The organism is Hydrogenoanaerobacterium saccharovorans, assembly GCF_016901815.1.
Lineage (GTDB): Bacteria > Bacillota > Clostridia > Oscillospirales > Ruminococcaceae > Avimicrobium > Avimicrobium caecorum.
Genome location: NZ_JACSNR010000001.1, coordinates 1 through 56843, shown reverse-complemented (window position 1 = coordinate 56843; position 56843 = coordinate 1). Strand labels below are relative to the sequence as shown.

Genomic DNA, 56843 nt, shown 5'->3' with positions numbered 1-56843 from the left:
CAAGCCCTGGTATGAGTGCCCCGACCGAAAGTTCCTCTGCCTGGTGCCGGGATATGACCGTCACTTTGCCATCACACAGGATCTGGGCTTTGAGCTGGTGACTGTCCCGCTGACCGAATCCGGCCCGGATATGGATCTGGTGGAAGAGCTGGTAAAGGACCCGTCGGTGAAGGGCATCTGGTGCGTGCCCAAGTATTCCAATCCCTCGGGCATCACATACAGCGATGAAACTGTGCGCCGTCTGGCTGCCATGGAAACTGCCGCCCCGGATTTCACCATCATGTGGGACAATGCCTATGGCATCCATCATCTCTATCCCGATGCCCCGGATGAGCTGGCAGACATCTTTGCCCTGGCTCAGGAGTATGGACATGAGGACCGGGTCATCGCCTTTGCCTCCACTTCCAAGGTCACCTATCCCGGAGCAGGCATTGCGGCTCTGGCAGCGTCCAAGGCCAATCTGGACCACATCGCTGCCCACATGACCCACCAGACCATTGGTGCGGACAAGATCAACATGCTGCGCCATGTCCTGTTCCTCCAGGATCTGCCCCATGTAAAGGAGCACATGGCAAAGCATGCGGCACTGCTCCGTCCCAAGTTTGAGCTGGTGCTCCGGATGTTTGAGGAACAGCTCAGGGAGCCGGGTGTGGCCCGGTGGACCAATCCCCGGGGCGGCTACTTCATCACCTGTCAGGTGCCGGAGGGCTGTGCTAAGAAGGTTGTTCAGCTCTGTGCCGAAGCGGGCGTGATCCTTACCGATGCGGGCGCCACCCATCCTTATAAGAAGGACCCGCAGGACAGTGCGATCCGCATTGCGCCCAGCTACCCGCCCATCGGGGAGCTGGAAGAGGCCATGAAGGTATTCTGTCTTTGTGTGCGGCTGGCAGCGGTGGAGAAGCTGCTGGGCTGCTGATCCCGGTCAGAGAAACAGCAAGATAAAATCCCTCGGGGGCAATGCGATCCCCGGGGGATTTTTTACAGGGATGACGCATGGAATTTTCCCGGATTTCACAGTATTTCGCCAAATTTGCCGAAGAACAGGCATCCGAAAAACACAGAGCTGAAAAATCGCTGAAAATCACCGGAAAATATTCACAGTCGGTTGAAATTTCTATTCTGTGTGATAGAATGGTAGGGATAGGAAAACACAGGCCGGAAAACGGCACAGGAGGTGGATCACAGATGGGTGCAGACCCTGGAAGTTGCAGGATACAGATGCAGAATACAGCCAGGGAAGCCCGGAGGTTTCTCTGGTATTGAGGAGGAATCGCAGTGATCAAATTCTATAAAACACTGGAAAACCGCATGACCGAACTGCCGGAATACAGCGAAGGCTGCTGGGTATCGGCAGTATGTCCCACACCGGATGAGATCCGCTATCTGATTGAACAGCTGGGTGTGGATGCCCAGTATATCAGCGCGGCGCTGGATGAAGAGGAGAGCTCCCGTATCGAAAGCGAAGACGGTCAGACCATGGTGATCATCGATGTGCCCTATATGGAAGAGGAGCAGGAGGAAAAGACCGTTGTCTATACCACCACTTCCATCGGCATTATCCTGACACCGGCGAACTTCATCACCGTATCGGCCCGGGAAACCCTGGTGATCGATGAATTTGCCGAGGGACGGGTCAAGGGAGTACAGACCCATCTCAAGACACGCTTCCTGCTGGCGATCCTGCTGCGGGTAGCGGCACGGTTCCAGCTCTATCTGAAGCAGATCGACCGGCTGTCGCTGGCGACCGAGACCCAGCTGCACCGTTCGATGCAGAACAAGGAGCTGTTCCAGCTGCTGGGCCTGGAAAAGAGCCTTGTATACTTCTCCACCTCGCTCAAATCCAATGAGCTGACCCTGGAAAAGATCCTCCGGGGCCGGATCATCAAGCTCTATGAGGACGACCAGGATCTGCTGGAAGATGTGCTCATCGAGATCAAGCAGGCCATTGAGATGTGCAATATCTACTCGGGCATTCTGTCCGGTACCATGGATGCCTTTGCCTCCATCATCTCCAATAACCTCAATATCGTTATGAAGATCCTGGCTGCTGTCACCATCGTCATGGCGATCCCCAATATTGTCTTTGGCTTCTATGGCATGAATGTTGTGGGATTCGGCGGCGTGACCATGTTTGTGCCCATTGCGGTCACCCTGATCCTCATGGCACTCAGCGCTGTGATCCTGGCAAAGCTGGGCATGTTCAAATAATCTGATTTTGTATGGAATTTCGGCGGACGCCGGACATCTTCTGGGGAGGTGTCCGGTTTCTGTTTTATTCACTTTGAAAAAGGAGAGTTTGCCAATGAAGTATGTGGACTGTTCTGCTCCGGTGCGGGAGTATCTCTGTCAGGCGGACCCGGTGCTGGGCGCTCATATCCAGCGGATCGGAGAGCTGTACCGTCCCATGAAGGACGACCTGTTCACAGCCCTGTGCAGCAGTATTATCTCCCAGCTCATCTCCAAAAAGTCAGCGGCGACGGTTTATAACCGTCTCGCCGAAAAATGCGGCGGGGCGATCACACCGCAGGCGCTGGCTGAGCTGACCCCCGAGGAGATTCAGAAATGCGGCATGTCCATGCGCAAGGCGGACAACCTCAGCCGGATCGCCCATTCGGTTCTTGGCGGGGAAACAGACCTGGAACACCTGCATACCTTGTCCGATCCGGAGATTGTGCGGGTGCTGTCCGCCCTGCCCGGCGTCGGGGAGTGGACGGCCCAGATGCTGATGATCTTTGCCATGGGGCGTCCGGATGTCATCAGCTATAAGGATCTGGGCATCCGCCGGGGCATGATGGCAGCCTATGGCCTGGAAAGCCTCAGCAAAAAGCAGTTCGATGCCATTGTGAAGGCCTACCACCCCTACTCGTCCGCTGCTTCCATCTATCTGTGGCACCTGTCCGATGAAGTGACCGGCAATGTGGGTCTGGCACAGATCAACTGAGAAAAGAGGGGATACAGCAATGGAAGAATCACGATCCGGCTCGCTGCGGCAGGCAGCTGCGGCGGCCTTTCCGCTGACCATCCCGGTATTCACCGGCTTCCTGGTGCTGGGTATGGCGTACGGTGTGCTGATGCAGACCAATGGATATGGTGCATTCTGGTCCACCCTGATGAGCGCTGTTGCCTTCTGCGGCAGTATGCAGTTTGCGGCGATCACCCTGCTCACCAGCGCTTTTGACCCAGTCGCGGCCCTGCTGCTGAGCATCATGGTCAATGCCCGGCATCTGTTCTATGGCATCTCCATGCTGGGCAAGTACAAGGGCCTGGGCAGAAAGCGCTTTTTCCTGATCTTCGGCCTCTGCGATGAGACCTTCTCCATCGCCTCCACAGCCCAGCCGCCGGAGGGAGTGGACCGGGGCAGTTTCTATTTCTTTGTGACCCTGTTCGACTACCTCTATTGGGTGGGCGGCACCCTGCTCGGCGGTCTGCTGGGCAGTGTGATCCCCTTCAGCACTGAAGGACTGGACTTTGCGCTCACAGCGCTGTTTGTAGTGCTGTTCCTGGGCCAGCTGGAGAACGCCGGCAGCCGGATCTACGGCCTGATCGGCACGGTCTGCTCGCTGGCGGTGCTGCTCCTGGTGGGGGCGGATAATATGGTGATCCCTTCGATGATTGTAATTCTCATCGTACTGCTGATCGGGAGGAAACGGATATGACACTGACTGCTTCACAGACATTGATTACCGTACTGGCAGTGGCACTGGGCTGTATGATCACCCGGTTTGCCCCCTTTGTGATCTTCCCGGACAGCAAGGAGCCGCCCGAGGTGGTCACCTGGCTGGGAAAGGTGCTGCCTGCCGCCATGATGGGACTGCTGGTAGTCTACTCCCTCAAGGGGGTTTCTCTGGTCAGCCCGCCCCATGGCATCCCGGAATTCCTGGCGATCCTGGTGATCGTCCTGCTCCACCGGTGGAAGCACAACACCCTGCTGAGCATTGCCGCCGGCACAGCGGTCTATATGCTGCTGGTACAGACTGTATTCTAAAGAAAAAATCCCTCCGGCCCACTGCGAGCCGGAGGGATTTTCTGTTTGCCGGGGAATGTTTCCCGGTTCGGGGATTCAGCGCACGGGAAGGCTCCGGCGGATCTGCAGGAGCAGCAGTACCAGGCTGATGCCCAGCAGGATATGTCCGATGCCTGCCATGCCCGAGATGGCAGCGTCCATGCCGGAGGTGAGGGGAGAGCCCAGCACCTGGGTGACGCCCCGCACCACAAACATCAGAGCGGTGAGATTGAGGCCGGTGTGGTACACTGCCAGTACCTTTCCGGTGCCGGAGCCGGTGAAGGAGAAGTTCTTCTCCAGCAGGAGCAGCAGCAGAAAGACCACCATACCCAGCAGAAAATAGTGGGTATGTACCACCGAAAGGGTGGTTTTGCCGGTGAAGGCGTTCAGCTTGGTGAACTCCCGGTAGAATACCCCGCCCGCCATGGCGAGAACCGAATAGAGCAGGGCACAGTTCATATAGCGTTTCATTGATTGGGACCTCCTTTACCGGCACTCTTTCTTCATGGCACGATAGCCGATGGATACAGTCCATACATAGGCACAGGTCTTGGGGATCATCAGCATGCCCATCAGGGGAATGGTATCAGCCCACAGCACCACCGGGATATAGAAGCCGAAGCTCAGTGTAATGGTGAGCCACATCCAGCGGAAGGCGGCGTCCTGGTGTTCTCTGGCGCTGCGGTAGAACAGGACGATGATCACCAGTCCCAGCAGGGCAAAGGGGATATTGCGGTAGATGCCCCAGGAGAGGGGAGGATTCGCGCTGAGCCACTGGTTCTGGGGCATCAGGCACAGGATAACGCGCAGAGCCGCAAGCCCATAGACCGAAGCGGTGAGAAGGTTCTTCCCCTGGATATGGTAGCGCTGCCGCCAGACATAGTAGAGCAGCACATAGAAGATGGTCATGGTCACTGAGGTAACCAGCTTGCCGATGCCCAGGGCAGCGGTGTAGTTTTCCAGGCCGGTGGTGCAGAGGGCCACGGCACGGGGAACCAGATGGAACGAGTCGCCGGAACCCAGCACGACTGCCATGATGCCGAACAGCCGGAACTGAGGATTGCCCTTGCATCCACGGATCATGCGGACACCGAGGGTGATGACGGTGGTGAGATAGACAATGTCAAACAGAGTTTCTGCAATAGCCTGCATAATGGATTCTCCTTTTTATTGTAAGATAGGGTTTCAGACAGCCGCTGAAACAGCTCTGCCGTAATTTTGACCGAACCGCAGTCCAGCCAGCAGCAGGGAAGCGCCCAGACCGGTATAGAAAACGGCGATGAATGCTTCCGGCGCCAGACCGCTGGCCCGCAGACCGATTCCGCCGGTCATCATCACAGCCATTATCACGAAGGACTTCCGGTCGAAGAACCGGAGGAAAAAGAGCCGTTCATCGGGATAAGCGCCGATTCTGGCGGTATGTTTTTTCACCAGCTTTCCAAAGACCACCTGTTGGAATACCGCAAACACCAGTACCGAAAGCAGGGTATTCCACAGGGTGAGATAGGCGGGATAGGCCGCCAGACCGATCCGGAGGATATTGGCTCCCGCTATACCCCATACCAGCGCGGCGAGGAGCAGCAGGGTGTTTCGTTTTACTTTCATGCTCTGCCTCCTTATGTGAACATTGTTCATTTTCCCGGATAAAAAATTCCCACACCGGGGTGGGAATGTCAATAGAGGGTTCTGCGGACAATTTCCAGAACAGCGGTGGGATCGTAGTCCTGCCGCAGCAGAGCGGACAGCATCAGGGAAAACAGCACATCCGCAAACTTCTCCGCTGTGAACTGGTCGGTGAAGGCATCGGGCCGGACCCGGGCATCCCGTTTCAGGACCAGACACAGTCCGTCCAGGATATGCTGCCAGGTCTGCTGCATCCGGCGTTTTCCATCGGATTTTTCCTCCCGCATGAATCCCAGGGAATGCAGGGTGAAAAATCCCGGATACTGCCGGCAGCCGTACTCCATGCGCTCATACATCCAGGTGACACAGGCTTCGGTATCCCGGAACACAGCTTCGTTATCAGGGAGATGGAAGATCTCACACCAGACGCTTTCCACTATGGCGCCCACCAGCTCCGCCTTGGAGTCGAAGTAGTTGTAGATGGAGCCCACCGATATACCGCAGGCCGCTGCCACCGAGCGGATGCTCACAGTGGACCAGCCCTGCTGCCGGATCAGTTCCCGGCTGGTCTGGAGGATCTGCTCCTTGGATGTCACGACTGTATTCACGCGGTCCGCTCCTTTCTTCAATCTGAACAATGTTCATTATACGTACAGACCCCTTGTCTGTCAAGGGGAAATTGCAAATCAAGCCCTCTCATTCTGCTGGAAGTTCCTGGGGGAAGTCAGCGGGGACGGTCATTCTTATGGGCGTTCTGGTAGGCTTCCCGGATGCCATCCGGCAGGTTGTCCGGAATCATGGCCTTGATCCGGTTCTCATTGCCGTCCTGGATGGCCTGCTCATAGTACCAGCACTTGAATTTCAGCATGTCCAGCACCTGGTTCATGCGCTCCATTTCCGCCTCCACCTGCCGGCGCTGCCGTTCAAACAGCTCCTTGCGCTGGGGATAGGTGGAAGCTCCTTCCATGCACCAGTCCATGAACTGCTTGATGTCCTTGATCTCCAGCCCGGAGCGTTTGAGGCACTCGATCACACTGAGCGCGTCAATTTCGGTATCATCGAATTTGCGGATGCCGGATACCCGGGTCATCTCCGGGAACAGCCCCTGCTTGTCATAGTAGCGCAGGGTGGAGATGGGCAGGTCGAACATTTCGGATACTTGACCGATTGTATACATAGGCAGCCTCCAAAAAATTTTTCTGAAAAAACTCTTGACCTAAAGTCAGGTTTAGGTATTACCATGATTATAGCAGAAAAGAAACCACCACGCAAGATGCCAGAAGGAGGATTCCCATGAGCAAGAAAATACTGATTCTTTCGTCCAGCTACCGGAAGGGCGGCAATTCCGAACAGCTTGCCGCAGCTTTTGCCAGAGGCGCAGAGGAAGCGGGACATGAGGTGGAGACGATCTATCTCCGGGATAAGGAGATCGGATTCTGCCGCGGCTGTGTGGCCTGCCTGAAACTCGGGCACTGTGTGATCCAGGACGATGCCGTGGAGATCGCTGCCAAGATGCATGACGCGGATGTCCTGGTGTTCGCGACCCCGGTTTACTATTACAGCATCAGCGGACAGCTCAAGACCATGCTGGACCGGGCCAATCCGCTCTATGGCACTGATTATGCGTTTACCAAGGCGTATCTGCTGGCTGCTGCGGCAGAGTCCTCGCCCAGTGCGGTGGAGGGCTCGGTCAAGGCGGTGCAGGGCTGGGTGGACTGCTTCGGACGGTGTGAGCTGGTACAGACCATCTTTGCCGGCGGCGTGAATGCGGTGGGCGAGATCCAGGGCCATCCCGCATTGGAGCAGGCATACCGGGCCGGCAGGGAGGCATGAGCATGAAGATCCTGATCCTCAACGGCAGCCCCCGTCCCAACGGGAATACAGCGGCGATGGTCCGGACGTATGCAGAGGGTGCTTCCGAAGCCGGGCATACGGTTCATATCGTGAATGTGTGCCAGAAGAAGATAGCAGGCTGCCTGGCCTGTGAATACTGCCATACCAAGGGCGGCGGCAAGTGCATCCAGCAGGACGATATGCAGGAGGTATATCCGCTGCTGGAGGAAGCCGAGATGATTGTCCTGGCCTCTCCCATCTATTATCACAGCTTTTCCGGACAGCTGCAGTGTGCCATCAACCGGATCTATGCGCTGGATAAGCCGAAGAAACTGCGCAAGGCAGCACTGATTCTGTCCTCGGGCAGTGACCTGGTGTACAGCGGCGCGATCTTTGAGTACCAGAATTCCTTCCTGCAGTACCTGCATCTGGAGGACTGCGGAATGTTTGCGGCCCATGGTGAGGAGAACCAGTCACCGGAGCTGCTGGAACGGCTGCGCGCTGCCGGAAGAAACCTGAAAGACTGAATGATACAAGGAGAAAATTCAATGGAGCAACTGAATCTGACAACCGATTGGGACAAGGTATTTCCCAGGAGCGACAAAGTGGATCACAGCAAGGTGACCTTCCACAACCGGTATGGCATCACCCTTGCGGCTGATCTGTATATTCCCAAGGGCGCAAGCGGCAGACTGCCTGCCATTGCGGTATGCGGACCGTTCGGCGCGGTCAAGGAGCAGTCGTCGGGTCTGTATGCCCAGACCATGGCGGAGTTTGGCTTCCTGACCCTGGCCTTTGATCCCTCCTTTACCGGAGAGAGCAGCGGACAGCCCCGGTATGTGGCCTCCCCGGACATCAATACGGAGGATTTCTGTGCGGCAGTGGATTTCCTGTCGGTACAGGACAATGTGGACCCCGAGCGGATCGGCATCATCGGCATCTGCGGCTGGGGCGGCATGGCGATCAATGCGGCAGCTATGGATACCCGCATCAAGGCGACTGTGGCGTCCACCATGTATGATATGACCCGGGTGAATGCCAACGGCTATTTTGACAGCGAAAACACCGCAGAGGCCCGCTATGAGAAGAAAAAGGCTATGAATGCCCAGCGCACCGAGGATTATAGGAATGGAAGCTATGCGCTGGCAGGCGGTGTGGTTGACCCGCTGCCGGAGGACGCGCCGCAGTTCGTAAAGGACTACTATGCCTATTACAAGACACCCCGGGGGTATCATCCGCGCTCGCTCAATTCCAATGGCGGCTGGAATATCACCTCTTCGCTGTCCTTTATGAATATGCCCCTGCTGCAGTACAGCCAGGAGATCCGTTCGGCAGTGCTGCTGGTGCATGGGGAGAAGGCTCATTCCTGCTATTTCAGCCGGGATGCCTTCCAGAAGCTCACCGGGGATAACAAGGAGCTGCTGATTATCCCGGGAGCCAGCCATGTGGATCTCTATGATCGCATGGATGTGATCCCCTTTGAAAAGCTGAAGCGCTTCTTTGAGGAATACCTGCGATGAAACGGGCAGCACTGCTTTGTATGACGCTGCTTCTGCTGTTTGGAATGACCGCCTGTGCGTCCGGCCCGGCAGAATCAGGTTCAGCCAGGGGAGAGGAAAGCTCTGCCGCTGAACCGGGACCGGCCCGGGAGGAGACAGCCGAAGAGAGCCTCCGGGAAGCACCGGAGGAGGGCGATTCCCCGGTTCAGTCCGAGCCGGGCGAACCGGCCCCGGATGCAGCGGAGCCGGATTCGGCGAGCCCGTCTGAACAGGAGCTGACCCTGTCTGTGGACGGCACCACACTGGAAGTGAGCTGGGAGGACAATGAAACGGTCCGGGAGCTGATGGCCTGTGCGGCAGAGGAGAGCATCACAGTGAACACCTCCCTCTACGGCGGATTTGAGCAGGTGGGCAGCCTGCCCCGGCAGTTCAGTAGAAACGATGTGCAGATGACCACCGCACCCGGGGACATTGTCCTGTACTCGGGGGATCAGCTGGTGCTGTTCTTCGGCTCCAATTCGTGGAGCTATACCAAGCTCGGGCATATCGACAGCCTGACCACGGAGGAGCTGACCGGACTGCTGGGCGGCAGTTCCGCAGAGGTGGAGATCAGCCTGAACTGAGAGCATCATAGCGCAGGAAAACGGCGGCAGGGTCTTGGCTCCTGACCGCCGTTTTCCGTTATAGCGGGGGAAGGGGCCTGATAACGCCTCAGCCCACGGTTTGAACGCAGAGGGCCCCGGAGCGGAGTTCCCATCAGTTTCAGACACAGCGGGTGGAAGGCAGCGCCTGTCTGTCCTGATATAGTACCCCAAACGCATCAAATCACAGTCAGAAATCACAGTCAGAATATAGAAAATCCCCGGCGTCTGTCCCAATGGACGCCGGGGATTTTTATTTTACAGTCAGTTGGATTCCGGTGTGCCTTCGCCGGTTTCAGCAGAGGGCGCTTCGGTGCCGCCGCTGGACGGGATCTCTTCCGCAGCGGCAGTGCTTTCTCCCGAGGGTTCCTCTTTATTCTCCTTGGGCACAAGGCTGTCCCATTTTTTCGGATGCTCCTTGGCTCTCCGGGCGATCATCGCCAGATTGTAGAGGTCGGGATTATTCTTGAGCAGGTACTGCTGATCCTTCAGGGGAACCTTGTCCCCGGCACGGATGCGCGCAGCGATTTTGGAGCAGCGCAGCTGGACATCCATGCCGCTTGTGAGGGCATCCCCTTCATTGCCGGACTGTTCCGGGTTCAGCAGTTCCTTTGCCAGATTTTCCTCAGTCTGGCGGTACAGATCCTGCACCGACCGGGAGAGTTCCAGGGTATCTCCCACCGGCGAAGGGGCAGAAGCAGCCGGAGCAGGCGAACCCTTTCCCGCAGTGTCCGCTGGACGGGCGGTATAGGCAGACAGCACGGTTTTCTGACCGATCAGACGGATATCCATAGCCATTCCTCCTTCCATGATGCGGCAGAGCCAGGCAAACATTCCGCTCTGCCGCTTATCAGATATATTCGGCATATTTTCCAGAATATAAAGGCGATTGGCTATACAAACTGTGAAATACAGAAAAGGGCAGACAAGCCCTCCGGCACTTTTTGAGCGCCATGCGAAGCAAGAAAAAAGCAAGGTTTCAGAAACAGGCTTTTGCGCTATTTTATGATATAATAAGAAGCTCAGAAAAACAGATCGAGGTGAGGCCTATGCAGAGCAGTCCCATTGCGCATCAGCGTGTCCTGAATTATGCGTATGTCGATACAGACACATTGTATCAGGATTTCCAGATCCCGCAGCAGGGCTATAACGAGAAACAGGTTGAAGAGAGCCGCATCGCATACGGGAGGAATGTCCTGTCGGGCAGAGCGTCGGATACTGTGCTCTATCGCCTGCGCAGAGCCTTTGTCAATCCGTTTACAGTGATCCTGTTTGTGCTGGCTGCCGTCTCCTTTTTAACCGATGTTGTGCTGGCCTCCAATTTCAGCAGGAATATCACCACATCGGTTATTATCCTGTGCATGCTGCTGCTCAGCGGCATAGTGCGGTTTATCCAGGAACTGCGTGCCAAGCGCATAGCGGACCATCTGACCCGGATGGTCTCCTCCACGGTGCAGGTGCTCCGCAATGGCCGCTGGTCGGAAATCTCCTCCGAGGAGCTTGTGGTTGGTGACAAGGTGCGTCTGTTTGCCGGAGACCGGATTCCGGCGGACATCCGGCTGACGCAGTCGAAGGATTTGTTTGTTTCCCAGTCGGTACTGACGGGCGAGAGTGCGATACTGGAGAAGAATGCCGGTACACTTGCCGATGGACAGGCCCGCTCCTATTCGGATTATTACAACCTCGCCTTTATGGGATCGTCTGTCACCGGCGGTACCGGAGAGGGCATTGTGCTTGCCGTTGGCAAGGATACGGTCTATGGCGGATTTTCATCAATGGAATCCCATCTGAAAAACGGCTTTGACCGGGGCGCAAATTCGATTGCGTGGGTGCTGATCCGATTCATGGCGGTTCTGATCCCCGTTATCTTTATCGCCTGCGGCCTGACCAAGGGCGACTGGCTTTCCGCCTTTTTGTTTGCGCTTTCAGTTGCTGTGGGCCTGACCCCCGAAATGCTCCCGATGGTGATCAATGCCTGCCTGGCAAAGGGCAGTGCGGCGATGGGCAAAAAACAGACAGTGGTCAAAAACATCAACGCCATGCAGGGATTCGGAAGCATGGATGTCCTGTGTGTTGACAAAACCGGCACCCTGACCGGAGATCAGATTTCCCTGGAATACTATATGGATGTCCTGGGGAACGAGTGCCAGCATGCCCTGGATCTGGCCTATCTCAACAGCCTCTACCATACGGGTGTGCAGAGCCATCTGGATGATGCGATCCTGCGGTACCGGGAAATGCCGGGGCAGGAGAGCCATTACCGGGAACTGGAGCAGCGGCATCCCAAGCTGGACGAGCTGCCTTTTGACCATGAGCGGAGGTTTGCCAGCGTCCTGGTGCGGGGCGGCACTGAAAACCTGCTCATCATCAAAGGCAGCGTGGATGAGGTCTGCCGGAAGTGCAGCCATATCGAGTACAGAGGCGAGCGGCACCCGATTGATGCCCATGGGCGGGACAGCGTCCATGCCATTGTGGATGAGATGCTGGAGGACGGCATGAAGGTTCTGGCAGTGGCGTATAAACCGCTGAATCAGGAGACCATCTCGCAGGACGATGAAAACGGCCTGACCCTGCTGGGGTATCTGGCGTTCTTTGATGCACCCAAGCAGAGTGCCGCTGCTGCCATTGAAAAGCTGCACCGGCTCCATGTGGATGTGCGGGTTCTGACCGGGGATAACCAGGATGTGGCGGTTTCCATCTGCCGCAGGCTGGGGATCGATACCATGCACACCCTGACCGGTGCGGAACTGGAACTGCTTACCGACAATGAAATCCCGGTGAAGCTGGAACATACAACGGTATTCTCCGAGCTGTCGCCGAAGCAGAAGGTGCAGGTTGTGCGGACACTCCGGGCCAACGGGCACACGGTGGGCTTTTTGGGTGACGGCATGAATGACCTGCCTGCCATTGTGGAATCCGATGTGGGAATCTCAGTGGATACCGCAGCGGAGACGGTCAAGGAAGTGGCAGATGTTGTCCTTCTCAAAAAGGACCTGAATGTGCTGGAAGAGGGAATAAAGGAGGGGCGCAGAGCCTTTGCCAATGTTTCAAAATACATCCGGATTACGGCCTCTTCCAACTTCGGCAACATCTTTTCCGTTGTGATCGCCAGCGCTTTTCTGCCCTTTTTCCCGATGACTGCGCTGCAGATTCTGCTGCTGAATCTCCTGTACGATCTGCTGTGTCTTGTGCTCCCCTGGGACAAGGTGGACGAGTCGATCTGCGCAAAGCCGCTGGAGTGGTCGGGCAAAACACTGGGACGCTTCATGCGCTTTTTCGGCCCGATCAGCTCTGTTTTCGACATCATCACCTTTGCCTACCTGTTCTTTGTTCTGTGTCCCGCTGTCTGCGGCGGCACCTTTGCTTCCCTCTCCGGAAGCGGAGAACAGGCCCGGTTTATCATTTTGTTCCAGACAGGGTGGTTCCTCGAATCCATGTGGACCCAGGTTCTGATCCTGCACCTCCTGCGCACCCAGAAGGTTCCGCTGCTGCAGAGCCGGCCTTCCCGTCCGGTTATGGTGGTCACCTTGCTGGGGACTGCGGTCTTTACGCTCCTCACATTCACCCCCATGGGCGAATGGATCGGGCTGACTGCTTTGCCGCCGGTCTACTTTGTATTTCTGGCTGTGACCGTCTTTTTCTATCTGCTGTGGGTCACATTGGCCAAACGGTGGTATATCCGCCGCTACCATGAACTGCTTTGAGAAAGGAGGAATCCATTATGAAGAAAAATATCGGCTTTATCACCCTGGATTCCTCCCTGGTCCAGTGGCTCCGGGAGACGCTCCGGACTTCCGGGCCGCAGAGCCTGTCCGCACAGGAGCTGCTGGAGGGGTTCCGGGATTTGCTGGATGGCACGGCGGGTTCTCTGATGCTGGAACTGGGCGAGGGCAGTTCCCCGGCAGCCGGGAGCGACATCATCTGCTGCGGTGCGCTCTCCATTGATCCCAGACTGCGCAGGGTGAGCCGGGATGGGACCGAGATCCCCCTGACGCCCAAGGAGTTTGACATTTTGTGTTTTCTGGCCCGCAACCGTGGGGAGGTCTTTACAAAGGAGCAGATATACCAGGCTGTATGGGAAAGTGATTACCTGCTGGACGACAGCAATATTATGGCGTTTATCCGGAAGCTGCGCAAGAAAATTGAGCCCAATCCGGACGCTCCGGAATATATCCTGACCATCTGGGGCATCGGCTACAAATTCAGCGATAAGCTGTAATCAGAAATTCTTACCGAATCGCAAGAAAATCGCAAGGTTTTGACCATGTGATCTTTCCTGCGATTTTTTTATACTGGTTAAGGCCGAAAGGAGGAGTGCTGAATGAACTGGATGGATTTTATGATGCGTATCCTGCTCGCTGTCCTGCTGGGATTTCTGATTGGACTGGAACGGCAGATCACCAGACATACTGCCGGAATCCGGATCAACGTGCTGATCTCGATGGGTTCCTGTCTGTTCCTGATGTTTCCCATCATCACCGGGTCGGACGAAGTGTACCGCATTGCCAGCTATATTGTATCCGGGGTCGGATTCCTGTGCAGCGGGGTCATTTTCAAGGACGGCGGGACAGTGCGGGGGCTCAATACAGCCGCCACACTCTGGTGCACGGCAGCAATCGGCGTGCTGGCAAGCTCCGGATACTTCCTGTTGGCATCTGCCGCAACCGGGACGCTGATTCTTTCAAACCTGCTGTTCCGTCCCCTGTCCATGAAAATCAGACCGGTTACCGGCTGGGAGGAGAGCGAAAAACTCTACCGTATCTCGATCACCTGCCGGGAAGCCAAGGAAACAGATATCCGTGCTCTCCTCATTAACGGGAACACCAGCAGGACCCTGTACCTCAATCACCTGGACAGTGGTGACGTGGTGGGAGATAAGGTGGAGGTCATTGCAGAGTACTGCTCAGTCGGGAACGCACAGAACCAGGTTCTGGAGGGGATCGTGCGCCAAGCACTGAAGCTGCCGGAGGTAGTCAGCGCGGGCTGGGAGGTGCTGTAAGTGAGGGAGAGAATGCAGAACGATAAGCGGATCAGATTCCTGCCCTGTGCTATACTCACCGCTGCCATCGGCTGTCTGTGCAGCATGCTGACGGGGCGGGGAGTGGTGCTGCTTTGGCTCTGGTCTGGGATCACTGCCCTGATCGGGCTTGCTTCGGTCACTGTCCTGCTGTGCGGGCTTTTTTGCCTGAGCAGGCTGAGAAACCGTCCCGGGAAACGGGCGAATGAATCTGATTACAGAAAGGTGTGATCTGTTATGGAGTATATCTATATCTTCCTGGGAGTCCTGTTCATCATAGCGGGCCTTGCGTTTTTCTTTGGAAGGACGCACATCCAGCTCTTTGCGTGGGAAAACATGCCGGAGCAGGGGAGGGACAGGATCATGCCGCTCTGCCGCTGCGTGGGCGAGGTGATTGTGCTCAGCGGCCTCATCTTCCTGATGAAGGGTTTGTGGGCAGGCTTTTCGGAACACTGGTTTGCAGGCTCCATAGCGGCATGGCTGACGGCAGCTGGACTGGATGTCTGGTACACAGCGGGGAGCAGACGCTGCCGGCAATTATAATCCGCACTGCGGCTCTGTGCGGCAGAGTGCGGTTTTGAATAGATATTTTGCAAAAGCGAGGTGAACGGCATGGACTCTGACGGAAGTCCCCGAAGGCAGCAGGCAGCAGGCGTATGGAACCCGGAAGTTCCATGCCCTTCGCGCATTCCTGCTTGCCTCTGATCAGCATAAGGAGGTAAGACCAATGAACAAGAAGCAAAATCACATTTCAGCCCGTCAGGCTGCGGAAAAGGCAGTGATCCGGGACGAGCAGAACCGCCGCATCCGGTATGCGGCAACAAGTCCGGTTCCGGAGGTTCTGAAGGAGCTGCACACCACCCTTTGTGGCCTTGATATGGAAGAGGTGTCCGCCAGCCGGGCCCGGTATGGCAGCAACAAGGTGACCCATGAGAAGAAAAAATCCCTGCTCAGACGGCTGGCAGACGCGTTTATCAATCCCTTTACTGCCATTCTGTTCTTTTTGGCTCTGGTGTCCACCATGACCGACATGGTTTTCCCGTACTTTTCCCTGTTCGGGAGTGCGCCGGAGGACTTTGACTGCCTGACCGCAGTGATTATCCTGACGATGGTGGTTATTTCCGGTACACTCCGGTTTGTACAGGAATCCAGAAGCGACAATGCGGCAGAACGGCTGCTTGCCATGATTACCACCACCTGTACCGTCACCCGCCAAAACCAGGAAAAGGCGGAAATCCCGATGGATGAGCTGGTGGTGGGGATATTGTGCATCTGTCCGCCGGGGATATGATTCCGGCTGATGTCCGCATTCTGGAGGCAAAGGATCTGTTTATCAGCCAGTCCAGCCTGACAGGCGAGAGCGAACCGGTGGAGAAAACGCCCCATGTAAGTGCTCCGGCAGAGAGCATCACCGACTATCCGGACATTGCGTTCATGGGGAGCAGTGTGGTATCCGGCAGCGCGTCTGCTGTGGCGGTGTGCGTCGGGGACAATACGCTGTTCGGGTCCATGGCATCGGCTGTGGCAGGGGAGGCCGTGGAAACGAGCTTTACCAAAGGCGTAAATGCGGTTTCCTGGGTTCTGATCCGGTTCATGGCGGTGATGGTCCCGCTGGTATTCTTCATCAACGGCATCACCAAAGGGGATTGGCTGGGGGCATTCCTGTTCGGCATTTCCATTGCCGTCGGCCTGACTCCGGAAATGCTTCCCATGATCGTAACCACCTGCCTTGCCAAGGGCGCTGTGTCCATGAGCAAGAAGCAGACCATCGTCAAAAACCTCAACTCCATCCAGAATTTCGGGGCAATCGATATTCTCTGCACCGATAAGACCGGCACTCTCACCCAGGATCGGGTGGTTCTGGAGTATCATCTCAATGTCAACGGCGATGATGATACCCGGGTTCTGCGCCATGCGTATCTCAACAGCTACTTCCAGACCGGATACAAGAACCTGATGGATCTGGCAATTATCCGCCGGACTGAGGAGGCAGAGGCTGAAGATCCACGGCTGATGGATCTGTCGGAGCACTACATCAAAGTGGACGAGATCCCCTTTGATTTTGCCCGCCGGCGTCTGACCACCGTTGTCCAGGATAAAAGCGGCAAAACGCAGATGGTGACCAAGGGCGCTGTGGAGGAAATGCTGTCGATCTGTTCTTTTGCGGAGGTTGACGGCAGTGTCCGGCCTCTGACTGAGGAGGTGCGCCTGCGTATCCTCCGGACAGTGGACGGCCTCAACAACAAGGGATTCCGTGTGCTTGCCATTGCGCAGAAAAGCAATCCATCTCCGGTGGGGACATTCGGCGTCAAGGACGAGTGTGATATGGTGCTGATCGGCTATCTGGCTTTTCTTGACCCGCCCAAGGAGTCCACTGCGGATGCCATCAGGGCTCTGAAGGATCATGGCGTGACGACCAAAATCCTGACCGGGGACAATGATAAGGTTACCCGTACTATCTGCAAGCAGGTGGGGCTGAGGGTGCGCAATATGCTGCTGGGATCGGATCTCGAACACATGAGCGATGCCGAACTGGCCCGGGCAGCGGAAACCACCGATGTTTTCGCCAAGCTGACCCCGGATCAGAAGGCCCGGGTTGTCTCGGTGCTGCGGGAGAATGGTCACACAGTTGGCTTCATGGGGGATGGCATCAATGATGCCGCTGCCATGAAAGCGGCAGACATCGGTATCTCTGTGGATACCGCAGTGGATGTCGCCAAGGAGTCAGCGGATATTATCCTGCTGGAAAAGGATCTGATGGTATTGGAGCAGGGGATCATCGAAGGCCGTAAGACCTATGCCAATATGATCAAGTACATCAAGATGACTGCCTCGTCCAACTTCGGCAATATGTTCTCGGTGCTGGCTGCATCGGCACTCTTGCCATTCCTGCCCATGATGAGCGTCCATCTGATTTTCCTGAACCTGATCTATGACCTGTCCTGTACAGCCATTCCCTGGGACAATGTGGATGAGGAGTTCATTGTCAAGCCCCGGAAATGGGATGCGTCCAGTGTGGGCAATTTCATGATCTGGATCGGGCCTACCAGTTCTATTTTCGACTTTACAACCTATCTGTTCATGTATTTTGTGTTCTGTCCGATCTTTGTTTCGGGCGGTGTGCTGTTCAACGATCTGCCCGCTCATTTCAGCGGAGCGGAACTGGCTGTGATGCAGGCAAAGTACATCGGAATGTTCCAGGCAGGCTGGTTTGTGGAGTCCATGTGGAGCCAGACCCTGGTTATCCACATGATCCGGACCCCCAAGCTGCCCTTTATCCAGAGCAGAGCTTCCGCACCGCTGACACTGCTCACTATGATGGGGATCACAATCCTGACGATCATTCCGTTCACACCCTTTGGAGCCGTGCTTGGGTTTACAGCCCTGCCTGCTGCTTACTTTGCCTATCTGATTCCGTGCATTCTGCTCTATATGGTACTGGCTACCAGCCTGAAAAAAGCCTATGCACGACACTATGGGGAGCCGCTTTGAGAATAGGAGGTGTTTTATATGAACTGGACAGCGATCTGGACAAGCCTGTTCGGCACCACATCCCTTTTTGGGGTCAATATGGGTTTCTGGGCAGGCATGGCCTCTGTTCTGCTGATTGTGATTCTGATGAATGTGGTGTTCTGGAGCATAAAGCCACAAAATCCGGGTCAGATGTGATAACTGCTGCCCTGAATCCTATCTGACTTCCCGCTTATGGAGCCGGAAAAGCCAGGGAGAACAAAAAGAGCGGACTGACTTTTGTCAGTCCGCTCTTTTTCATGAATCCTATAAAATCACTGCTATGAAGGAGTTCGGCTCCTCACACAGTCAGCTCTGACAGGCTCCGGGGTTTATTCCCACTCAATGGTTGCCGGGGGCTTGGAGGTGATGTCATACACGATGCGGTTGACATGCTTGACCTCGTTTACGATCCGGCGGGATACCTTGTCCAGTACATCGTAGGGGATGCGGGCCCACTCAGCGGTCATGAAGTCGCTGGTTACAACGCCGCGCAGGGCAATGGTGTAGTCGTAGGTACGGCCGTCGCCCATAACGCCTACCGAACGCATATTGGTCAGTACGGCAAAGTACTGGTTGATCTCACGATCCAGGCCAGCCAGATGCAGTTCCTCACGGAAGATGGCGTCGGCATCACGCAGCAGATCCAGCTTTTCCTTGGTCAGCTCGCCCAGAACACGGATACCCAGACCAGGGCCGGGGAAGGGCTGACGCCATACAATGTTCTCAGGCAGACCCAGTTCCGAACCCAGGGCGCGCACTTCGTCCTTGAAGAGCTGACGCAGCGGCTCGATGATCTCCTTGAAGTCCACATAGTCAGGCAGACCGCCTACATTGTGGTGGCTCTTGATGACAGCGGAATCGCCCACGCCCGACTCGATTACGTCCGGATAGATGGTGCCCTGTGCCAGATAGTCCACCGAGCCGATCTTCTTGCCCTCTTCCTCAAAGATGCGGATAAACTCCTCACCGATGATCTTTCTCTTGCGCTCGGGATCGGTTACACCAGCCAGACGGGCCAGGAAGCGATCCTCGGCATTGATGCGGATAAAGTTGATGCTGCCGTCGCCGAATACAGCTTCGATCTCATCGCCTTCATTCTTGCGCATCAGGCCATGGTCTACAAAGATGCAGGTGAGCTGACGGCCCACTGCCTTGGAGATCAGCGAAGCCACAACCGAGCTGTCCACACCGCCGGACAGAGCCAGCAGCACCTTGCCGTCACCAACCTTGGCACGGATCTGCTCAATGGCAGTCTGGGCATAGTTCTTCATGGTCCAGTCGCCGGTGGCGCCGCACACATTGTACAGGAAGTTCCGGATCATGGCAGTGCCGTTTTCAGTCAGGGTCACTTCCGGATGGAACTGCATGCCATAGAGCTTGGCAGCCTCATTGTACATGGCAGCTACGGGGCAGCTGTCGGTATGGGCAGCGGACTTGAAGCCCTCGGGCAGTTCATAGATGGTATCGTTATGGCTCATGAGCGCATTGGCCTCTTCAGCCAGACCGGAGAAGATGGTGCAGTCAGTATCAAATTCCACCGGCTTTCTGCCATATTCACGGATATGGCCCGGCTTTACAGTACCGCCCAGAGTATAGGCCATCACCTGTACGCCATAGCAGATACCCAGGATCGGGATTCCCATTTCAAAGATTTCCTTTTCCAGTCTGGGAGCGCCTTCCTCATAAACACTGCTGGGACCACCGGTGAAAATAATACCGATGGGCGCGAATTCCCGGATCTTCTCCAGGGACATATTGTAGGGATGGACTTCACAGTACACATTGCATTCCCGCACTCTGCGTGCGATGAGCTGATTGTACTGACCGCCGAAATCCAGAATAAGGACCTTCTGATTTTCCATACGCTACCTTGCCTTTCTATATGGATTCATACTTTCTTTTATTTTTACATTTTTTGAGGGAAAAAGCAAGGTTTTTACCCCGATTCCAAATTCTTTGCGCTTTTTATACAAAGTGTTCCGGACACACCGGGATCAGACTGTGTCACCTGTCGGGCATCGGGAGGAAAAACAGGGGATTTTCCCTGGAAATTCCCCTGTGAAAATTGTCAGTTTCCCTTGCCATTTTTTTGTGATTTTACTATAATGAAAGAATAGCTCAGACTGATTCTGAATGGTCTGGCAGGATACCAAACATTTTTGAGGAGGATTCGATATGGGCAAAGATCTGGATAAAACCTATGATCCCCATTCATTTGAGGATCGACTTTATGCCTTCTGGCAGGAAAAAGGATACTTTTCCCCTGTCGTCGACCATGACAAAAAGCCTTACAGCATCATGATGCCGCCGCCGAACATCACGGGTCAGCTGCATCTGGGCCATGCTCTGGATAATACACTGCAGGATATTCTCATCCGGTTCAAGCGGATGCAGGGCTACTGCACCCTGTGGCTGCCCGGTACCGACCATGCTTCCATTGCTACCGAAGCCAAGGTAGTAGAAGCCATGGCAAAGGAAGGGCTTACCAAGGAAGGCGTAGGCCGTGAAGAATTCCTGCGCCGTACCTGGCAGTGGAAGGAAACCTATGGCAGCCGCATCAACGCGCAGATCAAGCGTCTGGGCAGTTCCTGCGACTGGAGCCGGGAGCGCTTTACCATGGACGAGGGCTGTTCCCGGGCGGTACGGGAAGTGTTCGTCAATCTGTATGAAAAGGGCCTGATCTATCAGGGCGAACGCATCATCAACTGGTGCCCCCACTGCAAGACTTCCATTTCGGATGCCGAGGTGGAATTCGAAGAGCAGGCCGGACATTTCTGGCACATCAAGTACCCGCTCACCGATGGCAGCGGCTATCTGGAAGTAGCCACCACCCGTCCCGAAACCATGCTGGGTGATACCGGTATTGCCGTCAACCCCAATGATGAGCGCTACAAGCATCTCATTGGCAAGACTGCCATCCTGCCGCTGGTAGGCCGGGAGCTGCCCATCGTCGGCGATGAGTATGTGGAGATGGACTTCGGTACCGGTGTCGTAAAGATGACCCCCGCCCATGACCCCAACGACTTTGAAGTGGGTCTGCGGCACAATCTGGAAGTCATCAATGTGATGAATGAGGATGCCACCATCAACGAAAAGGGCGGCAAGTATGCCGGTCTGGACCGCTATGAGGCCAGAAAGCAGATCGTTGCTGACCTGGAGGAGCAGGGCTATCTCATCAAGATCGAGGATTACAACCACAATGTAGGCAGCTGCTACCGCTGCGGTACCACCATTGAGCCGATGATCTCCAAGCAGTGGTTCGTCAAGATGAAGCCGCTGGCTGAGCCTGCCATTGAGGCGGTACGCTCCGGCAAGACCAACTTTGTCCCCGAGCGGTTCGACAAGATCTACTACAACTGGATGGAGAACATCCGTGACTGGTGTATTTCCCGTCAGCTCTGGTGGGGCCACCGGATTCCCGCCTGGTACTGCGAGGACTGCGGCGAGGTGATCGTTTCCAAGGAAGATCCCACTGTATGTCCCAAGTGCGGCAGCACCCATCTGCACCAGGACGAGGATACCCTGGATACCTGGTTCTCGTCGGCACTGTGGCCCTTCAGCACCCTGGGCTGGCCGGACAAGACCGAGGATCTCGAGTACTTCTATCCCACCAGCACTCTGGTGACCGGCTATGACATCATCTTCTTCTGGGTAGCCCGTATGATCTTCTCGGGCATTGAGCACATGGGGGAGACTCCCTTTGAGAATGTGTTCATCCATGGTATCGTCCGGGATGCCCAGGGCCGCAAGATGAGTAAATCCCTGGGCAACGGCGTTGACCCGCTGGAGATCATCGACCGCTACGGCGCTGACTCGCTGCGGTTCACCCTGGTCAATGGCATCAGCCCGGGCAGCGATATGCGCTTCAGCGAGGAGAAGGTGACTTCTTCCCGCAACTTTGCCAACAAGCTGTGGAATGCCGCCCGGTTCATTCTGATGAACCTGCCTGACGCCGATTCCCTGGAGCTGTCCCTGCCGTCCGAGCTCACCGCTGAGGACAAGTGGGTGCTCACCAAGTATGACCGCCTGGTTCAGGAGACCACCGACGCCCTGGAGCGGTTCGATGTGGGTGTGGCTGCCGGCAAGATCTACGACTTCATCTGGGACATCTACTGCGACTGGTATATCGAGCTGGCAAAGTCCCGGCTGCAGGCCGGCGGCGAAACCGCTGACAATGCCCGCCGTGTTCTGGTGTATGTGATGACCGGTGTGCTGCAGATGCTGCATCCGTTCATGCCCTTCATCACTGAGGAGATCTGGCAGGCTCTGCCCCACGAAGGGGAGAGCATCATGGTCAGCAAGTGGCCTGAGTCCAATCCGGCTCTGCGCTTTGACGCCGAGGAGGCAGACTTTGAAAAGGTGATGAACCTGATCCGTGCTGTGCGCAATGTGCGTGCGGAGATGAATGTTCCGCCGTCCCGGAAGGCCAAGCTGTTCATCGAAACCAAGGTGCCGGAGATCTTCCGTGCCGGTCAGGCCTTCATTGAGCGTCTGGCCTTTGCGCCTGAGGTGGAGATCGGCGAGAGCTTTGATCTGCCCGGCGCTGCCCAGGCCATCACTGCCGATGCCCGCATCCTGATCCCCATGGACGAACTCATCGACCGGGAGAAGGAGCTGGCCCGTCTGGAGAAGGAAAAGGCTGCCTGCCAGAAGGATATTGACTTCCTGTCCGGCAAGCTGTCCAATGCCGGCTTTGTAGCCAAGGCTCCGGAGAAGGTGATCGCCATGGAGCGGGAAAAGCTGGCCAAGGCGGAGGAAAAGCTCACCCGCATCGAGGAGAGCATCCGCAATCTGGGCTGATCCTGACCCGATACAATTACAATTTACACGGCACAGTCGTTTTCCAATGCGGCTGTGCCGTGTTTTTTGCGGAAACGGGGAAGAAAAGGTCACGCTTTACAAAACAGGTGCGCCGGTGTAAGATGAAATCAGAATTTTATGCCGGAAGGCAGGGAGAGCGTTATGACAGGACAGGAAGCAGTAGACTATATCCACAGTGCCCGGGGCCGGGGGAAGAAGGACGGACTCCGGAAGATCACCGAGCTGATGCATCGCCTGGGCGACCCCCAGGACAAGCTGCGGTATGTGCATGTGGTGGGCACCAATGGCAAAGGCTCCACCACCTCGATGATTGCCCATTCCCTCACAGCGGCGGGGTACAGGACGGGAATGTTCATCTCGCCGTTTATCCTCGATTTCCGGGAGCGGATGCAGATTGACGGCGAGATGATCTCCCCGGAGGCGCTGGCCTCCTGTGTGGAGGAGGTGCGCCGGGAAGCGGATCAGATGGCAGCAGAGGGCAGGCAGCCCACCGAGTTTGAGCTGGTCTGCGCCACTGCCTTTGTGTGGTTTGCCCGGGAGCAGTGTGAGGTGGTGGTGCTGGAAGCCGGCATCGGCGGACGGCTGGACTCCACCAACATCGTAAAGGATACCCTGGCGGCGGTGATCTGTTCCATCGGCCTGGACCATGTGGAGGTTCTCGGGGATACCCCTGCCAAAATCGCGGCGGAAAAGTGCGGGGTGCTCCGCCCGGGGATTCCCTGCATCTGCTACCCCGACCAGGATCTGGACGCCCTGGCTGTCATCATGGAGAAGGCGGCAGAGCAGAACTGCCGGCTGATCCAGGGCAATCTCCGGGCGGTGGAGGTGGAGCGCATGACGCTGGAGGGCACCGATCTGCGCTACCGGGATCTTTCGATCCATCTGCCGCTGGTGGGACGCTATCAGATCGCCAACTGCGTCAATGCGGTGGAAGCCCTGCTGGCGCTGCGGGCCCGGGGCATGAATATCCCGGACAGCGCCATTGTCCGGGGCATCGGCGAGACCTTCTTCCCGGTGCGCATGGAGGTGGTCAGCCGCTGTCCCACTGTGATCCTGGACGGAGCCCACAACGAATCGGGCGCGGCGGCCCTGTCCGGTTCGCTGGAGGGGCTGGTCACCGGGCGGCTGGTGATCCTCATCGGCATGATGAAGGACAAGGATGTGCGCCACGCCATCTCCAGGACCCTGCCGCTGGCTGACCGGGTGTATACCGTGGAGCCGCTGGACAATCCCCGTGCCATGCCCTCGGATGAGCTGGCTGCGTTGGCAGGGGAGTACTGTGCCGATGTGCGTCCCTGGGGCAAGGAGCTGGACGGGGCCTTTGCCGACGCCTATGACAGCCTTACCCCGGAGGATACGCTGCTGGTGTGCGGGTCGCTCTATGTGGCGTCCGATCTCCGGCACACCGCCCGGCGGTTCTTTGAAGGCCGGGAAATCCCGCACAGCCCGCATCTCTGAGTTGCCCACGGGAATTTTTCCCTCTGTCAGAAACCGACTCACTTTTTATCCTGAATCCTCTATCCTTTGGGATAGAGGATTTTTATTGCATTTTTTGCGAAAGGACGGAAGCTATGGCTGTCACGCTGGAAGTAACAAATGAGGAGATCACTGCCTATCTCAGCGGTGAGATCGACCATCACAGTGCGGTGGAACTGCGCCGCCGGATCGATGAATCGGTGCTGTCCGGGACTCCGGAACGGCTGATTCTGGACTTTTCCGGGGTCACCTTCATGGACAGTTCGGGCATCGGGCTGATTATGGGGCGCTGGCGCCTGATGCAGGAACAGGGCGGACATCTGCTTGTACAGGGAGTCCCCAGATCGCTGCGCAAGGTGATGAAGGTGTCCGGGCTGGACAAGCTCGGCGTACTGGAAGAAAAAGAAGAGGTGAAACAATGAAAAAGACAAACAGCATGAAGCTGCAGTTTGTGAGCCGGTCAGCCAATGAGGGATTTGCCCGGACAGCGGTGTCCGGATTCCTGGCGTCCCTGGACCCCACTGTGGAGGAGCTGGCGGACATCAAGACTGCGGTTTCCGAAGCGGTGACCAACTGTATTGTCCATGCCTATGCCGACCGGATCGGCATTGTTTACATAGCCGCAGATCTCTATGCGGACGGCAGAGTGGTGATCCGCATCCGGGATAAGGGCTGCGGCATTCCCGATGTGGAAAAGGCCATGGAACCGCTGTTCACCACCGGCGGGGAGGACCGGGCCGGACTGGGCTTTGCGGTGATGCAGAGCCTGATGGACAAGGTCCGGGTGCGTTCCCAGGTGGGGAAGGGCACCACCGTCACACTGGAGAGGAGGATCGAAAGCAGAGGGGATCAGAATGACCGGGACACTGAGTGAGTCCGCCCGGGACCGCCAGAAGATGATCGAGGAAAACCTGGGCCTGGTGCATTCCTGTGCCCATCGCTTCAAGGGCCGGGGCATTGAATATGACGATCTGTTCCAGGCCGGATGCATGGGGCTGGTCAAAGCCTGCGATGCCTTTGATTTCTCCCGGGGCGTGCGGTTTTCCACCTATGCGGTGCCGGTGATCCTCGGGGAGATGCGCCGGCTGTTCCGGGACGGCGGCACGGTCAAGGTGAGCCGTTCGCTGAAGGAACTCTCCCTGCGGGTGGTGCGGGGACGGGAGCAGCTGGCGGTCCGGCTGGGCCGTGATCCCACCATCGAGGAGCTGGCGGAGGAGCTGGGGCTCACCCGGGAAGAGGTGGTGGAGGCGCTCAATGTATCGGCGCCGCCGCTCTCGCTGACCGTGTCCTCGGAAGAGGGAGAGACCCAGATCGACCTGCCGGTACAGTCCCCGGAGGAAAACCTCTCGGAGCGGATGGCTCTGCGGCAGATCCTGGGAGAGCTGGAGCCCCGGGACCGGCAGCTCATCATTCTGCGGTACTTTATGGACAAGACCCAGACCCAGACGGCGGAACAGCTGGGTATGACCCAGGTGCAGGTCTCCCGCCGGGAAAAGAAACTGCTCCTCGCCATGCGGCAGAAACTCCTGTGATATTACTACTGCGATCCACTTACCTCCTGTCGGCACTGCGGAGTCTTTGGCTCCGCAGTGCTTTTTTATATGCGGGAAATTGCCAAAGCGGCATGATTGTGCTACAATTTTCCTCATACATCTAAATGGAAAGGCGGCGGGAAAATGCCTGAGATCCGTATTATTCCCTTTACGCCGGAATATGCCGGCGAACTGGGACAGCTGCACTGGCAGGTGTGGGAGGAAACCTACCGGGGTCTGATCCCCGATGCCTACCTGGATACCTTCACCCCGGAAAAGTGGACCGAAAAAGCCCGGCGGGATACACTGTCCAGCTTTCTCCTCTTTGAGGATGGGGAACTGGCGGGGTTCGCCAGCTGTTCCGACCCGGCCCGGGAATCGGTGCCGGTGCCGGAGGCTTCGGAGATCGTGGCCTTCTATCTGCTGCGGAAGTTCCAGGGTCAGGGGTTGGCAGGGGCGCTGATGCGGCACTGTCTGGACTTCTGCACCTGTCCGAATGTGGTGCTGTATGTGCTGGAGGGCAACGAAAAAGCCGCTGGATTCTACCGCCATATGGGTTTTGAACCGACCGGGCGTATCCAGCTGGATCACACGCCGTATGGAACTCTGCGGGATCTGGAAATGGTCTGCCGCCGGAAGAGAAAGGAGAACTGACCAATGGAAACGGAACTGAATTTCCGATTTGCAGTGCGGGAGGATACCCCGCTGATCCTCCAGATGATCCGGGAGCTGGCGGATTATGAGAAACTCCTGGACGAGGTAGTCGCCACCGAGCCGGTTCTGGAGGAGTGGCTCTTTGACCGGCAGAAGGCGGAGGTGCTGTTTGTGCTGACCCCGGAGGGGAAGGAGGCAGGCTTTGCCCTGTTCTTCCACAACTTCTCCACCTTCCTGGGCCGGGCCGGTATCTACCTGGAGGATCTCTATGTCCGTCCGGAATACCGGGGCCGGGGGTATGGCAAGGGACTGATCCGCCGTCTGGCTGCCCTGGCAGTGGAGCGGGGCTGCGGACGGCTGGAGTGGTGGTGCCTGGACTGGAACCAGCCCAGCATCGATTTCTATCTCTCGCTGGGGGCAGAGCCCATGTCCGACTGGACCGTCTACCGCATCGCCGGCAAGACCCTCACCGACCTCGCTGCCGAACCCAAGGCATAGAGAATGTCCATCGTGCAGCCGGGCTGTTGAAGCGGCCCGGCATGGGCTCCTGCCGCTTATTGGGAGCAGAGCCCATGTCCGACTGGACTGTCTATCATATCCAGAACAGAAAAAGAAAGCCGTCCGGCATAGCCGGGCGGCTTTTTGCATGGTCGTATGAGGGTCAGGCGGCTTCGGCGGAAAGCTCCGGTTCATAGAGCGCATCCAGCCGATCCTCTCCGCCGAACAGGTTGTTGTACTGGAAGGACTGATAGGCATCGATCAGCGGGGTGAAGTCGTTGGTCTCCAGATGGCTGTAAGCATTGCCCTCCGCATCGGTATAGCCGGGGAAGCAGATGGCAGGCAGGATCTCCTGCACGCCCCAGAGGAACTCGCCATAGCCGGTGGTTTCGATTCCAGCCAGACGCAGCAGCTGCTGCCCCAGGAAGTTCAGGCTGGTGGTGGGCAGCTCCATCTGCGGCAGGTCATAGTTGGCCCAGATGAGATAGGGAACTTCATACTTGCGCATGTATTCCTCCATGCTCATGCCGTCATCGCCCACATTGTAGACCAGATCCAGGAACTCCTGCTCCACCGAGGGCTGATGGTCGCCGAACATTAGAATGATGGTGGGTTCCTCATAGGTGGAGAAGTAGTCCACCAGCATCTGGAACGCCTCGTCCGACTTGTTGGCAAGGGTCAGGTACTGTTCCGCCTTAGGGAACTGTCCGGGATAGTCGGCGACAGTCACTTCGGCGGGATAATCCGCAACTGTATAGCTGCCATGGTTCTGAATGGTCACATTGAACAGGAACAGGGGCTGACCCGGCTCCTTCTGCTCAAACTCCCAGATAATCTGTTCAAAAGAGGTGGCATCGCTGATGTAGCCGTGCTCGGTGGTCACCGGCACATCCAGATCCTCCTCGCATTTGAAGTTGTCAAAGCCCAGTTTGGGATAGGCCAGATTCCGCTGCCAGGAGGTGCGTTCGCCGGGGTGCATGGCAAGACAGTCGTACCCATAGCCGGACAGGATGCTGGCAAGGGATTCGCTGCTCTCGCCCAGATACTGCTGATAGGGGATACTGCCCGAGGGCAGGAATGCCATGGAATTGCCGGTGAGGAATTCAAACTCGCTGGCACTGGTACCGGCGCCGAATACCGAGGCATAGGCATGACCGAACAGGGCGCCGCTGGCATCGATGTGATCGGTCAGGCTCTCGCTGAACTGGACAGTGCCGAAATTCTCATAGTCTGCCCAGGACTCATTCATAATGGCGATGATATTGGGGCGCTCCACTGTGGTGAGGGGCTCAGGGTCCACACTGACCGTCTCCATCAGCTCCTGGATGTAGTCCGGGGAGGTGTTGGAGGGCTCCTCCACCTCCATGAACTGGAAGTTCCGCAGGAAGGCGGTGAGGACGCCGGAGGTGCGGTAGGAGCCGGCCTGATCCCAGACATCGGTGCTGACGCCGAAGCGCCCCAGGGTGCTGGTATTGAGGATGGGGGTAAAGCAGAGCAGTGCCATCAATAGGCAGGCCAGACGGGCCGGAAGGCTCTGCCGCAGCCGTACCCGACCGCCGGACCGGATGGAGCGGTGGATCAGGACAGCGAAGCCCAGCAGGATAGAGAGGGCAGCAGCCATCTCCCAGGTGACATAGAGGTCATAGCTGTCTGCCACAGCCACCGCAGTGCGCAGGGCTGTGAAATCCCAGGGGAGGATGGGCAGGCCCCGGTAGAGGTTGACAAAGTAGTTGGCAACGCCCCAGGCAATGCAGGCCAGATGGACAATCAGGCTGCAGAGCAGCAGGCGGTTGGTGAGGGCAGTGAGCAGGAAAAAGGCAGCGCCGATGCAGATGTAGTTGGCGAGGGTGACTCCCAGGCTGTGATCCCAGGGCATGCTGCCGAACACGAACTGCATCATATAGAAGGAGGTCAGCGGGGTAAAGAAGAGTACACCCCGTCCGATCCATTTTGCCCGCCGCCAGATCCGGGCAAACTGCATATCATTTTGTTCCAAAATTACAACAACTCCAGATATTTTATGAATTGAGGCTGTTATGCCGGACAAAGCCCGCATGGAATGCTTTCAGTATAGCATAATCCACAGCAATTCTCAAAAGAAGCACCCTGTATCTGCGCCGCAGGCGAATACAGAATGCCTCGGGGTATGAGCAGAATGGAATCATCGCCCATTGGGACGAGTCGTCCGGCCATAAAAACAGGTATAAGAGCCGATTTGCGGCTATTATACCATGAAGCGTCAGCGAAATGGTATAACTGGCCATTAGGACGGAAGCAGGCTACGCCTGCGAATCGTCTGGCCGTAAAAACAAGTATAATAGCCGATTTGCGGCTATTATACCATAAACTCTGTGATTTTGCGGAGAAATGTAAAAAACTCTTGCAATAAGTTCAAAAATAGTTTACAATTTTCGCAATACAAGGAGAAAAACCGGATTGTTTGTTCACAGTCCGGTGGGGAAACTGCCTGCGGGGAATGAATTCTTGCCGGGCTTTTTATCGTCCCCGGACAGGAATTTCACCGGACAGGGAAAAGAGAGGTTGAATCACATGAAGCTGCTGGAAGAACGGATTCGCCAGGAAGGTATCGTTAAATCGGGAAGCGTCCTCAAGGTGGACAGTTTCATCAATCATCAGATGGATGTGCTGTTCTTTGACAAGATGGGCGCGGAATTCAAGCGCCTCTATGCCGACGCGCCCATCAACAAGATCCTCACCATCGAGGCCAGCGGCATCGGTATTGCCATCATTGCCGGCCTGCACTTCGGCGTGCCGGTGGTCTTTGCCAAGAAGAGCCGTTCCTCCAATATCTCGGACGATGTCTATCACACTGTGATCCACTCCTACACCCACAACAACGACAACAATGTCATTGTATCCCGGGAGTATCTCAGCCCGGAGGACCATCTGCTCATCATCGATGACTTCCTGGCAAACGGCTGTGCCATGGAGGGTCTTATCGATCTGGCGCACCAGGCCGGCGCAACCGTAGAAGGTCTGGGCATCGCTGTGGAAAAGGGCTTCCAGAAGGGCGGCGACAAGCTCCGTCAGGAGGGCTACCGGGTGGAATCGCTGGCGATCATCGAGTCGATGGACGCCGCCACCGGTGAGATCGTGTTCCGGGAGCAGGACTGACCTGCCCTGGATCTGGAAGGGAGAGAGCAGCATGGAGATCCGCCATCTGACCCCAGCGGAGATCCCCCAGGGGCTGGAGCTGGTCCGGGACGTTTTCCTGGAGTTTGAGGCGCCGGACTACCCGCCTGAGGGAGTGGAGGAGTTCTTCCGCTTTCTGGACGACCCGCAGCAGGCGTCCCTCTGCTTTTACGGCGCCTGGGACGGAACGGTTCTCCGGGGCGTTCTGGCAGCGAGGGAGGAGCACATCTGCCTTCTGTTTGTAAGGCGGGAATACCATCGCCAGGGGACAGCCCGTGCTCTGATCGAAGCCTATTGCCGGGAGCAGACCGGGGCAGTCACAGTCAATTCCTCGCCCTATGCGGTGGAGGCCTATCACCGTCTGGGATTCCGGGATACAGCGCCCCAGCAGACAGTCAATGGAATCACTTTTACGCCCATGATCCGGGAAGTGTGACCCCGCTCACAGAAAAACAGACCGGGTTTGTATTAAAGTAGAGGAAAACAGGGCAGGATGATCCTGTACCCATAAGACCGGTCCCCACCGGACCCCTGAACTGAAAGGATGAATGACGGATGCGTATTACAAAGGATACACTGATCGGCGATATTCTCAAGATGGATATGGGCATGGCCCGCATTCTGATGCAGAATGGTATGGGTTGTGTCGGCTGTCCGGCTTCCGCTCGTGAGAGTCTGGGTGAGGCCTGTGCCGTACATCGTATGGACCCTGAGAAGGTTCTCAGCGAACTGAACGCCTATCTGGACAATCTGTAAGCCGGCGGCCGGGAATACCCGGACAATGCGGGATAACGCAGAACCATCAAAGCAGCCCGAACGCCGGAAGAAAGGCATTCGGGCTGTTTTTTGCATCAAGATACAAGGGAGTTGTGGAAATTATGGCAAAAGTACTTCTGATCAACGGCAGCCCCAACGAGCATGGCTGTACCTACACCGCGCTGCATGAGGTGGAGGGTGTCCTGCGCCGGCACGGCATTGAAACCGAGATCCTCTGGCTGGGACGCAAGCCGGTGGCAGGATGCATCGCCTGCAACACCTGTGCCCGGACCGGACACTGTGTCTTTGGGCCGGAGACCTTTGATGACAAGGTCAACCGGGTGCTGGACGAACTGGACAGCATCGACGCCATTGTCGTGGGTTCGCCGGTCTACTACGCCGCCGCCAGCGGACAGATCACCTCCTTCCTCAATCGGCTGTTCTATGCCGGCGGACGCCGGATGGCCGGTAAGCTGGGCGCGGCAGTGGTCTCCTGCCGCCGGGGCGGTGCCGCTTCTGCCTTTGACCAGCTCAACAAGTACTTCACCATCTGCAATATGCCGGTGGTATCCTCCCAGTACTGGAACCAGGTGCATGGCAATACCCCTGAGGAGGTACTGCAGGATGCCGAGGGTCTGCAGATGATGCGCACTCTGGGCGAGAATATGGCCTGGCTGCTCCGGAGCATCGAAGCCGGAAAGAAGGCCGGTGTTCCCGCTCCGCAGTATGAGCCCAAGGTTGCCACAAACTTTATCCGGTGAGGTGAGTAGAATGCGTCCCATCGATCCCTATTCCTACCACTGCGGCGTCATGGACAGCTTCTGTGAGATTGTCGGCGCCGGTGTCAAGCCCATGGCGCTCAGCCATCCGTTTGCCTCGCCGGAGGAACGGGCCGAGTACCGGGAGTATGCCGCAAAGATGGCGGGACAGTACGGCGTGCTGCTCGCCGAGGAGGACAGCCTGCCGGTGACCCCTCTCTTCCCGGCTGACGCCTGTGAAGGGGTGTATGTCTTTCTCTTCATCGGCAGCCAGGCTGTCCAGGAGCGGTACCGGGCACTCCGGGACCGCACAGCAGAACTGCGCCGCACCGGGCAATATGATCTGCAGTCCCGGCTGGAAGCGGCCCGGGAACTGGGCAGACTGCTGGGATATACACCCGAAGCAGTGGAGCGAATGATCGCTTCCAATCTGGAAGCATAAGGGGCAGTGCCTGTTACACTTGTGTAAATTCCATAAAATAGAACCGGGTTTTCTCACAAATATTCTCATGGTTTTTGGGCAGTCTGCTGGAAAAAGATGATTGAAAAATGGCGGAAAAGCCAGTATAATGAAAAAGGCGGATTTCTTATAACAGGGTAGGACGATCCGCCTTTTTCGTTTTGACAGGCCCGGATCAAACCGGCAGCTTGTCCAGGTAAAACAGGTTATCAAGAACAGGAGAGTAGCTATGAAAAAGGTTTACACAGGCAAGACCAAGAATGTGTATGAGCTGGAAAACGGCAACTACATGCTCGAATTCAAGGACGATGTAACCGGTGAGAACGGTGTATTCGATCCCGGTGCAAACACCGTCGGCCTGAGCATCGAGGGCATTGGCAAGTCCAACCTCAAGATGTCGGTACACTTCTTCGAGATCCTCAAGGCTGCCAGCATCAAGACCCACTATGTCAGCGCTGATCTGGAGAACGGCACCATGGAAGTTCTGCCTGCCAAGGTATTTGGTCATGGTCTGGAAGTAATCTGCCGCATGAAGGCCACCGGCAGCTTTATCCGCAGATATGGCGATTACATTGAGGACGGTACTCCTCTGGACGCCTATGTGGAAACCACCTTCAAGAACGACGCCAAGGGTGACCCGCTGGTAACCGAGGATGGTCTGATCGCACTGGGTGTAATGTCTGCTGAGCAGTATGACTCCATGCGTGCCCTCACCAAGAAGATTGCCAGAGTTGTAGCGGATGAGCTGTCCAAGCACGGCATGGAGCTGTGGGACATCAAGTTCGAGTTCGGCTACAATGGCGACGAAGTAATCCTCATCGATGAGATCGCTTCGGGCAATATGCGCGTCTACAAGGACGGCAAGATCGTAGATCCCATGGATATGGGCAAGTTCCTGTTCGCATAATAGCTATAAAAAGATCTCCGTTCTCTGGCTTCAGCCGGGGGACGGGGATCTTCCTGCTTTCAGCGCGCAGAAAAAACCGCGCCGCATCGGTCATTCGGACCTGCGGCGCGGTTTTTGTTTTTATTCAGGGGTCAGCGGTCGATCCATTCCTCTGCGGTATCGGCAGTTTCCTGGAGGATGCGGAAGTATTCACTGGCATGCCAGCCATCGGCAACCGAATGATGGATCTGCAGGGTTACCGGCAGCATCAGACGGCCATTCTGTTCCGCAGCCTGTCCCACTGTGATGATGGGCGGCAGGAAATCGCCGTCGGTATAGAGATTCAGATTGATCTCGGTATAGTGCAGCCAGGGGATCGAGGAGAAGTTATGTACATTGGGAGGAAAGTTCCCCTGGGGCTGTACGCCGCCCTTTTTGCCCCACAGGGCAATATCCCGGCACATGGCCTCATAGAACTCCCGGAAGGATTCACTGTACGGGGTGTACAGGCTGGAAAACAGTTTGGTTTCCGGATTCCAGACAGTGTAGGCCGGGGAGGTGGTGTCATACCAGCCCACCTGACCTTCGCTGTTGCGGTCAAAGCGCAGGTTGACAATGGAGTTTACTGCACGGGCAGACAGCCAGGTCAGACAGGGCGTCAGCCGGAGCGACCGGGCTTTGGCTGCATGATACAGGACAGTGATGTCCACATTGGCAGTGATGCTGTAAGTACAGCGGGCGTTGTTCATATAGTGCTGATAGTATTCAGCACGGTCCCAGGCGGCAAAATCAATGGGGTGAAACATAGTTGGTTCCTCCGTTTCAGGCGGTTTCGGGTGGATAGGCTCTCACAGATCGAAACCGCCTGACTTGTTTGTGGAACACTCGCTTTGACACATGGCGATTCACCTCGTTTCAGACAGGATACAGGCTCAGACAGACAGAGCCAGGAAAGCGAAATAGCTTGCCAGCACCAGAGCCGGCGGGATAAAGTAGATGGTCTTGCGCAGACGGGGATATTTGCGGCGGCCCTTGGATTTGTAGAGAATGGGCATGGCAATAAAGATGGCGCTGGCAAGGCCGAAGATAAGCAGCAGCCAGGTCTGGCTGGTGGTGACATAGAGTGAACCGCCCGCATAGGTGAGGTCCGCCACAGTGAGGATGGCAAAGTTGAAGAGGTTGCTGCCGAGGATATTGCCGGTCATGGCATTGAAGTTGCCGAGCTTTGCCAGATTGATGGAAGAGGTCAGTTCCGGCAGCGAGGTGGCAACACCCAGCAGCAGGGCGCCGGCGAGGGTAGTGCCGATTTGGTATCTGGAGGCGATGGCATCGGTGGCATAGGTCAGGGCGATGCTGGCAGCCACCAACCCCACGCTGCACAGCACAAAGCGGAAGATAATCTGCTTCATGGAGAGCTGGCTGCTGGCGCCGTCATCGGAATTGGAAACGCCGTCATCCGCGGACATGGTGCGCACGCCGTAGAGGTAGACTGCCAGCAGGACAATGGAGTGGATGCTCACATTGAAGATGGTGAATTCCAGCCCCAGTCCCAGCACCACAATCAGGTAGAGGTAGATGGCAGCCACCAGCACCAGGGACAGGTTGTGGGAGGCGCCGATCCGGGCCCGGCGGAAGCGCTTGGGGAAGGCCAGGAAGAGGGAGGACAGCACAGCGGTATTGAAGATGTCACTGCCGAGGATATTGCCGATGACCAGTTCCGGCTGACCGAGCAGGGCGGTGGCGGAGATACTGGTGAAGAGTTCCGGCAGAGAGGTGATGGCAGCCAGGATCACACCGCCGATGAAGGCGCCGGAGATGCTGGTGCGTTTGTCGATGATGTCCACATAATTGGAGAGCTGGATGGAGAAGCCCATCACAATTACAGCGAGGATCAGATATCCGATAATGATCACAGATTATACCTCCCGGTCATTTCAAATGGAAGAAAAAGTATATCCTTCCGAAGCCGGCGTCTCTGATTCCGATTGTAACACTGCCGGGAATGGAAGTCAAACCCCAGAATGCCGGAGCAGCCGCAGCAGATAATTCTGGCGTTTTTCCAGGGCTGTGAGCTGATGGATGCAGCAGTCGATGAGGTCGCTGTCCTCCGCCATATTGAAGTGGCAGCGGGCTGTTTCCAGCTCCTGCTGGACCAGCCGGAGCTCTTCTTTCGGGGAAAATGGGGTTTCAATGGGGGTACAGGTCTGGGTTTTCATAGGAAATACAGCCTCCGTTCCTTACAGATGGTTCCAGGATACTATATTTCAGAGTCTGGGGGAAAAGAGCTGTTTTTATACCGGTGAAACAAAAAAGCACTCCCGGCCTTTCCGAAAAAAGGCTGGAAGTGCTTCTGCATGCAAAAAGGCGAGCAAACAATAAGCCGAGTTCTGTATTTGACAACAATCTATCTAATCCGTATGTTGCCATACGGCTCAAGCCACCACATCGGAACACGACGGGCCGCCGTATTGTTCCTGTCGGGTGTTGCTTCGGATAGGGTTTGCAGGGCCGTACAGTCTCCTGCACGCCGGTGAGCTCTTACCTCGCCTTTCCACCCTTACCGTGACAAGTCACGGCGGTATATCTCTGTTGCACTTTCCCTATGGTCGCCCACGGCTGCCGTTAGCAGCTATCCTGCCCTGTGAAGCCCGGACTTTCCTCACGCACAGCCTTTCGGCTTTGTGCCCGCTGTTGTCTCGTTTACTCGCATTCCATATCATAGTATATTTTCACCGAAAAGTCAAATCTGTCCTGACCGGCTTTCCCATGTCCGCGGTTCTGTGCTATGATAAACAGGAACAGGATTTTCCATGTGCCGCACGGCTTGATGAAACAGGGCGGAAAAGGCATGCATCGGCGCTGTGAGTTTCCGCCAGTGGGTGCGGATTCCCGGGTTTCCGGAGGCCCCAGTCCCATTGGATTCGCGTAATCCCACCCCTGATGACCGGGCTCTGTCAGGAAATCAGGGTCATGCTGTACGCCTTTTATAAAGTTATAGAAAGGAGCAGTCAAGAATGCTGGAACTGTGTTTTAATGAAGGTGTGGGCGGTCTGCTGGCCTACTGGCAGAGCGGGAAGCAGAAGATCCTCTGTCTGGGGGACGATCTCTCCATCGGCCCGATTGCCGGAGGGCCGGACAGTCAGGAGCGCCGGGAGCAGCTGGTGCGGATTCTCGGTTCCGACCCCTGGGGTGAGCTGCCTGCCGGGGAGTGGATTGATGAAGCCTGGCAGCGCTATTGCCGGACCTGGGAACGCCTGCGCACCCTCCCTGAGGGGACCGAGGTGCGGGTCTGGCTGGACCGGACCCCGGGCAGCCGGTGTGGGTTCCTGGCGTCAGCGGAAGCCCTGGCCTTCCGCAAGGCCCGTGTGACTGCCGCTCTGCTGCCCGAGTGGGTCGCCCGTCCGGATGGTACGGCAGTGGAGTACTCCGGCTGGGGGGAAGCCGGCCCCGAGGAACTGGATGCCCTGCTGGAGGACTGCTGCCGGGGGGTGCCGCAGGTGCTGCTGGGCGGGCTTTCCCACCGGTGGCGGCAGCTCCAGGAGGAAAACACCCCGCTGCGGGCAGTGATAAACGGGCGGCTGCACAGTGTGCCGGAGGACTTCTATGACGGAATGATTCTCTCCCGGCTGCCGGAGGCTGGACAGACCATCCGGCTGGCAGAACTCCTCGGGCGGACGCTGGGGGAGTGCCAGCCCGGCATCGGGGATTGGTGGCTGGCCTGTCGGGCGGAAGCTCTGGCGACAGAGGGCAGGTTCTGTCTCGAACGGGACCCCGATCGCTTCTACAACAGTCATGTGACAGCGTTATAAACGAAACCCCTCCCGGAAATCCCGGGAGGGGGTTGTGTATGGGGTCAGCTCCTCCGGCGGCGGAGGGCGGCGATGCTGTCCACCAGGCACTGGGCAGCCAGCGCCAGCGGGAGGAAGGGGTAGACGTTTTCATCAAACTGCATGAAATACAGAGCCAGTGCTCCGATCAGGCAGAGCCCGTTTATCCACCAGAGGGAGGCAGAAAGCCGGCGGTTCAGCTGGCTTCGCCCTGCCAGCAGAAGCCCATAGCACAGATAGTCGGCAAACAGGAAGAGCCGGCGGGACAGGACATCGAAGGTTTTGGCGGTGTAATCCCACACCAGATAGCGGATCTCCGGTTCCAGCCAGATCCAGGCCATACAGAGGGCAGAGAGCAGCAGGAACCCGGTCAGCGGGCGTGTGTATCCGGACTGTTTCATCTGAGTCCACCTCCTTGCGGCAGAACAGTTCTTTTTATCAGTTTAACATGATGAAGCAGCTCCGGTCAAGATAATGCCGGAAATGCAAAAAAGAGGAGCATGACGCTCCTCTTTTTATATAGGTTAAGGTTTAAGCCTGGGGTTCTGCTTCGGGAAGTTCCTTCCGCTCCAGAATCTCCATGAACTCGTCGCCGGTGATGGTCTCCTTCTCATAGAGGTACTGGGCCAGTTCATCCAGCTTCCGGCGGTTGTCAGTAAGGATCTTCACAGCCTTTTCATACTGCTCCTTGATGAGTTTTACCACTTCCGCGTCAATGCGGGCCTGGGTCTCAGGCGAGCAGCTCAGGGAGGTGTCGCCGCCCAGGTACTGGCTGGTGACCGTTTCCATGGCAACCATGCCGAAGTCATCATTCATGCCGTAGCGGGTGATCATGGCACGGGCCAGCTTGGTAGCCTGCTCAATATCGTTGGAAGCACCAGTGGTAATGGAGTTGAAGGCCACCTGTTCTGCCGCGCGTCCGCCGGTGAGGGTGGCGATCTTGTTGACGATCTCGTCACGGCTCATGAGGTAATGCTCGCCCTCGTCCACCTACATGGTATAGCCCAGGGCGCCGGAGGTACGGGGGATAATGGTGATCTTCTGCACCGGAGCAGAGTGATTCTGCAGGGCAGCCACCAGAGCATGACCGATTTCATGGTAGGCCACAATGCACTTTTCCTTGTCAGTGAGGATGGCGTTCTTCTTCTGGTAACCGGCGATTACCACTTCGATGCTCTCCTCGAGGTCAGCCTGAGTGGCAGTCTTACGACCGTCCCGCACGGCCCGGAGCGCGGCTTCGTTGACGATGTTCGCAAGCTCCGCGCCGGAAGCGCCCGAAGCCATCCGGGCAATCTTGTTGAAGTCCACATCGGGCTCCAGACGGACCTTCCGGGCATGAACCTTCAGAATCTCCTCACGGCCCTTGAGGTCAGGCAGTTCCACCGGCACACGGCGGTCGAACCGGCCGGGACGCAGCAGCGCCGGGTCCAGAGCCTCAGGACGGTTGGTGGCAGCCAGAATGATGACGCCGGTATTGTCCTCGAAGCCGTCCATTTCGGTGAGCAGCTGGTTGAGGGTCTGTTCACGCTCGTCGTTGCCGCCGAACTGTCCGTCACGCTTTTTGCCGATGGCGTCGATCTCATCGATAAAGACGATGCAGGGAGCCTTCTGCTTGGCCTGATCGAACAGATCACGGACCTTGGAAGCGCCCATGCCGACGAACATCTCCACAAACTCCGAACCGGACATGGAGAAGAAGGGCACATTGGCTTCACCGGCTACGGCCTTGGCAAGCATGGTCTTACCGGTTCCGGGAGGGCCCACCAGCAGGATGCCCTTGGGCATCCGGGCGCCGATATCCTTGTACTGGGCCGGGTCATGCAGGTACTGTACGATCTCGGTCAGGCTCTCCTTGGCTTCGTCCTCGCCCGCCACATCGGAGAATTTGATGCCTTCGGAGGATTTCACATAGATCTTGGCATTGCTCTTGCCCAGACCGAACATCATGGAATTGGGTCCTCCGGCCTTATCCATCATCTTTTTGGACATGAACTGTCCGAAGCCGATGAGCAGGATCATCGGCAGTCCCCAGGTGAGCAGGAAATAGAGCCACGGGGAAGTTTCCTCAATGATCTCGCCCCGGGTGGAAACACCGGCATCCAGCAGACGCTGGGTGAGTTCGGTATCGGGCATCATACCGGTCTGATAGATGGTAGTGCCGTCCTTGCTGGTAAAGAGGATCAGGTTTTCCTGGGTCTGAACCTCTGCGGCGCCGACATCCCCTTCCTCCACCATGGTGACGAAGGTGTTGTAATCCACTTCATGGATCTGGCGTTTGGTCAGCCAGGGCATGAACAGGAAATTGAACAGCATGAGCAGCAGAAGCATCAAGCCATAATAATAGATGAGTGGTCGTTTGGGTTGCTTTACTTCATTCATAGGTACGGTCCCTCCCGCAAAGAATTATGTTATCCAAATCCGTCGGCGCAGCGCCCGGTAACAGGAAAATCAACAACATGGTTATCATTATAATGTGTAAAGATAGCCTTTTTATGGTGGAAATATAAACAATAAAATACAGTTTTTAACAATTTGTGACCAAACCGCCGGAGAAGCCCCTCCCTGGTACAACGCACCGTGCTTCCGAAATATCCGCCAGACGATATTTCACTTTGACCGAGAAAATTCCCGTGGGGAAGCTGAGTTTTGGGAGAATGTGAAATTTTTGCGCACTGCTCTTGCAAAGCGGGGAAGTGTCCGGTATAATACAACTTAGATTTTACCAGTGAGGAGCAGATGGCTATGGAAATTAAGAACGAATATCTCCGTGATCTCTACCGCCGTGTGGAGAAGCGTGACCCCAATGAACCCGAATTCCTGCAGGCAGTGGGCGAAGTGCTGCAGTCCCTTGCGCCGGTGGCGGACCGCCGTCCCGACCTCATCGACTGGGGCGTTTTTGAGCGCATTGTTGAGCCGGAGCGCATGATCACCTTCCGGGTGTCCTGGGTGGATGACCAGGGCAAGGTGCAGGTGAACCGGGGCTATCGGGTCCAGTACAATTCCGCCATCGGCCCCTACAAGGGCGGCCTGCGGCTGCATCCGTCGGTGAACGCCTCCATCATCAAGTTCCTGGGCTTTGAGCAGACCTTCAAGAACAGCCTGACCGGTCTGCCCATGGGCGGTGCCAAGGGCGGCAGCGACTTCGATCCCAAGGGCAAGAGCGATATGGAGATCATGCGGTTCTGCCAGAGCTTCATGACCGAGCTGTACCGTCACATCGGCGAGGATACCGATGTTCCCGCCGGTGACATCGGCGTCGGTGCCCGTGAGATCGGCTACCTGTTCGGGCAGTACAAACGCATCCGCAATACCTTCACTGGCGTGCTCACCGGCAAGGGCCTGACCTATGGCGGTTCGCTGGCCCGTACCGAGGCCACCGGCTATGGTCTGCTCTACTTCCTGCGGGAGATGCTCCAGAAGATGAAGCATGAGCCGGTTGCCGGCAAGACCGCTGTGATCTCCGGTTCGGGCAATGTGGCGATCTATGCCTGTGAAAAGTCCCAGCAGCTGGGCATGAAGGTGGTAGCCATGTCTGACTCCGCCGGTTATGTCTATGATGAAAAGGGCATTGACCTCGCTGTGGTCAAGCAGATCAAGGAAGTGGAGCGCGGACGCATCAAGGCCTATGCCGAGCGGGTGCCCGGCGCGGTTTACACCGAGGGCTGCAAGGGCATCTGGACCATTCCCTGCGATGTGGCTCTGCCCTGCGCCACCCAGAATGAGCTGGATCTCGCCGGAGCCGAGGCACTGGTGGCCCATGGCGTCATGGCAGTGTGCGAGGGCGCCAATATGCCCACTACCCCCGATGCCGCTGAGTTCTTCCAGAAGAACGGCGTGCTGTTTGCTCCGGGCAAGGCTTCCAATGCGGGCGGCGTATCGGTGAGCGGTCTGGAGATGAGCCAGAACTCGATGCGTTACAGCTGGACCTTTGAGGAAGTGGACCGCAAGCTGGAGGAGATCATGAAGGGCATCTTCCATGCGGCCTACACCGCCGCTGAGGAGTACGGCTGCTCCGGCGACCTCATTGCCGGCGCCAACATTGCCGGTTTCCTCAAGGTAGCTGAGTCGATGAAGGCTCAGGGCATTGCCTACTGATGCCTGGAACTTCTGCCGGGGATTTGTAAAGAAACTTAAAACTTGCTGGAAAGAAGCCTGCCGCAGGTGGACAAGGCACACGGTTTGCATTATAATGGAATCGTGTGAAAAGTCCACAGTGCGGTGGGCTTTTTCTGTTTCGGAAAGGGGGGGCGGAGGCTTGCGCCGTATTGATTTTCTCATCACACCGGCGGAAGACGGCATGAAGGTGGAGCAGTATCTCAAAACCGTGCGGAAGATGTCCAGCCGGGTGATCATCTCGCTCAAGCACCGGCCCGAGGGGCTGCAGCTCAACGGCGAACATATCCGCACCATTGACCGCATCCATGCCGGGGACACCCTTTCGGTAACCATGGAGGACACCCCACCCGACTATCTGGAGAGCGAGATTCGGGTGCCGGTCCTCTATGAGGACGAAGATGTGATGGTCTACAACAAGCCGGTGGATATGCCCTGTCATCAGGCCAAGACCCACCAGCAGGACACCCTGGCGAATGTCTTTGCCCGGGACTGCCGGGAGCGGGGGCTCACCCTGAGCTACCGGTGCATCAACCGTCTGGACCGGAACACCTCCGGCGCCGTGGTGGTGGCAAAGAATGCCCATGCCGCCACAGTGCTGGGCGGGGTAGGCCGGGGCGGCATCCAGGTGCATAAGCGGTACACGGCGCTGCTCACCGGGATTCTGCCCTATGAGCGGGGCATCATCGACGCAGGCATCGCCCGCATTGACGAGGAGACCATCAACCGCATGGTGGACAACGCCGGACAGCCAGCCCGCACCGGTTTTGAGGTGCTGGGCTATGGCTACCGGCATACGCTGGCGGAGTTTTCGCTCTACACCGGACGGACCCATCAGATCCGGGTGCACATGTGGTGGCTGGGCTATCCCCTGGCCGGAGATGACATCTACGGCTGGGATTTTGATCTCATCGGGCGGCACGCCCTGCACTGCGGGCGGATCTGGTTTCCGCACCCGGTCACCGGGGAGCGGATCGAAGTCACTGCCCCGCCGCCGGAGGACTTCCTGGAGGCCATCCGCCGGGCAGGGGTGCGCCCCAAGGCGGAATCGGCCCATTTTATAGAGAAAAAGGTGATCTTGTGAGAGTTTTGTTTCTGGGCGATGTGGTAGGCGCCTATGGCTGCGAGCTGCTGGAAAAGCGGCTCCGTACCCTGAAAAAGCAGTATGCCGCCGATGTGGTGGTGGTAAACGGCGAAAATTCCGCTGAGGGCAACGGCATGCTGCCCTCCAGTGTCCGCCAGATCTACGACAGCGGCGCGGATGTCATCACCGGTGGCAACCACAGCCTGCGCCGCCGGGAGATCTACAAGGTGCTGGACGAGGAGGAAACCCTGCTGCGCCCGGTGAACTTCCATGCCAATGCCCCGGGCAAGGGAGTCTGTGTGCTGGACTTCCTCAGGTACTGCTTTGCGGTGGTGAACCTCCAGGGGCTTGCCTATATGGTGGACCATCACCGGGACCCCTTTGCCGCCATCGATGAGGTGCTGGCTGGCCTGGATACCCCCAATATCCTGGTGGACTTCCATGCCGAAGCCACTGCCGAAAAGCTCTCCATGGGCTTCTATCTGGACGGACGGGTTTCGGCTGTGATCGGCACCCACACCCATGTGCAGACCGCCGACGAACGCATCCTGTCCGGCGGCACCGCCTATCTCACCGATGCCGGTATGTGCGGCAGTTTTGATTCGGTGCTGGGCGTGAAAAAGGAGCTGGCGGTGGAAAAGATGCGCACCCAGCTTCCCACCCGGTTCGAGAATGCCCGGGGACAGGGAATCCTGTGGGGCTGCGTCATCGACATTGACGAAAAGACCGGACGGGCCCGGAGTATTGAACGGGTCGCCGACCGGGTGGAATAAAAGGGGAGAGCCATGAAAAAACGACTTCTGGCAGGGACACTGGCACTCTGTCTGCTGCTGTCCGGCTGCGGCGGGTTCCGGGACGTGTATGAGGATATCTTCGGCGGCGAACCGGCTTCCTCCGGGGAGCCCCAGTCCCAGACCTCACTGCTGCTGCCGGTGGACATTGACGACAGCCTGGGCCCCTATGCCGCCCAGAGCGATATGAATCTGAGCATCACTTCGCTGCTCTTCGACCCGCTCTTTGTCACCGACAATACCTTCACCCCCCAGCCCTGTCTGGCGGAGAGTATCACCCAGGCGGGGACAGGGGAATACCTGGTGACCCTGCGCGGCGATGTGACCTTCTCGGACGGCAGCGCGCTGACTGCGGCGGATGTGGTCTATTCCTTTGAACAGACCGACCTGCAGCAGAAGCGCTACTGGCAGCTGCACACCTCGGTGGAATCGGTGACCGAGGTGGACAGCCGGACCGTCCGGGTGAAAGCCTACCGGTCCGACCGGAACATCGCCGGTCTGCTGGATTTCCCCATTGTGAAGAATGGCTCCGGCACCGATTCACTCATCGGGACCGGACGGTATATCTATCAGGAGCAGTCGGGGCGGCGGTATCTCACCGCCTCGGAAAGCAATCCCGGGGCCTCGGAGAAGATCACCGAGATCGAGCTGGTATCCATGCCGGATGACAGCACCCTTGCCAATGCGCTGCGCAGCGGAGTGATCCACTGCCTGTATACCGACTATGCCGAGGAGGCGGACTATGCCCTGGGCGCCAACAGCTATCTGTTTGAGCTGGGCAATGTGGTCTATATCGGGTACAGCAGCCAGAATGCCCTCACCTCCCAGCGGCAGTTCCGGACCCTGGTTTCGGAGATGGTCAACCGGGACAGCATCGTTTCAGACATCTATTACAACAAGGCCACACCGGCGCTGACCCCCTTCCCGGCGGGATATTATGACCTGCCGGAGCAGGAGCACAGCGACTTGGGGGACGACCGCATCCGCATGGAGCTGGAACTGATGGGCGTGACCCTGGAGGAGAGCGGCTGGCGCAGTTATGAGGACGAGCCGGTGAATCTCTCGGTGCTGGTGAATTCCGAGAACCCCTTCCGGGTGCGGGTGGCGGAAACCGTAGTGCGCTACCTGGGATACTATGGCATCCAGGCCGAGGTGGAAGCGGTGGAATATGAGAGTTATCTGAGCCGGCTGGCTGCGGGGGACTTTGATCTGTTCATTGCCGAGGTCTGTGTCGGGGACAATGTGGACATCAGTCCACTGATCTCCGGCAGTTCGGTGGGCATTTCCGGGGACTGTTCCGATGCCCAGCTGCTGGAACAGTATTATGCATACTGTGCCGGGACGCTGGACTGTGCCGGACTGCTGGAACAGTTCGATACCTATGTGCCGGTGACTCCATTGGTTTACCGGCAGGGAGGAGCGGTGGTCTCCCCGTCGTTCCAGGCAAAAATGACCCCGATTTCGCAGGACATTTTCTATAATATCGACGAATGGCAGTAATTTTATAGTGCGTTTTTGCCAAAGATAAGAGCAAAACGCCGGTTATCTGTGGCTTTTTCCAAAAAAATATGGTATACTATTTTAGCCTATAATGGTAGAGTTATAATTTGTCTTTTGCATAAAGAACAAAAATCAATCAGTCAGGGAGGTAAACGGTATGCTGAAACTCGAAAATCATCTCGGCGTCATCGAGATCTCGGAGGAGTACTTCGCCAATCTGATCGGACATGCGGTATCCGAGTGCTTCGGTGTAGCGGGTATGGTCAGCAGCGGCGCCGTCCAGGGACTTCGCTCTGCCCTCACCAAAGAGGAATTCACCGATAAGGGTGTTTCGGTCAAGGCAGTAAACGGCAGTCTGGTGGTGGATCTGCACATTGCGGTCACCTATGGTCTGAATATTGCCACGACGGTACGCAGCATTGTCGGCAAGGTGCGTTATGTCACCGAGAAGGCTACCGGCCTGCAGGTTGCCAAGGTCAATGTATTTGTGGATGAAATGATCTGACAAACACCGACCGTGTGAATTCTCAGTCAAGGGAGAGTAGATTTGAAGTGATGAAAGGTTCAGTTCTGAGAGATGCTTTTATCTCTGCTGCCAACAACATCTCGAACCATAAGCAGAAAGTAAACGCACTCAATGTATTTCCGGTGCCGGATGGTGATACCGGTACCAATATGTCCATGACCATTTCCGCTGCCAAGCGGGAAGTACAGCTGATGGACTCCAAGGCCACCGTAGCCGAGGTCTCCAAGACCGCAGCCGGCGCGCTGCTCCGGGGCGCCCGCGGCAACTCGGGCGTTATCCTGTCGCTGCTGTTCCGCGGCTTTTCCAAGAGCCTGGTCGGCAAGGCTGAAGCCTCTGCCGCCGATCTGGTGGACGCCATGGACGCCGGTGTCAAGGCTGCGTACAAGGCTGTCATGAAGCCCACCGAGGGTACCATTCTCACCGTGGCCCGTGTGGCCCATGAGGAGGGCGCCAAGGCACTGACTGCCGAGAGCACCGAAACCGGTATCTGGCAAACTATGATCGACGGAGCCAAGAAGGCTCTGGCTGAGACCCCGGAACTGCTGCCGGTACTGAAGAAGGCCGGTGTCGTGGACGCAGGCGGCGCGGGTCTGGTGTATGTCATGGAGGGCATGCAGCAGGTATTCCAGGGCGGCGCCATTGTGGAGCTGCAGGAGGAATCCGGCGAGCAGGCTCCCACCGAGATCCCGGACGAGCGCAATGCAGCCGGTCTTTATGAGGGTGAGATCACCTTCACCTACTGCACTGAGTTCATCGTGCTCAAGGACGCCGAGCGGGCAGACGCCCAGGCTCTGCGCTCCTATCTGGAGAGCATCGGCGACAGCGCTGTGGTAGTGGACGACGATGACATCATCAAGTGCCATGTGCACACCGATAACCCCGGCGATGCCCTGCAGAATGCTCTGCGGCACGGCGCGCTGACCAAGATCAAGATCGAGAATATGCGGGAGCAGCATGCCGACAACCAGAAGGCAGTACGGGAAGCCATGACTGCCGGTTTCCAGTATGCTCCGGTTGATCCGAGCAATGCCTATGGCTTTGTGGCAGTATGTGCCGGTGACGGTGTGGAGCAGCTCTTCAAGGATCTGGGCGTGACCAATGTGGTCAAGGGCGGTCAGACCATGAACCCCTCCACCGATGATATTCTGTCGGCTGTTCATGCCACTCCTGCCAAGACAGTCTTTGTTCTGCCCAATAACAAGAACATCATCATGGCAGCGGAGCAGGCCATCAACCTGGCAGACCGTGAAGTGCGTGTCCTGCCCACCAAGACCATTCCTGAGGGCTTGTCGGCTATGCTGGTATTCGATGAGTCCATCGACGCTGAGGAAAACCAGATGAACATGACCAAGGCTGCTGAAAAGGTAAGCACCGGTCAGGTGACCTTTGCGGCCCGGGACAGCGAGTATGACGGTCACAAGATCAAGGAAGGCGACATTCTTGCCATTGAAAACGGCAAGGTGACCTCGGTGGAGAGCGACATCGTCAAGGCTGCGGTGAAGATCACCAAGAACATGGTCAAGAAGCGCAAGGGTGAGGCCGGCTTCATCACCATCATCTACGGTGAGGACGCCACAGAGGAGCAGGCTACCATGGTGGAACTGGAGATCAAGGAAAAGATCGATCCGGACATCGAAGTTGCCCTGGTCAACGGCGGAACTCCCATCTACTACTTCACCATCTCGGTGGAATAAGCATCCGCTTAACAGAAAAACAAAGAGCTGCCGGTCCGGCAGCTCTTTTTGCGTTTTGCCTAAAATTCTGCTGGGAATTTCTCCTGGGCTGGCCCGGCTGGAAGGACAGTTCCGGCTTTTGCCGGGACAGGCTGCGTGCTATAATGGATTCAAGTGGGCTCTGCGCAGCCCGGAAATGCATGATACGGTCTGCCGGGCAGTACAGAACTGACCGGGCGGTACCGGCCTGAGATAAGGAGAGTGTTACAATGGCAAAACGCAAGGTGATCCTCGATGTGGATACCGGTTCCGATGACGCAATCGCACTGATTGCCGCCATGGCGAACCCGGATTTTGAGGTACTGGGCATTATGGCAGTCAACGGCAACCGTGCCGTTCCCATCACCACCGAAAACAGCCTGCGCATCAGTGAGCTGATGGGCGGTACAGTTCCGGTATTCCAGGGCTGTGCTGTGCCGTGGACTTCCTGTATGCTGGGCTTCCGCCGGCATTATCCCATGTACAGCGCCCCGGAGGAGGCACTCTACAAGAACATCCATGGCACCTACATCGATCAGTGCCCGCCGGCTACCATCAAGGCCCAGCCGAAGAATGCGGTCAGCTGGCTGGTGGACACCCTGATGGAGGCCGAGGACGGTGAAATCACCCTGATCCCGCTGGGACCGCTCACCAACATTGCCCACGCAGTGCGCATCGAACCCCGGATCATTCCCAAGATCAAGGAGATCGTCTACATGGGCGGCGGGTTCCGGGTAGGCAACAAGACTGCCCTGGCAGAGTTCAATGTCTGGCTGGACCCCGAGGCTGCCCAGGCCGTGCTGGACTGCAATATCCCGTTCACCTTTGTGACCCTGGACGCCACCCATTCCGCCTATGTGACCATGGAGGACGCAGCCCGGTTCCGTGCCATCGGCACCCGTCCTGCCGAGGTGGTGGCATCGCTCTGTGAGCAGCGTATCGCCGGCTATGGCGAGTGGCAGAAGGTGGCGGATGTACCGGCTGCCCCGGTGCATGACCCGCTGACCATCGCCTATCTGGTGGACCCCACTGTCATCACCGACATTGAGGACGCTCCCTGCGTAGTGGACTGCGGACGGGGCGCTGCCTATGGCGTGACCCTCTTTGACATCCGCAACGGCCGGGCCGAAGCCAAGGCTCCCAACTGCCGGGTAGCCCTCAAGGCGGATCGGGAGAAGTATGTGGACATCCTCTGCCGTCTGCTGGAGAACACCAAAAAGTAAATCACATAAAAAGCCGCACAGCCCGATGCAGGATGTGCGGCTTTTTGCGTATTGGGGGAGAGGTCAGCAGTTCCAGTTGATCTTGGCGGGGTTCGGCTCATCCGGCACCGAAACGGCACGCAGCTCTTCCAGAGCCTGTTCCAGCTCGGCCCGGGCAAGGTCATCCCATCGGGAGGCGTCCTCGGTGCCGGCCTTGCTGTATGCCGCCGCCGCTGCTCCGTAGAACAGATAGCCCAGGGCGTTGGTGGGAGTCTGGATCACAGCACAGGCTGTGGCAGTTGCCCGGGCCGCCGCCTGCTCCACAGCGCCTTCGGTATCCCGGGCGGCGGCAGAGGCTTCCCGCAGCAGGGGTTTCAGCTCCTTGAGGGAGAGCTGTCCGGTCAGGTGCTTCCGGCAGCCCTCCACAGCCGCCGTCAGGGCCGGGGCTTCCCCGCAGAGGGGCAGATATTCCCGGGCCGCATGATCCACTGCCCAGCGGGAGAGGGTCACAGTACTCTGGGTTTCGATCTGGCGCATCAGGGCTTCGCAGACAGGCCAGTCGATCCCACCAAGGGTCTTGCGCAGTTTCGCCATACAGAAAACCTCCTCGAATTCTCTGCTGGCATTGTAGCACAAAGCGGCCGGGCTCTGCAAGAGAGGGGATATTTTCCAGAGGAGAGTTTTCTTTTTTCAGGAGATGTGGTATCATAAAATGGAATATGACCTTTTAGTATTTGGGAGAATTACTGGAAATGATAGCTTCTCTGGAACAGATCACGAAATATTACGGTGCGGAACTGATTCTTGACCATGTTTCGCTCAAAATAGAAGATCAGGACCGGATCGGCCTGATCGGCGTCAATGGAGCGGGAAAATCCACCCTTCTCAATATCCTCAGCGGCGACCTGGAATTTGAAAGCGGCGAACGGGCCATCACTTCCGGGGTACGCATCGGGTTCCTGCGCCAGAACAGCGGCCTGGACCGCAGCAGTACCATCCTGGCGGAGATGCGCAGTGTCTTTGCGCCGCTCTATGAGATCGAACGGCAGATGGAAGCCATGCGCATCCGTATGCGGCAGTTCCCGGACGACCATACTCTGCTGGAGGAATACAACCGCCTGCATACCGAGTTCGAGGCCGGGGACGGATACCTCATCGATGTGAAGATCAATACCATCCTCAACGGCATGGGCTTTGCGGGACGGGACCGGGAAACGCTGATCTCGGCGCTGTCCGGCGGTGAAAAGACCCGTCTGGCTCTCTGCAAGCTGCTGCTGGAGGAACCGGAACTGCTGATCCTGGATGAGCCCACCAACCATCTGGACTTCAAGACCCTGATCTGGCTGGAGGATTACCTCAAGGGGTACAAGGGCGCACTGCTCATCGTATCCCATGACCGGTACTTCCTGGACAGCCTGGTGACTTCGGTGTGTGAACTGGACCGCACCCGGCTCACCCGTTATCCCGGCAACTATACCAAGTTCACCCAGCTGCGGGAGGAGGCCTATGCCCGGCAGCTCAAGCTCTACGAGCGGCAGCAGGAGGAGATTGCCCGGCTGCAGGAATATGTGGACAAGAATATCGTCCGGGCCACCTCAGCCAAGAGCGCCAAGAGCAAGCGCAAGGCCATTGAGCACATGGAGCTGGTGGAAAAGCCGCTCCCGCCCCAGAAGCGGGCGCATCTCTCCTTCAGCTACGATGTGGAGCCGGTCAAGGAGGTGCTGCATGTCCGGGACCTGGCCCTTTCGGTGGGCGAGGGAAGCGAGCGCCGTCAGCTGTTCAAGGGGCTGCGGCTGGATGTGCTGCGCGGGGAAAAGATCGCCATTATCGGAGAAAACGGCGTGGGCAAGTCCTCACTGCTCAAGGCCATCCAGGGGCTGTTCCCCATTGACGAGGGCAAGGTGGACTGGGGAAAGAATGTCTATCTCTCCTACTATGAGCAGGAGAATACCGGCCTTCACGATGAAAAGACCGCTCTGGATGAGCTGTGGGACCGCTATCCCCGGCTCTATGAGGTGACAGTCCGCACCGTGCTGGGCAATGTACTGCTCACCGGCGAGGATGTCTATAAGAAGGTGGGATCGCTGTCCGGCGGTGAGCGGGCCAAGCTCAAGTTTGCCATTATGATGCTGCGCAAGTCCAATATGCTGATCCTGGACGAGCCCACCAACCATCTGGATCTGGACACCAAGGAGGCACTGGATAAGGCACTGGGCGAGTTCCCGGGCACCATCCTGATGGTTTCCCATGACCGGTATCTGCTGAGCAAGGTGCCCACCAAGATCGCTGAGATGACCCCGGCAGGCATGACCATCTATCAGGGCGGCTATGCGGCCTATGCCCGGGGAGACCGGCCCATTCTCACCCCAGAGCAGCCGGAGCCGGAACCGATTCCCGCTGTGCCCGAGAAGAAGAGCGAGGCCAGCACGACCTATTACCGCGGCAAGAAGCAGCGGGCGGAGGATGCCAAGCGCCGCAAGCGCCTGGACACCCTGGAAAAGGAGATCGCTGCCGATGAGGAGGAGATCCAGCGCCTGACGGAATTCATGGCAGGGGAAGAGGCCGCATCGGACTATGAAAAGCTCACCGAAGCAGCCAACCGCATGGAGGAGCTGCAGCAGGGCCTGACTGCCAAGTATGAGGAATGGTCGGAACTTTCGGAATAGGAAGATTTTACAAGGATTTTGTGGAAATCCGCGGAAATATCCAGTATAATAGCAGTTGTCAAAAATGGAATTGGGAACGGATCGGGGGGATCTGATTCTCAAAGGAGTGAAGAATGTGAAAATTGAATGGAATCGACGCTATACCACCATTGCGGTCTATGCCATTCTGGTATTGGTATTCGGAGTACTGTTCCTCTATGGGGTACAGAACTACCGGGAAGTCAAGGCGTGGTTCAGCGCGGCGCTGGTGACCCTGCGGCCCTTTATTTTCGGCTTTGTGATCGCCTACCTGCTCAATCCCATCTATGTTTTCCTGGATAAGAAGTTCCTGCCCTGGCTGACCAACAACACCATCAATCCGCCCGCCTGCCGGGGATTGGCGATCATCGTCACCTACGCACTGACCGGCGGAGTGCTGTATCTGTTTTCGGCCCTGGTGTTCCCGCAGATCATCATCAGTGTCAGCAGCATCATCGGGAATCTGCGCAGCTATGCCGATTCACTCCAGCAGCTGCTGGATATGATCACCCATCTGGTGACAGTGGACGGCATGCCGCCGGAGATCGTCCATGCCATGGAAATGTCGGTGGAGAATGTCATCAATCAGATCTATGATCTGGTGCTCAACTCGGTTCCCCATGTGCTGGACTATGCCATGAACTTTACCAGCGGCCTGTTCAGCCTGATTATCGGCATCATCATCTCGATTTATATGTTCATGGGCAAGGAACGGTTCCTGGCCCAGTCCCGCAAGGTGATGTATGCCCTCTTCAATGAGGAAAACGCCAAGTTCATGATCGACCTTGCCAGTGAATCCAATGCCATCTTCGGCGGCTTCATCACCGGCAAGATCATCGACTCGCTCATCATCGGAATCCTCTGCTTCATCGGCATGTGGATTCTCAAGATGCCCTATGTGGTGCTGGTGAGCGTCATTGTGGGCGTGACCAATGTCATTCCCTATTTCGGACCGTTCATCGGAGCGATCCCGTCCATCATCATCATTCTCACCGAGAGCCCCCTGCAGGCACTGATCTTTGCCATCTTTGTGCTGCTGCTCCAGCAGTTTGACGGCAATATCCTCGGCCCGATGATCCTGGGCGATACCACTGGACTGTCGGCCTTCTGGGTAATCTTTGCCATCCTGATCTTCGGCAAATTCCTGGGCTTCGCGGGAATGTTCATCGGTGTGCCGGTATTTGCGGTGGTCTATTCGGTCATCAAGAAATTCATTGCCATCAAGCTGCAGAAGAAGGGTCTCCCCAGCGAAACAGCTGCCTACGCGGACGACCCAAGCAAGCTGTAACGGCACAGATACTGTGAGAAAAGGGGGAGCTGTATGGATTACAAAGGAAAAAAGGTTCTGGTTACCGGCGGAGCTTCCGGCATCGGTCGGGAGATCGCCCTGGAATATGCACGGGCCGGCGCACTGGTGATTGTGGCGGACAAGGACTATGAAGGCGACCGCTTTGTCCGGGGCGAACTGCGTCCGATCATGCCTGAGTGCTGTTTTTTCCACTGTGACCTGGCACTCTCCTCCGCCTGTGAAAACCTGATGCAGAGCATCTTCGAACAGTTTGACGACCTGGACATCATCATCAATAACGCCGGTGTGAGCCAGTTCTGCAGCCTGTGGGAGGAAACGGTGGAGCACTGGGACTATGTGCTCAACTCCAATCTCCGGGCCATGTTCCTCATCAGCCGGGAGTATATGATCAACCGGCGCAAGAAGGGCTACAAGGAGCGGTACGGACGCATCGTGAACATCTCCAGCACCCGCAGCCTGATGAGCGAGGAGGGCACCGAGGCCTATACCGCTTCCAAGGGCGGTGTCACTGCGCTGACCCATGCGCTGGCAGTGAGCTTTGCGCCCTATGCGGTGACGGTGAACTCCATCAGCCCGGGCTGGATCTGCTGCGACGGCTATGACCAGCTCAAATACGCCGATCATCGGCAGCACCTGTCCGGCCGGGTGGGAAAGCCGGAGGATGTGGCTTCGGCCTGCTTCTTCCTCACCGATGAGAAGAACGACTTCATCAACGGGCAGGATCTGGTAGTGGACGGCGGCATGACCAAGAAAATGATCTATCTGGACTGATATGCAGCGGCCTGCGGAACGGGAAGACCTGGTTTCCGCAGGCCGCTTTTTTGTGAATTTTGTGTACAGACTGTAAAAGAAAGACAGCCAAATTGGCAGATATTGCAGGAACTGCCGAAGTATGGTATAGTGTATTCCAAGGCAGCCTTTCCGGAGGGGAGGGGCTGTACCCTGCCGGAAGCTGTATAATCTCTGTGAAGTCCGGCAACACTTCGTTTGAAAAGCAGGGAATTTTTCCCGCTGAAAGGATCAAATGATATGAACAAGAATAAGATACGCAATCTGATCTACCTGGTGTTCACCGTCCTGGTGGTGCTCAATGTGCTGGTGAACGCACCCAACCTCAACCCCATGTACTTTGAAGGGGCTGTTTTCTGGTGCTTCCTCATCACTGTGTATCTGGGTGTCTATGCGGTGTTCCGTTACGGGGAGATCATTCCCATCAGCTATGGCGGCATTCGCCGGTATTCGGTGGAGTTCACCGGCGGCACCCCCAAAAAGCTCTTTACTGTGATCGCTGTGCCGTGGGTGCTGCTGATCCTGGTTTCGCTGCTGTCGTCGCCGATTTTTGGCTCCAAGGCCTATCGGGACCAGCTGGGTGACCCGGAAGTGCGCACCTTCTCCAGCGACATCCAGGTCATGGATCAGAACCAGCTTCCCATTGTGGATAAGGCGCTGGCAGCCAACCTGGCGGATAAGAAGCTGGGCGAGCGTCCTTCGCTGGGCAGCCAGGTGTATCTGGGCGAGCCCACCAAGCAGCTGGTCAACGGCAAGCTGGTGTGGGTTGCGCCGCTGCATCACTCGGGCCTGTTCAAGTGGTTCACCAATATGAGCGGTACACCCGGCTATGTGGTGGTTTCCGCCACCAATACCAACGATGTGGAGTATGTGGAGGACTACAAGATCAAGTACCAGCCCAACTCCTATCTGCTGGACGACCTGCAGCGTCATCTGCGTCTGAACGGCGCCCTGTTTGACGGCATCACCGACTATTCCTTCGAGCTGGACGAGAGCGGTCAGCCCTACTGGATCGCCACTTCCTACAAGAATACCCGGGGCTTTGCCCTGCCGGAGGCCAAGGGCATCTATGCAGTGAATGCCTCCACCGGCGATGTACAGTACTACTCCATCGATGAGGTGCCGGACTGGGTGGACCGTGTTCAGCCGGAGGACTTCATTGTCAACCAGATCAACAACAAGGGCGAATATGTCCATGGTATCTTCAACTTCTCGGATAAGGACAAGTATCGTACTTCCGAGGGTGAGGCCATCATCTACAACAATGGCGACTGCTATCTGTTCACCGGTCTGACCAGTATCGGTCAGGACGAGAGTGCCATTGGCTTCATGATGGTGGATATGGTCACCAAGGAGCCGATCCTCTACCAGATGAACGGCGCTACGGAAAAGTCGGCCCAGCAGTCGGCCCAAGGCAAGGTGCAGTACCAGGGCTATAAGGCGGACTTCCCGATTATTCTCAATGTGGACGGCATTCCCACCTACTTCATGCCGCTCAAGGACTCCGCCGGCCTGATCAAGCAGTATGCCTTTGTATCGGTAACCAATTACTCCAGCGTTGGCGTGGGTGAGACGGTGCAGGATGCTCTGCGGGATTACTCCAATGTACTCTCCCAGAGCGGCAGCAGCTCCATCGGCAGCGCAACCGGGGAACTGGTATCCGCAGAGGGCAATGTGCTGCGTATCTCCTCGCATGTGGAGGAGGGCATCACAGTCTACTCCATCCTGCTGGACAGCGACCAGAACCGCATCTTTACCGCATCGGCCTCGCTGAGTGCCGAGCTACCCATCACAGCCGCCGGAGACCGGGTCCGGGTGGAATACCGGGAGAACGGCAGCTATGTGAACGGCCTGGAGAGCTTTGATAACCTGGCCTTTACCCAGGGGGAAGCCGCAGCTCCGACAGAGCCGGAATCCACTGAGGTACCGGCAGAAGAACCGGCTGAGGTACCGGCAGAGGAAACCGCGCCCTCCGAGCCGGAAACACCGGCAGCAGAGGAACCGGCAGCCTGAGGGGTGTCATAGGAAATCATTTCAAAGGGGCAGTTTGCCTGGTCCGGAAAGCCGGATTGGGTAAACTGCCCTTTTTCCATAGGCTGGAACGGGAGATTTTCTCAAAGCGGATGGTAGTAAATCCCGGTGGATTTGTGCTATACTGATAAGTGACAAATGTCTCGACAGGCTTTTTACTTTTTTGGAGGTGTGCATTATGGAACTTGCTCGTCAGAAGCAGGCCAGAATCTTTGCCGCACAGATCCGGATCGAAACCCTCAAGGCCCTGGGTCATCTGGGCTTTGGTCATCTGGGTGGATCGCTGTCCATTGCGGATCTGTTGGCAGTACTCTATTCCGGGGAGATGAAGGTAGACCCCGCCAATCCCAACTGGGAGGACCGGGATTTCCTCGTCTGCTCCAAGGGCCACGCCGGTCCGGCGATTTATGCCACACTGGCACTCCGGGGCTTCTTCCCCAAGGAGGAGCTGCTGACCATCAACCAGGGCGGTACTCATCTGCCCAGCCACTGTGACCACAATCTGACCCCCGGTATTGATATGACCACCGGTTCGCTGGGTCAGGGTTCGTCGCTGGCAGTGGGTGTAGCCATGGGCAAGCGGATCAGCGGCAAGGACAATACCACCTACCTGATCCTCGGCGATGGCGAGATCCAGGAGGGACAGGTCTGGGAAGCCGCATCGCTGGCAGCCCAGCAGAAGCTCTCCAACCTGATCGCTTTTGTGGACTGGAACAAGAAGCAGCTGGATGGCTATATCTCGGACATCAATGACTTCTCCAACATTGCGGAGCGGTTCGCAGCCTTTGGCTGGGATGCCGTAACCGTGGACGGACATGATGTGGCAGCCATTGCGGACGCCATTGAGAATGCCAAGCGTCTGGATGACGGTCGTCCTCACTGCATCGTACTGGATACCATCAAGGGCAAGGGCTGCAGCTTTGTATCCGATGCAGACAGCAATCATCATGTAACCATCAGTGCGGACCAGCTGGCAGCAGGACTTGCCGAGCTGGAGGAAGAACTTGCAAAGGCGGTGGCTGAATAATGGCAGTGGTACTTGCAAACAAGCATGAAAAAGAAGCCGTGGAAATGCGTGCGGCACTGTGTGAAACCCTGATGCAGCTGGCAGAAATCCGGGAGGATATTGTCTACCTGGATGCGGACCTGTTCGGTTCCAGCGGCATGAAGAAGTTCGCCAAGGCCTATCCCGACCGTGCCTTTGATGTGGGCATTGCCGAGGCCAATATGATCGGTGTGGCAGCAGGTATGTCCGCCACTGGCAAGACTCCCTTTGTTCACTCCTTTGGTCCCTTCGCCACCCGCCGCTGCTTCGACCAGCTCTTCCTGTCGGTGGCCTATGGACGCAATACCGTCAATGTCATCGGTTCCGACCCCGGCATTACCGCTCTCTACAACGGCGGTACCCACATGCCTTTTGAGGATGTGGGCATTATGCGCAATATTCCCACCGCAATCATTGTGGAGCCCACTGACACCACGATGCTGCGCAGTGTAGTCCGGGATCTCTCGGAAAAGCGCGGCCTGCACTACATCCGCCTGAAGCGCAAGACTGCCATCAAGGTCTACGAGGAAGGCACCACCTTTACCATCGGCAAGGGCATCACCATCCGGGAGGGAAGCGATGTCACCCTGATTGCCGCCGGCATTATGGTCAGCGAGGCACTGGCTGCCGCTGAACAGCTGGCTGTGGAAGGCATTTCCGCCCGTGTGATCGATATGTTCACACTGAAGCCCATTGACGCGGAACTCATCAAGCTGGCTGCCGCTGAGACCGGCGCCATCGTCACCTGCGAGAACCACAGCGTGATCAATGGCCTGGGCAGTGCCGTAGCCGAAGTGCTGGTACAGAATACCCCCGTTCCCATGGAGATGGTGGGTGTGCGGGACGAGTTCGGCGAGGTGGGCGACGAGGCTTACCTCAAGGAGCGGTTTGGCCTGACAGCTGCCAACATTGTGGCAAAGGCCAAGGCAGTTCTGGCACGGAAAAAGTAAAAAGCAATCCTGATACAGGAAAAGGCAGAGGAGTGATCCTCTGCCTTTTTGTTGTGTAAAGAAAACCACGCGATAGTCGCGTGGTTCAAAAGAGCTTAAGCGGTGAAAAAGATAAAAAAACTCCTAATGTGTTAAAGTAAAAGTGTGACCTGCCAGT

The 56843-nt window shown here is 56.9% G+C and carries 56 protein-coding genes, 1 other RNA gene and 2 pseudogenes (1 of these 59 running past the window's edge); 44 read left to right on the top strand and 15 right to left on the bottom strand.

Going from position 1 to position 56843, the window contains the following annotated elements; all coding sequences use genetic code 11:
* From H9X81_RS00295 to H9X81_RS00270, 6 genes are all read left to right on the top strand, one after another.
* Nucleotides 1-916: the 3' portion of an aminotransferase class I/II-fold pyridoxal phosphate-dependent enzyme gene (locus tag H9X81_RS00295; RefSeq protein WP_204719175.1), read on the top strand. The gene continues 368 nt to the left of window position 1, outside the view; the window shows 916 of its 1284 coding nt (coding positions 369-1284); the start codon falls outside the window, past its left edge; it ends in the stop codon at nt 914-916.
* Between the two features lie 77 nt (nt 917-993).
* On the top strand, nt 994-1263 hold the full coding sequence (locus tag H9X81_RS00290; RefSeq protein WP_204719174.1) for a hypothetical protein: 270 nt from the start codon (nt 994-996) through the stop codon (nt 1261-1263).
* Nucleotides 1264-1275: 12 nt separating this feature from the next.
* A complete protein-coding gene (locus tag H9X81_RS00285) occupies nt 1276-2208 on the top strand; it encodes a magnesium transporter CorA family protein (RefSeq protein WP_204719173.1) in 933 nt (310 codons plus the stop codon).
* A gap of 94 nt (nt 2209-2302) precedes the next feature.
* Nucleotides 2303-2941, top strand: coding sequence for a DNA-3-methyladenine glycosylase family protein (locus H9X81_RS00280; protein WP_204719172.1), 639 nt, complete (start codon nt 2303-2305; stop codon nt 2939-2941).
* Between the two features lie 19 nt (nt 2942-2960).
* Nucleotides 2961-3656 (top strand): AzlC family ABC transporter permease, encoded by a 696-nt coding sequence (locus tag H9X81_RS00275; protein ID WP_204719171.1) that lies wholly within the window; start codon nt 2961-2963, stop codon nt 3654-3656.
* On the top strand, nt 3653-3985 hold the full coding sequence (locus H9X81_RS00270) for a branched-chain amino acid transporter permease (protein ID WP_191392851.1): 333 nt from the start codon (nt 3653-3655) through the stop codon (nt 3983-3985). Before H9X81_RS00275 ends, H9X81_RS00270 begins: the two co-directional genes overlap by 4 nt.
* 75 nt (nt 3986-4060) lie before the next feature.
* Here H9X81_RS00270 and H9X81_RS00265 read toward each other — a convergent pair whose 3' ends face one another.
* The 5 genes from H9X81_RS00265 to H9X81_RS00245 form a co-directional block, all read right to left on the bottom strand.
* Nucleotides 4061-4474 carry a DUF2871 domain-containing protein gene (locus H9X81_RS00265; RefSeq protein WP_204719170.1) on the bottom strand — a complete coding sequence of 138 codons (414 nt, stop codon included), beginning with the start codon at nt 4472-4474 and terminating at the stop codon, nt 4061-4063.
* Nucleotides 4475-4489: 15 nt separating this feature from the next.
* Nucleotides 4490-5155, bottom strand: coding sequence for a hypothetical protein (locus tag H9X81_RS00260; protein WP_204719169.1), 666 nt, complete (start codon nt 5153-5155; stop codon nt 4490-4492).
* A 33-nt stretch (nt 5156-5188) separates the two neighbouring features.
* Nucleotides 5189-5608 carry a hypothetical protein gene (locus H9X81_RS00255; protein WP_204719168.1) on the bottom strand — a complete coding sequence of 140 codons (420 nt, stop codon included), beginning with the start codon at nt 5606-5608 and terminating at the stop codon, nt 5189-5191.
* A gap of 68 nt (nt 5609-5676) precedes the next feature.
* The gene (locus tag H9X81_RS00250; protein WP_204719167.1) at nt 5677-6234 is read right to left on the bottom strand and encodes a TetR family transcriptional regulator; all 558 of its coding nucleotides are present in this window, start codon (nt 6232-6234) and stop codon (nt 5677-5679) included.
* 116 nt (nt 6235-6350) lie between these two features.
* Entirely contained in the window at nt 6351-6803 is a 453-nt protein-coding gene (locus H9X81_RS00245) for a MerR family transcriptional regulator (protein ID WP_204719166.1), read from the bottom strand.
* A 116-nt stretch (nt 6804-6919) separates the two neighbouring features.
* On the opposite strand from H9X81_RS00245, the gene H9X81_RS00240 reads away from it, so the two are divergent.
* The 4 genes from H9X81_RS00240 to H9X81_RS00225 are packed head-to-tail and all read left to right on the top strand — an operon-like array spanning nt 6920 to nt 9581.
* Nucleotides 6920-7459, top strand: a complete 540-nt coding sequence (locus H9X81_RS00240) for a flavodoxin family protein (RefSeq protein ID WP_204719165.1) — start codon at nt 6920-6922, stop codon at nt 7457-7459.
* A gap of 2 nt (nt 7460-7461) precedes the next feature.
* Nucleotides 7462-7986, top strand: coding sequence for a flavodoxin family protein (locus tag H9X81_RS00235; protein WP_204719164.1), 525 nt, complete (start codon nt 7462-7464; stop codon nt 7984-7986).
* A gap of 21 nt (nt 7987-8007) precedes the next feature.
* Nucleotides 8008-8979, top strand: a complete 972-nt coding sequence (locus tag H9X81_RS00230) for an alpha/beta hydrolase (protein WP_204719163.1) — start codon at nt 8008-8010, stop codon at nt 8977-8979.
* Nucleotides 8976-9581 carry a cyclophilin-like fold protein gene (locus H9X81_RS00225; RefSeq protein ID WP_243423868.1) on the top strand — a complete coding sequence of 202 codons (606 nt, stop codon included), beginning with the start codon at nt 8976-8978 and terminating at the stop codon, nt 9579-9581. The genes H9X81_RS00230 and H9X81_RS00225 overlap by 4 nt, the downstream gene beginning before the upstream one ends.
* Before the next feature lie 282 nt (nt 9582-9863).
* On the opposite strand, the gene H9X81_RS00220 is transcribed toward H9X81_RS00225, so the two are convergent.
* The gene (locus H9X81_RS00220) at nt 9864-10391 is read right to left on the bottom strand and encodes a hypothetical protein (protein ID WP_204719162.1); all 528 of its coding nucleotides are present in this window, start codon (nt 10389-10391) and stop codon (nt 9864-9866) included.
* Between the two features lie 257 nt (nt 10392-10648).
* Between H9X81_RS00220 and mgtA (H9X81_RS00215) the strand changes: the two genes are divergently transcribed.
* The 7 genes and pseudogenes from mgtA (H9X81_RS00215) to H9X81_RS00185 all read left to right on the top strand — a co-directional run bounded on the left by mgtA (H9X81_RS00215) (nt 10649) and on the right by H9X81_RS00185 (nt 18285).
* Nucleotides 10649-13303: a magnesium-translocating P-type ATPase gene (gene mgtA, locus H9X81_RS00215; protein WP_204719161.1), complete on the top strand. Its 2655-nt coding sequence runs from the start codon at nt 10649-10651 to the stop codon at nt 13301-13303.
* A gap of 17 nt (nt 13304-13320) precedes the next feature.
* Nucleotides 13321-13818 (top strand): winged helix-turn-helix domain-containing protein, encoded by a 498-nt coding sequence (locus H9X81_RS00210; RefSeq protein WP_204719160.1) that lies wholly within the window; start codon nt 13321-13323, stop codon nt 13816-13818.
* 102 nt (nt 13819-13920) lie between these two features.
* Nucleotides 13921-14598 (top strand): MgtC/SapB family protein, encoded by a 678-nt coding sequence (locus H9X81_RS00205; protein WP_204719159.1) that lies wholly within the window; start codon nt 13921-13923, stop codon nt 14596-14598.
* Nucleotides 14599-14847 carry a hypothetical protein gene (locus tag H9X81_RS00200; protein ID WP_204719158.1) on the top strand — a complete coding sequence of 83 codons (249 nt, stop codon included), beginning with the start codon at nt 14599-14601 and terminating at the stop codon, nt 14845-14847.
* A gap of 6 nt (nt 14848-14853) precedes the next feature.
* On the top strand, nt 14854-15159 hold the full coding sequence (locus tag H9X81_RS00195) for a DUF3784 domain-containing protein (protein WP_204719157.1): 306 nt from the start codon (nt 14854-14856) through the stop codon (nt 15157-15159).
* 184 nt (nt 15160-15343) lie between these two features.
* Nucleotides 15344-18108, top strand: a pseudogene (gene mgtA / locus H9X81_RS00190) (magnesium-translocating P-type ATPase).
* Between the two features lie 18 nt (nt 18109-18126).
* Nucleotides 18127-18285, top strand: a complete 159-nt coding sequence (locus H9X81_RS00185) for a hypothetical protein (RefSeq protein WP_204719156.1) — start codon at nt 18127-18129, stop codon at nt 18283-18285.
* Nucleotides 18286-18458: 173 nt separating this feature from the next.
* On the opposite strand, the gene guaA is transcribed toward H9X81_RS00185, so the two are convergent.
* A complete protein-coding gene (gene guaA / locus H9X81_RS00180) occupies nt 18459-19991 on the bottom strand; it encodes a glutamine-hydrolyzing GMP synthase (RefSeq protein ID WP_191391795.1) in 1533 nt (510 codons plus the stop codon).
* 313 nt (nt 19992-20304) lie between these two features.
* Here guaA and H9X81_RS00175 point away from each other — a divergent pair, with 313 nt between their 5' ends.
* The 7 genes from H9X81_RS00175 (at nt 20305) to H9X81_RS00145 (ending at nt 27110) form a co-directional block, all read left to right on the top strand.
* Entirely contained in the window at nt 20305-22929 is a 2625-nt protein-coding gene (locus H9X81_RS00175) for a valine--tRNA ligase (RefSeq protein WP_204719155.1), read from the top strand.
* A gap of 162 nt (nt 22930-23091) precedes the next feature.
* Nucleotides 23092-24408 (top strand): bifunctional folylpolyglutamate synthase/dihydrofolate synthase, encoded by a 1317-nt coding sequence (locus tag H9X81_RS00170; protein ID WP_204719154.1) that lies wholly within the window; start codon nt 23092-23094, stop codon nt 24406-24408.
* Between the two features lie 113 nt (nt 24409-24521).
* Complete coding sequence (locus H9X81_RS00165) at nt 24522-24848, top strand: STAS domain-containing protein (RefSeq protein WP_177504090.1); 327 nt, start codon at nt 24522-24524, stop codon at nt 24846-24848.
* Nucleotides 24845-25300 (top strand): anti-sigma F factor, encoded by a 456-nt coding sequence (gene spoIIAB, locus H9X81_RS00160; protein ID WP_191391798.1) that lies wholly within the window; start codon nt 24845-24847, stop codon nt 25298-25300. Before H9X81_RS00165 ends, spoIIAB begins: the two co-directional genes overlap by 4 nt.
* Nucleotides 25281-25958: a sigma-70 family RNA polymerase sigma factor gene (locus H9X81_RS00155; protein ID WP_191391799.1), complete on the top strand. Its 678-nt coding sequence runs from the start codon at nt 25281-25283 to the stop codon at nt 25956-25958. Before spoIIAB ends, H9X81_RS00155 begins: the two co-directional genes overlap by 20 nt.
* A gap of 144 nt (nt 25959-26102) precedes the next feature.
* The gene (locus tag H9X81_RS00150) at nt 26103-26612 is read left to right on the top strand and encodes a GNAT family N-acetyltransferase (protein WP_204719153.1); all 510 of its coding nucleotides are present in this window, start codon (nt 26103-26105) and stop codon (nt 26610-26612) included.
* A gap of 3 nt (nt 26613-26615) precedes the next feature.
* Complete coding sequence (locus H9X81_RS00145) at nt 26616-27110, top strand: GNAT family N-acetyltransferase (protein WP_177503060.1); 495 nt, start codon at nt 26616-26618, stop codon at nt 27108-27110.
* Nucleotides 27111-27273: 163 nt separating this feature from the next.
* On the opposite strand, the gene H9X81_RS00140 is transcribed toward H9X81_RS00145, so the two are convergent.
* Nucleotides 27274-29106 (bottom strand): LTA synthase family protein, encoded by a 1833-nt coding sequence (locus H9X81_RS00140; protein WP_243423867.1) that lies wholly within the window; start codon nt 29104-29106, stop codon nt 27274-27276.
* A gap of 554 nt (nt 29107-29660) precedes the next feature.
* On the opposite strand from H9X81_RS00140, the gene H9X81_RS00135 reads away from it, so the two are divergent.
* The 6 genes from H9X81_RS00135 (at nt 29661) to H9X81_RS00110 (ending at nt 33144) form a co-directional block, all read left to right on the top strand.
* Complete coding sequence (locus tag H9X81_RS00135) at nt 29661-30245, top strand: xanthine phosphoribosyltransferase (RefSeq protein ID WP_177503062.1); 585 nt, start codon at nt 29661-29663, stop codon at nt 30243-30245.
* 31 nt (nt 30246-30276) lie between these two features.
* Complete coding sequence (locus H9X81_RS00130) at nt 30277-30699, top strand: GNAT family N-acetyltransferase (RefSeq protein WP_191391802.1); 423 nt, start codon at nt 30277-30279, stop codon at nt 30697-30699.
* A 119-nt stretch (nt 30700-30818) separates the two neighbouring features.
* On the top strand, nt 30819-31019 hold the full coding sequence (locus H9X81_RS00125) for a DUF1858 domain-containing protein (RefSeq protein WP_177503066.1): 201 nt from the start codon (nt 30819-30821) through the stop codon (nt 31017-31019).
* Between the two features lie 122 nt (nt 31020-31141).
* On the top strand, nt 31142-31780 hold the full coding sequence (locus H9X81_RS00120; protein ID WP_204719152.1) for a flavodoxin family protein: 639 nt from the start codon (nt 31142-31144) through the stop codon (nt 31778-31780).
* A gap of 10 nt (nt 31781-31790) precedes the next feature.
* Nucleotides 31791-32219 carry a hypothetical protein gene (locus tag H9X81_RS00115; protein WP_204719151.1) on the top strand — a complete coding sequence of 143 codons (429 nt, stop codon included), beginning with the start codon at nt 31791-31793 and terminating at the stop codon, nt 32217-32219.
* 247 nt (nt 32220-32466) lie between these two features.
* Nucleotides 32467-33144: a phosphoribosylaminoimidazolesuccinocarboxamide synthase gene (locus tag H9X81_RS00110; RefSeq protein ID WP_204719150.1), complete on the top strand. Its 678-nt coding sequence runs from the start codon at nt 32467-32469 to the stop codon at nt 33142-33144.
* A 131-nt stretch (nt 33145-33275) separates the two neighbouring features.
* Here H9X81_RS00110 and H9X81_RS00105 read toward each other — a convergent pair whose 3' ends face one another.
* From H9X81_RS00105 to rnpB, 4 genes are all read right to left on the bottom strand, one after another.
* Nucleotides 33276-33929, bottom strand: coding sequence for a CatA-like O-acetyltransferase (locus H9X81_RS00105; RefSeq protein WP_177503074.1), 654 nt, complete (start codon nt 33927-33929; stop codon nt 33276-33278).
* A 126-nt stretch (nt 33930-34055) separates the two neighbouring features.
* Complete coding sequence (locus H9X81_RS00100) at nt 34056-35036, bottom strand: cation transporter (RefSeq protein WP_204719149.1); 981 nt, start codon at nt 35034-35036, stop codon at nt 34056-34058.
* 96 nt (nt 35037-35132) lie between these two features.
* The gene (locus tag H9X81_RS00095; RefSeq protein WP_191391807.1) at nt 35133-35339 is read right to left on the bottom strand and encodes a DUF2508 family protein; all 207 of its coding nucleotides are present in this window, start codon (nt 35337-35339) and stop codon (nt 35133-35135) included.
* Between the two features lie 145 nt (nt 35340-35484).
* An RNA gene (rnpB, locus tag H9X81_RS00090) (RNase P RNA component class A) lies at nt 35485-35830 on the bottom strand.
* A 307-nt stretch (nt 35831-36137) separates the two neighbouring features.
* Between rnpB and H9X81_RS00085 the strand changes: the two genes are divergently transcribed.
* Entirely contained in the window at nt 36138-36932 is a 795-nt protein-coding gene (locus H9X81_RS00085) for a DUF3658 domain-containing protein (RefSeq protein ID WP_204719148.1), read from the top strand.
* A gap of 44 nt (nt 36933-36976) precedes the next feature.
* Here the strand turns inward: H9X81_RS00085 and H9X81_RS00080 are convergent, their stop codons facing one another.
* Together H9X81_RS00080 and ftsH are read right to left on the bottom strand one after the other, a co-directional pair.
* Nucleotides 36977-37351, bottom strand: a complete 375-nt coding sequence (locus tag H9X81_RS00080; RefSeq protein ID WP_177502253.1) for a hypothetical protein — start codon at nt 37349-37351, stop codon at nt 36977-36979.
* A gap of 130 nt (nt 37352-37481) precedes the next feature.
* Nucleotides 37482-39329, bottom strand: a pseudogene (gene ftsH / locus H9X81_RS00075) (ATP-dependent zinc metalloprotease FtsH).
* A gap of 363 nt (nt 39330-39692) precedes the next feature.
* Here ftsH and gdhA point away from each other — a divergent pair.
* From gdhA to H9X81_RS00040, 7 genes are all read left to right on the top strand, one after another.
* Nucleotides 39693-41045, top strand: coding sequence for an NADP-specific glutamate dehydrogenase (gene gdhA, locus H9X81_RS00070; RefSeq protein WP_204719147.1), 1353 nt, complete (start codon nt 39693-39695; stop codon nt 41043-41045).
* Between the two features lie 160 nt (nt 41046-41205).
* Complete coding sequence (locus H9X81_RS00065) at nt 41206-42147, top strand: RluA family pseudouridine synthase (RefSeq protein ID WP_204719146.1); 942 nt, start codon at nt 41206-41208, stop codon at nt 42145-42147.
* Nucleotides 42144-42920, top strand: a complete 777-nt coding sequence (locus H9X81_RS00060) for a TIGR00282 family metallophosphoesterase (protein ID WP_204719145.1) — start codon at nt 42144-42146, stop codon at nt 42918-42920. The genes H9X81_RS00065 and H9X81_RS00060 overlap by 4 nt, the downstream gene beginning before the upstream one ends.
* 12 nt (nt 42921-42932) lie before the next feature.
* Nucleotides 42933-44438, top strand: coding sequence for an ABC transporter substrate-binding protein (locus H9X81_RS00055; protein ID WP_204719144.1), 1506 nt, complete (start codon nt 42933-42935; stop codon nt 44436-44438).
* Nucleotides 44439-44595: 157 nt separating this feature from the next.
* The gene (locus H9X81_RS00050) at nt 44596-44943 is read left to right on the top strand and encodes an Asp23/Gls24 family envelope stress response protein (RefSeq protein WP_177504306.1); all 348 of its coding nucleotides are present in this window, start codon (nt 44596-44598) and stop codon (nt 44941-44943) included.
* Nucleotides 44944-44990: 47 nt separating this feature from the next.
* Nucleotides 44991-46658, top strand: coding sequence for a DAK2 domain-containing protein (locus tag H9X81_RS00045; RefSeq protein ID WP_177504308.1), 1668 nt, complete (start codon nt 44991-44993; stop codon nt 46656-46658).
* Between the two features lie 248 nt (nt 46659-46906).
* Complete coding sequence (locus tag H9X81_RS00040) at nt 46907-47899, top strand: nucleoside hydrolase (protein WP_191391818.1); 993 nt, start codon at nt 46907-46909, stop codon at nt 47897-47899.
* A gap of 63 nt (nt 47900-47962) precedes the next feature.
* Here H9X81_RS00040 and H9X81_RS00035 read toward each other — a convergent pair whose 3' ends face one another.
* Complete coding sequence (locus tag H9X81_RS00035) at nt 47963-48472, bottom strand: putative immunity protein (RefSeq protein WP_177502295.1); 510 nt, start codon at nt 48470-48472, stop codon at nt 47963-47965.
* Nucleotides 48473-48630: 158 nt separating this feature from the next.
* Between H9X81_RS00035 and H9X81_RS00030 the strand changes: the two genes are divergently transcribed.
* The 6 genes from H9X81_RS00030 to H9X81_RS00005 all read left to right on the top strand — a co-directional run bounded on the left by H9X81_RS00030 (nt 48631) and on the right by H9X81_RS00005 (nt 56686).
* Nucleotides 48631-50544 carry an ABC-F family ATP-binding cassette domain-containing protein gene (locus tag H9X81_RS00030; protein ID WP_204719143.1) on the top strand — a complete coding sequence of 638 codons (1914 nt, stop codon included), beginning with the start codon at nt 48631-48633 and terminating at the stop codon, nt 50542-50544.
* 115 nt (nt 50545-50659) lie between these two features.
* Nucleotides 50660-51850, top strand: coding sequence for an AI-2E family transporter (locus tag H9X81_RS00025; RefSeq protein ID WP_177502297.1), 1191 nt, complete (start codon nt 50660-50662; stop codon nt 51848-51850).
* 33 nt (nt 51851-51883) lie between these two features.
* On the top strand, nt 51884-52642 hold the full coding sequence (locus H9X81_RS00020; RefSeq protein ID WP_191391821.1) for an SDR family NAD(P)-dependent oxidoreductase: 759 nt from the start codon (nt 51884-51886) through the stop codon (nt 52640-52642).
* Between the two features lie 258 nt (nt 52643-52900).
* Nucleotides 52901-54673, top strand: a complete 1773-nt coding sequence (locus tag H9X81_RS00015) for a hypothetical protein (protein ID WP_204719142.1) — start codon at nt 52901-52903, stop codon at nt 54671-54673.
* A 196-nt stretch (nt 54674-54869) separates the two neighbouring features.
* Nucleotides 54870-55718: a transketolase gene (locus tag H9X81_RS00010; protein WP_177502300.1), complete on the top strand. Its 849-nt coding sequence runs from the start codon at nt 54870-54872 to the stop codon at nt 55716-55718.
* The gene (locus H9X81_RS00005; protein ID WP_204719141.1) at nt 55718-56686 is read left to right on the top strand and encodes a transketolase family protein; all 969 of its coding nucleotides are present in this window, start codon (nt 55718-55720) and stop codon (nt 56684-56686) included. The genes H9X81_RS00010 and H9X81_RS00005 overlap by 1 nt, the downstream gene beginning before the upstream one ends.
* Nucleotides 56687-56843 lie beyond the last annotated feature (157 nt).

What these genes read in the sequence shown, in the direction of transcription:
- H9X81_RS00290 (WP_204719174.1), top strand. Translation starts at nt 994, where the DNA reads ATGGAATTTTCCCGGATTTCACAGTATTTCGCCAAATTTGCCGAAGAA.
- H9X81_RS00280 (WP_204719172.1), top strand. Translation starts at nt 2,303, where the DNA reads ATGAAGTATGTGGACTGTTCTGCTCCGGTGCGGGAGTATCTCTGTCAG.
- H9X81_RS00275 (WP_204719171.1), top strand. Translation starts at nt 2,961, where the DNA reads ATGGAAGAATCACGATCCGGCTCGCTGCGGCAGGCAGCTGCGGCGGCC.
- H9X81_RS00270 (WP_191392851.1), top strand. Translation starts at nt 3,653, where the DNA reads ATGACACTGACTGCTTCACAGACATTGATTACCGTACTGGCAGTGGCA.
- H9X81_RS00265 (WP_204719170.1), bottom strand. Translation starts at nt 4,474, where the DNA reads ATGAAACGCTATATGAACTGTGCCCTGCTCTATTCGGTTCTCGCCATG.
- H9X81_RS00260 (WP_204719169.1), bottom strand. Translation starts at nt 5,155, where the DNA reads ATGCAGGCTATTGCAGAAACTCTGTTTGACATTGTCTATCTCACCACC.
- H9X81_RS00255 (WP_204719168.1), bottom strand. Translation starts at nt 5,608, where the DNA reads ATGAAAGTAAAACGAAACACCCTGCTGCTCCTCGCCGCGCTGGTATGG.
- H9X81_RS00245 (WP_204719166.1), bottom strand. Translation starts at nt 6,803, where the DNA reads ATGTATACAATCGGTCAAGTATCCGAAATGTTCGACCTGCCCATCTCC.
- H9X81_RS00240 (WP_204719165.1), top strand. Translation starts at nt 6,920, where the DNA reads ATGAGCAAGAAAATACTGATTCTTTCGTCCAGCTACCGGAAGGGCGGC.
- H9X81_RS00235 (WP_204719164.1), top strand. Translation starts at nt 7,462, where the DNA reads ATGAAGATCCTGATCCTCAACGGCAGCCCCCGTCCCAACGGGAATACA.
- H9X81_RS00230 (WP_204719163.1), top strand. Translation starts at nt 8,008, where the DNA reads ATGGAGCAACTGAATCTGACAACCGATTGGGACAAGGTATTTCCCAGG.
- H9X81_RS00225 (WP_243423868.1), top strand. Translation starts at nt 8,976, where the DNA reads ATGAAACGGGCAGCACTGCTTTGTATGACGCTGCTTCTGCTGTTTGGA.
- H9X81_RS00220 (WP_204719162.1), bottom strand. Translation starts at nt 10,391, where the DNA reads ATGGATATCCGTCTGATCGGTCAGAAAACCGTGCTGTCTGCCTATACC.
- mgtA (WP_204719161.1), top strand. Translation starts at nt 10,649, where the DNA reads ATGCAGAGCAGTCCCATTGCGCATCAGCGTGTCCTGAATTATGCGTAT.
- H9X81_RS00210 (WP_204719160.1), top strand. Translation starts at nt 13,321, where the DNA reads ATGAAGAAAAATATCGGCTTTATCACCCTGGATTCCTCCCTGGTCCAG.
- H9X81_RS00205 (WP_204719159.1), top strand. Translation starts at nt 13,921, where the DNA reads ATGAACTGGATGGATTTTATGATGCGTATCCTGCTCGCTGTCCTGCTG.
- H9X81_RS00195 (WP_204719157.1), top strand. Translation starts at nt 14,854, where the DNA reads ATGGAGTATATCTATATCTTCCTGGGAGTCCTGTTCATCATAGCGGGC.
- H9X81_RS00185 (WP_204719156.1), top strand. Translation starts at nt 18,127, where the DNA reads ATGAACTGGACAGCGATCTGGACAAGCCTGTTCGGCACCACATCCCTT.
- guaA (WP_191391795.1), bottom strand. Translation starts at nt 19,991, where the DNA reads ATGGAAAATCAGAAGGTCCTTATTCTGGATTTCGGCGGTCAGTACAAT.
- H9X81_RS00175 (WP_204719155.1), top strand. Translation starts at nt 20,305, where the DNA reads ATGGGCAAAGATCTGGATAAAACCTATGATCCCCATTCATTTGAGGAT.
- H9X81_RS00170 (WP_204719154.1), top strand. Translation starts at nt 23,092, where the DNA reads ATGACAGGACAGGAAGCAGTAGACTATATCCACAGTGCCCGGGGCCGG.
- H9X81_RS00165 (WP_177504090.1), top strand. Translation starts at nt 24,522, where the DNA reads ATGGCTGTCACGCTGGAAGTAACAAATGAGGAGATCACTGCCTATCTC.
- spoIIAB (WP_191391798.1), top strand. Translation starts at nt 24,845, where the DNA reads ATGAAAAAGACAAACAGCATGAAGCTGCAGTTTGTGAGCCGGTCAGCC.
- H9X81_RS00155 (WP_191391799.1), top strand. Translation starts at nt 25,281, where the DNA reads ATGACCGGGACACTGAGTGAGTCCGCCCGGGACCGCCAGAAGATGATC.
- H9X81_RS00150 (WP_204719153.1), top strand. Translation starts at nt 26,103, where the DNA reads ATGCCTGAGATCCGTATTATTCCCTTTACGCCGGAATATGCCGGCGAA.
- H9X81_RS00145 (WP_177503060.1), top strand. Translation starts at nt 26,616, where the DNA reads ATGGAAACGGAACTGAATTTCCGATTTGCAGTGCGGGAGGATACCCCG.
- H9X81_RS00135 (WP_177503062.1), top strand. Translation starts at nt 29,661, where the DNA reads ATGAAGCTGCTGGAAGAACGGATTCGCCAGGAAGGTATCGTTAAATCG.
- H9X81_RS00130 (WP_191391802.1), top strand. Translation starts at nt 30,277, where the DNA reads ATGGAGATCCGCCATCTGACCCCAGCGGAGATCCCCCAGGGGCTGGAG.
- H9X81_RS00125 (WP_177503066.1), top strand. Translation starts at nt 30,819, where the DNA reads ATGCGTATTACAAAGGATACACTGATCGGCGATATTCTCAAGATGGAT.
- H9X81_RS00120 (WP_204719152.1), top strand. Translation starts at nt 31,142, where the DNA reads ATGGCAAAAGTACTTCTGATCAACGGCAGCCCCAACGAGCATGGCTGT.
- H9X81_RS00115 (WP_204719151.1), top strand. Translation starts at nt 31,791, where the DNA reads ATGCGTCCCATCGATCCCTATTCCTACCACTGCGGCGTCATGGACAGC.
- H9X81_RS00110 (WP_204719150.1), top strand. Translation starts at nt 32,467, where the DNA reads ATGAAAAAGGTTTACACAGGCAAGACCAAGAATGTGTATGAGCTGGAA.
- H9X81_RS00105 (WP_177503074.1), bottom strand. Translation starts at nt 33,929, where the DNA reads ATGTTTCACCCCATTGATTTTGCCGCCTGGGACCGTGCTGAATACTAT.
- H9X81_RS00095 (WP_191391807.1), bottom strand. Translation starts at nt 35,339, where the DNA reads ATGAAAACCCAGACCTGTACCCCCATTGAAACCCCATTTTCCCCGAAA.
- H9X81_RS00085 (WP_204719148.1), top strand. Translation starts at nt 36,138, where the DNA reads ATGCTGGAACTGTGTTTTAATGAAGGTGTGGGCGGTCTGCTGGCCTAC.
- H9X81_RS00080 (WP_177502253.1), bottom strand. Translation starts at nt 37,351, where the DNA reads ATGAAACAGTCCGGATACACACGCCCGCTGACCGGGTTCCTGCTGCTC.
- gdhA (WP_204719147.1), top strand. Translation starts at nt 39,693, where the DNA reads ATGGAAATTAAGAACGAATATCTCCGTGATCTCTACCGCCGTGTGGAG.
- H9X81_RS00055 (WP_204719144.1), top strand. Translation starts at nt 42,933, where the DNA reads ATGAAAAAACGACTTCTGGCAGGGACACTGGCACTCTGTCTGCTGCTG.
- H9X81_RS00050 (WP_177504306.1), top strand. Translation starts at nt 44,596, where the DNA reads ATGCTGAAACTCGAAAATCATCTCGGCGTCATCGAGATCTCGGAGGAG.
- H9X81_RS00040 (WP_191391818.1), top strand. Translation starts at nt 46,907, where the DNA reads ATGGCAAAACGCAAGGTGATCCTCGATGTGGATACCGGTTCCGATGAC.
- H9X81_RS00035 (WP_177502295.1), bottom strand. Translation starts at nt 48,472, where the DNA reads ATGGCGAAACTGCGCAAGACCCTTGGTGGGATCGACTGGCCTGTCTGC.
- H9X81_RS00030 (WP_204719143.1), top strand. Translation starts at nt 48,631, where the DNA reads ATGATAGCTTCTCTGGAACAGATCACGAAATATTACGGTGCGGAACTG.
- H9X81_RS00020 (WP_191391821.1), top strand. Translation starts at nt 51,884, where the DNA reads ATGGATTACAAAGGAAAAAAGGTTCTGGTTACCGGCGGAGCTTCCGGC.
- H9X81_RS00015 (WP_204719142.1), top strand. Translation starts at nt 52,901, where the DNA reads ATGAACAAGAATAAGATACGCAATCTGATCTACCTGGTGTTCACCGTC.
- H9X81_RS00010 (WP_177502300.1), top strand. Translation starts at nt 54,870, where the DNA reads ATGGAACTTGCTCGTCAGAAGCAGGCCAGAATCTTTGCCGCACAGATC.
- H9X81_RS00005 (WP_204719141.1), top strand. Translation starts at nt 55,718, where the DNA reads ATGGCAGTGGTACTTGCAAACAAGCATGAAAAAGAAGCCGTGGAAATG.